The organism is Shimia ponticola, from assembly GCF_007995215.1.
Lineage (GTDB): Bacteria > Pseudomonadota > Alphaproteobacteria > Rhodobacterales > Rhodobacteraceae > Shimia_B > Shimia_B ponticola.
Genome location: NZ_VCDK01000005.1, coordinates 512,935 through 570,605, shown reverse-complemented (window position 1 = coordinate 570,605; position 57,671 = coordinate 512,935). Strand labels below are relative to the sequence as shown.

The following is a 57,671-nucleotide window of genomic DNA, read 5'->3' as shown; positions in this document are numbered from 1 at the left end:
GGCGATATCCTCCGGATCCTTGTGAAGGAAATGAAATTCGCCAGCAGCTTTAGCAGAAGCATGCTGCAATCATGGGCCGACCGACGCGCCGGACGCCGCCCTTTGAACTTTGAGGTCACGCGCGGCACCCATCAGGTTTACACCGTCTTTGCACAGGAAATGCCGGACCGCGGCTTTGTGATCTCATTCACGGATATCACGCCAGAACGTCTGGCGACGCAGGCGCTCCACACCCTGAACACGCAACTCGAACGCCGTGTCGCCTCACGAACCGAAGAGTTGGGCGAAGCTCTTTCCGAGGCGCGCCGCGCCAACGTGTCCAAAACCCGCTTTGTGGCCGCCGCCAGCCACGACCTTCTGCAACCTCTCTCGGCGGCCAAGCTTTTTGTCGCCTCACTGGAAGATCGCATTCAGGACCCGACCTCGCGCGATATCGCGGACAAGGCCGTCAGCGCCTTGGCCAGTGTTGAAAGCATCATCGAAGCGTTGCTGGACATCTCGCGGCTTGATGTTGGCCAGGCGACGATGGACGTGCAACCGGTGGCTCTTGGTCCGTTGATGCGGTCGCTGGCCAGCGAAATGGCGCCGGCGGCAGCGGAAAAATCCCTTGAGTTGCGCGTCGTCCCTTCGGGTCTTCACGTCGTGTCTGACCCGGTTTTTCTGCGGCGTATCCTGCAGAACCTTCTGTCAAATGCGATCCGTTACACGCCCTCAGGGCGGATTGTGTTTGGCGTGCGTCGTTTGCGCGATCAGGTTCGGATCGAGGTGCACGATACTGGCGTCGGCATTGCCAACGATGATCAGGAAAAGGTGTTTCAAGAATTCGCGCAGGTCTCGCGCCTTGGGGCCGGGTCCGACGGGCTTGGACTTGGGTTGGCCATCGTGGAGCGGGCCTGTCGGCAATTGGGACATGATCTGTCGCTTCAGTCCGCGCCGGGTCAGGGGTCGTGTTTCTCAATCACGATGGAGACCAAAGCCCCCGCATTTATTCCAGCGGATGACATCGTTTTCCCAATGTCTAATACCACCTCTCCTCTTGAGGGGTTGATCGTCCTTCTTGTTGAAAACGATCCGGATGTGGCAAAGGCGATCACTCTTAACGTCGAAGGTTGGGGCGCGCACATCATCCACAGCGAAAGCGGCGAAAGCGCGATCGCACTCCTGGAAGAGGTCGAACTGGTCCCAGACTGCATTTTGCTCGACAACCATCTGGGCGATGGCATGACCGGTCTGGATCTGTGCGTTTACCTTAGGTCGCAGTTTCACAACCTACCCGCGCTCATCATATCGGCGGACCGTGGCGACGAAATGGTTGCGTCCTGCAATGAGATCGGGGTGCCACTTCTGCCAAAGCCCTTGGACCTGACCCGTCTGCGCCGGTTCCTTGAGGATGCGTCTGCCAAGGCGATGATCGCTGGTCAGCAACCCGTTTAGGTGGCCAACCGCCGCCACGCGGTCGCGCGCCGCTCCCACGGTGCCAAAAGCGCGTATTCCAGCATCAGCATCAACGCGACGAATGCCAAGGCGTAGGCCAGCACATAGCCGGTCTCAAACAGCTGAAAATACAGGTGGATCTGAAACCCCACGCCGTTTGATCGGCCAAGGAATTCGACCACCAGAACGATTTTCCAGATGATGGCCAATCCATTGCGCATCGACGACGCAAGATAGGGCCATAGCTGCGGCAAGGTCACGTGATACATCCGCGCCATGGGTGACAGTCCAAAGACCTGCCCCATATCGCGCAACCGTTTATCCAATGCCTGCACGCCCTCGCGCACCGTCACAGCGACCATGGCGGTTTTGTTAACGGCAACCGCCGTGATCGCCGCGACCTCATTCAAGCCGATCCAAAGGTAACAAAGCACGATCACCACAAGGGCCGGAATATTCAAGAACACCGCAACCCACGGCCCCAGCCACAAGTCCAGTTTGGGCATCCGCCCCAGCGCATAGCCCAGCACGACACCAATCCCCATAGCCAGCGTGAACGCCGCCGCGACGCGCATCATGGTGGCCGCGATATGTTCAAGCATCGGCCCTTGGCTGGCCTCTTCCCAAAAAATCGAAGCGACTTCCGCTGGCGTCGGCAAAACGCTCGGGTCAGCCGTAGCCACAGCTGCGGCCCACCACACGGCGATCAATCCAAGCAGCGATGTCAGGATGACGGGAAACCGATCTGTCATCTCGGAAACCTATCCCAGCGCCGGGCGCATAGGTCTCAAGACCTTAGTCGCATTTGGGCGCAAACAGCCGCTCAATTATGGTCGCGGGAATGGCTTGTCTTGCCTCGTTCCGACTTTGGGCTGCTGCTCTTGTGATCAGCCTGCTGACGGCCCCTGTTCTGTGGGCCGAACCTTCCCCGCGTGAGGCCATCGCTGAACGGATATTTGCCCCGATGGAACTGGGCGAGCCCGTCAATGACAAAGGCGTTTATCAGCTTCTGAACTCTGGCGGCGGCCATGTTGGTTACGTGTTCGAGACATTGCCCATGGCACCCTTGCCCGGGTTTTCCGGCGCGCCGATCAACGTGCTTGTTGTTCTCGACCTCGAAGGCCGATTTCTGGACGTCCAGTTGATCGACCATAACGAACCGATCTTTGTCAGCGGGCTGGGACAGGCCCCCTTCCACGCCTTTTTTGAACAGTACCAGGGGCACAGCATCGGCGACAGCCTGGTCGTCGGCTCACCCTATGGCGGCGGATCGGACTCATCGGCTCTGGTCTATCTAGATGGTGTAACCAAGGCGACGGCATCTGTCCGCATTGCCCACGAGAGCATCCTTGCTGCTGCACTTCAGGTCGCCCGTGAAAAGATGGGCGGTGTGTCCGTGGGACCGCCCGCCTACCCAAACCGTGACTATGCCGAGGACCTGGATTGGGACGCGCTCGTCGCGGACGGAATTGTCAAACGCAAGACTTGGACGAACGCCCAGATAAATGCCGCCTTCACCGACACCATCTGGGAAGACGACGACCCAGAAGCGACCGAAGACCCAGACGGCACCTATCTGGACCTTTGGGTCGTCGATCTTGGGGCGCCGTCGGTTGCGCAGGCGGTCCTGTCCGACGATGGTTATGAAGAGCTTCAGGATTTTCTCGAAATCTCGCCCAGCGACGAGCCGATCCTTGTTGTCGATACAGGCCGTCATGGATTGGTGTCAGAGGAATTCGTCCGCAACACGGCACCCGACTGGATCAGTGCCGAACAGGGTGGGTTTCCGGTGTCCATGCGCGACGCGGACCTGATCATCGAATTGCATGACGACGTTCCATGGGAACTGCACGATGCCGTCGATTACGGACAGGCCTTGATCCTGCGCACCGATAGGCGGTTGGGGTTCGACCCCACACAGGAATGGACGCTTAAGGTTGAGGCGACACGCGAACACGGCCTGTTCCAACCCGAAGTTGGGTCCGTCCCGCTAGAGGCGCAGCACAGCACGGATGAACGGTTCTACTTGCGCGCCGAAGTGATTGAACCCGCGCCGCCATGGGTCGATGCGATCCGCAACAGGTTGAGCGACCTGATCATCCTTGGCGTCTTTTTGACTGGGCTGGTGCTTGTCCTTGGCTTCGGAATGCGACGGCTGGCCGCGCATCCGAACTTTATCGCTATCCGACTGGTGACGCTTGCCGTTGTGACTGGCTTTATCGGCTGGTGGGGACAGGGGCAGTTGTCGATCGTTACGCCGCTGGCCACACTACAGGCGGCAATTTCAAGCGGCAGCTATGCGTTCCTTGTCTACGATCCGTTTTCGCTTGTCATCTGGGCCGTCGCAATCGCCGGTCTGGTCGCGTGGGGTCGGGGTCTTTTCTGCGGTTGGCTCTGCCCTTTTGGCGCGTTGCAGGAGTTCGCGAACCATTTTGGCCGGTTGCTGCGCATCCCGCAGATCGAACCCTCTGCGGCGTGGGACGCTCGTCTGAAATGGGTGAAATACGTCGTTCTTGCCGCTCTGGTCGGGGTCACGGTCTACGCGCCAACAGCCATGGATAAGGCCGCCGAGGTTGAACCTTTTAAAACGGCTATCACCACGTTCTTTGTCCGCGAATGGTATTATGTCGCCTATGCCGCCTTCTGGCTGATCCTGTCGATGACTTTGTTCAAAGGATTCTGCCGCTACGTCTGCCCCCTAGGCGCACTGATGGCCATCGGCGGGCTGCTGCGCGGCCGCGATTGGATAGAGCGGCGCGAGGAATGCGGATCACCCTGCCAGCTTTGCAAGGTGAAATGCAAATACGCGGCAATCAAACAAAATGGCAAAATCGACTACTCCGAGTGCTTTGAATGCCTCGACTGCGTCACCATCCATGACAGCCCCAAGCAATGCGTGCCGCTGATCATCGCCGCCAAGAAGGGCCGAACGCTGAAGGGGGCCACGGCATGAGCATGAACCGCCGCCGCTTCATCGCCATCAGCGCAGCCTGCATCGCTTCGGCTGCGACAGCTGCCACACACCGCTGGAACGGTCGTGCCTTGGGTGCAGAGGTTTCGATTGAGCTGCATGGCGGCGATCAGTCAGCTTTGGATGCCGCCGTCACAACGCTACTCAGGCTGGAGCGGGCGTTTTCCTTGTACGACCCCACGTCTGAGCTATCCCATCTGAACGACAACGGCCAAGCAACGCCCAGCCCCGATATGCGTGCAATCCTGCAAGAGGCTGACATTGCCCACCGCCTGACCGGAGGCCTGTTCGATCCGACTATTCAAACTCTCTGGGATGCAGCGGCCCATGGATACGCTGCGGACCCGGATACCTTTGGATGGGATCAGGTCGAGATGGACGATCAGGTGACACTGGCCCCCGGTCAGAAACTGACCCTGAACGGCATCGCGCAAGGCTTTATCACCGACCGCGTGCGCGATGTCCTGATAGATCACGGACTAACCCATGCCTTGATCAATATCGGGGAACATTTGGCCATCGGTGGTCCGTTTCGCTTGGGTCTATCCGACCCGGCGCAGGGATTGGTCGGTCAGCGCAGTCTGATGAATAGCGCCATCGCAACATCGTCTCCGGGCGCGCTCAGGTTGGGCGCAGCATCCCACATCATGCACCCCGCTGTTGCGCCGGTCTGGAGCACAGTCAGCGTCGAAGCCGCCGACGCCACGCGCGCCGATGCGCTGTCGACAGCCATGTGTCTGATGTCCAAAGATGCCGTTTGGGATACCGCCCGAAAGACCGGGAGCCGCGTGACCCTCGTCGATGATGAGGGCGATGTGACGACGATTTCCTAGCCGTCCTTTCGCGTTGAGCAAGTCCACAAGGTCTTGCACCGTCCCGCTTTAGGCTGAGGCATCTGACCAAACGAATCGCGCAACGAGTATCGGTACTTAGCACCACCCCTCAGGTCAGCGGCATCCGCATTGCTGGGTTCGCAGCCCTCAAAATTCCATCCCCTCCAAGTCCCGCACATAGGCCTCGAAGAATTCGCTGAAGGTCGCGACCAACGGCGGCAGTTGCTCATAAGGGGGATAATACAGCGTCAGCCAAAGCGGCGGGAGGTCCCAGTCTGCGACGAGCCGCGTCAGTTCTCCTGCGTCCAAAGCCTCACGCGCGATGAAATCCGGCAGCACACAAACCCCATGCCCGCCGCGCGCCAGTTCAAGCAGGAAGTCCCCGTTGTTCGACACGATCTGCGTGCCCGCCCGGATGACGCGGCGCTCGAGCCCTTGGGTCAGGCTCCAGTTTTCTGGATCACCGGTTACACTGTAGCTCATCAATGGCATGGCCCGGAGGTCATCGGGATCGACGACACCTGCGTGTCGCTCTGTCAAAGTCGGCGCGGCCAAGACGGATCGAGGCACCTCGCACAGCTTGCGCCAAATGGTGGATTTGTCAGACGGCGGACCAGAGATGCGGATCGCCAGATCGCAGTCTTCGTCGATCACATCCACAAACGCGTCCGTCAGATGTACATCCAGATCAATCCGCGGGTAGGCAAGACGAAAGCTATCCACCATCTGCGGCAGGATACGCAAACCCATCGACAGCGGCGCGTTGATCCGAAGCCGCCCGAGGTCAGGCCGCATGGCCCGCGTAATGTCCTGTCCAACACGGTCAAACTCCGCCACCAAAGGTGCATACCGCGCCACCGCCACCGCGCCTGCGCTGGTCAGCGATACCTGTCGCGTTGTGCGCACCAGCAATTGCTGACCCATCTCTTCCTCAAGCCGCGCAACGATGCGCGTGACCGATGCGGGCGTCATGCGCAGGGCGCGCGCGGCTTTGGTAAAGCTCAGGTGTTGCGCGACCTCAAGGAACACGCGGATGGGTTTCAATTCGTCCATGAACCGATGATTATTGCACCAATGGCAATAGTAAATGCTCAATCATCGCCATTCACCGAAACACTGACACGGCCTACCTCTGTCTCAACAGAACAGGAGACCGCCATGATCACCGATATCAAAGGCCTGCACCACGTTACGTCGATGGCTGCAGATGCCAACGAAAACAATACTTTCTTCACGAACACACTTGGCCTGCGCCGGGTCAAGAAAACCGTGAACTTCGACGCGCCAGAGGTCTATCACCTCTATTACGGTGACGAAGTCGGTACCCCCGGCTCTGTCATGACTTACTTTCCCTTTGGCCAGATGCCCCGCGGTAAACGCGGAACGGGCGAGGTGGGCGTGACGGAATTCGCCGTGCCCAAAGGGTCGCTCAGTTTTTGGTCCGATCATCTGAGCAAGCAAGGTGTCACAGGCCTGAGCCAAGGCACAGCTTTCGGTGAAACCCGCCTGAACTTTGACGGCCCAGATGGCGACGGCTTTGCCTTGGTCGAAACCGACGACCGTGACCGCACCCCCTGGACCGGGAACGGCATCAGCGCCGACGCGGGTATCCTGGGCTTTAACGGGGCTCGCTTCCGATTGCGCGACGCAGACGCAACCGGAGAACTGCTAACCTTCATGGGATACCAAAAGGCCGAGAGTGAAGGCGATGTGACCCGCTATGTGATCGAAGGCGGAAACGCTGCCGACACCATCGACCTTGAACAATCGGCGTCCGCCCCAACCGCCAACCAAGGCGCAGGGTCAGTTCACCATATCGCCTTTGCCGTTGAGGATCGCGCTGCTCAATTGCGTGTTCGCGAGGCGCTTATGGACACAGGGTATCAAGTGACGCCGGTTATCGACCGCGACTATTTCTGGGCGATCTATTTCCGCACGCCGGGTGGTGTGCTGTTTGAGATTGCCACGAACGAGCCCGGCTTTGACCGCGATGAGGATACCGCGAACCTGGGTCAGGCACTGAAGCTGCCGACACGCTATGAACCGCATCGCGCGCAGATCGAGGCGCGCCTGCCGGAATTGGCGGCCTAGACAAAGCCTGATCAAAGCTGACGCCCGGCGGCAACGCCGGGCTTTCCCCTGCATTCGAAGGGAAATCTAAAGTGACTCCCACTGTCCAAACACCCGATCACTACCACGCCCTCACGACCACACCCGAAACCGGCAAACCTTTGCTATTCGCCTTGCACGGCACGGGTGGCGATGAGCGTCAGTTCTTTGACCTCGCACAGTCAATTGTTCCCGGCGCGGGCGTTGTGTCCCCACGTGGGGATGTGTCCGAAATGGGCGCAGCCCGGTTCTTTAGACGCACGGGCGAAGGCGTCTACGATATGGCCGACCTTGCCCGCGCGACAGACAAGATAGCGGATTACGTGGCGGCCCACAAAGCCGCCCATCCGGACATCCCTGTCTATGGGTTCGGTTATTCGAATGGGGCCAATATCCTAGCTGCCGTGACTATGGCACGCCCTGATCTGTTTGATCGTGTTGGCCTGTTGCACCCTCTCATTCCGTGGACCCCTGATAGCATGGACTTGGACGGCAAGCGCGTCTTGATCACCGGCGGCCATCGCGACCCGATCGCCCCGCTGCCGGCGACGGAAGCACTGATCGCGTGGTACACAGCCCAAGGGGCAGCGGTGACACAATCGCTTCACCCCGGCGGTCACGAACTGCAACAAAGCGAAATCGCGGCCTTGGCGGAATTGCTGAACGGATGATCTGATCCACTGGGGCGAGAGCGTTCAAGCCTTCGCCCCGACCTCGCGGAACCAGAGTTTGGCCGGGGTTGCACCACTCCAACGGACACACGGACCTGTGGCGCAGGGCCTCGCCTGCCGCCCCCTAGTGACGGCGCGGTGTGCGCCCGGGCAAACCCCGCATGGCGGGTTTCTCCTGCGGCGGTTCGGGCAGCGTCTGTTCCTGCTTTGGTGCATTTGGTGGCTCTTCGCCTCCAAGGCGGAACAGTGACGAAATACGCGGCGCTGTCGGCGTTCCGACCCGCGAGCGCGTGCGCAGAACCGGTTGGGTCGACGCAGATTTGCCCGACCCTTCGCGCAGAACGATATAGACGCCAGACGCGATGATGATCGCGGCCCCGATCGCGGTGTTCATTTCTGGCTGTTCACCAAAGAACAGCGCGCCATAAAGCGTTGCCCACAGGATTTGCGAATACTGCATCGGTGCGACTATCACCGCCTCACCCAGACGATAGGCCTGGATCACCAAGAGACCCGCCACCGTCGCAAATAGCGAGATCAGGAACAAAAGGCCCAGATGCTCAACCGGCATGGGTTGGTAAACAAACGGCAGCAAGACGGCCATGATCACAAAGTTGGCGACCATCGGGTACAGGATCAGGACAATGGACCGCTCTTCGCGTCCAATCTTGCGCACGATGACAGAGGCCAGCGCGCCAAAAATTGCACAGCACAATGCTGCCAAATGTCCAAAAGTCAGCTCGGTCGCGCCGGGCTGAAGGACCACAAGAACGCCGGCCAATCCGACCAGCACAGCCAGCCCACGACGCAGTCCAACCTTTTCGCCCAGAATAGGGATCGCCATGATCGTGATCAAAAGCGGTGAGGCAAAGATAATCGCATAGGTCTGAGCCAGTGGAAGCACCGAGAACGCGTAGAAAGCAGAAGCGCCCGTGATCACCGCCGCCAGCGTCCGAATAACGGTCCACATCGGGTATTTGGGGATCAGCGTCCCGACGGTGTTGTCCCGCAACAGCAGAACCGTCGCGATCGGAAACCCAAAGAGAACCGAGAAGAAAACCACCTGAAACGGGCTATAGGATGCGCCCAGCGTTTTGACGATCACGTCATGGGTGGAAAATATGCCAAAGGCCAAAAGGGCCAGAAGAGTTGCCCGGACATTTGCTGACATGCATCACCTGTCGATTTCCTCGCGGCACCATAAACAGGCCTCGCACGTGAACGAAAGCCATCAGCCCATCGCCTACCCCGCTTTTATCGCGGCGATCGTTTGTTGTGCATTTTGAGCCAGTGTGCGGATGTCCCCGGCAATCACCGAAAAACTGCGCCCAGCATCGCCCGCGCGCCCTGCCTCTATCGACGCGTTGATTGAAATGAAGAGGATCGTCTTGCTGATCGTACTCAATTCCTGCAGCGCGCGCTCTGTGTTCGCCGCGTGCTGCGATTGACGCACCAACACGCCACCAATGAAAACCGCGCGGATCGCATCAAGCGCGCGTATCAGGGATGGCAGGCATTCTGTTTGAAAGGTCGTGACGGCGGCGGTTGGACTTTTACTGCCAGCATCCCGCTCGACCTGCCCATTCAGTTTTGCCAGCGCATCAGCGGCGTCATCGCAAATCTTGCGCCCAGCCGTGTCGAGCGGAAAACCCACAGGCTCAAGCCATTCATCCGCGCCGCTGCGCAAAAGGCCAATGACCTTTTGCACGTTGCTATGCCACCTGACTCGCGCGGAAGGTTGGTCGTCGGACGCCATAAGGATGGCGCATGTGCCGGTCAGAACCGGCAACATGATATTTTCGATCTGCACGATTGGATCGCGTCGCCAATCCAGCGGCAGTCCCATAATCATCTCCAGCCGGTCTTTCTTGGACCCTAGCTAGAGAGGCTGAACAAAGACCTAACCGGCGACCGAAGCTTCGAGCGCTGCAATCACCGCGTCGCCCATCTCGGACGTGCTGACAGGGGTGCCGCCATCGGCCTGCATCAGATCCCCGGTGCGAACACCGTCGGCCAGCACCTTCTCAACGGCTTGCTCAAGGCGCGTCGCCTCTGTGCCCTGGTCAAACGAATAGCGCAGAGCCATCGCAAAGCTGAGGATGCAAGCACATGGGTTGGCCTTGCCTTGTCCAGTAATGTCCGGAGCCGAACCATGGACCGGCTCATACAATGCTTTGGGACGACCATTCTCCATCGGTGCGCCCAGTGACGCGGATGGTAGCATGCCCAACGACCCGGTCAGCATGGCCGCACAGTCGGACAGAATGTCGCCAAACAGGTTGTCGGTGTAGATCACGTCGAACTGCTTGGGCGCGCGGACCAGCTGCATCGCACCGTTGTCAGCGTACATGTGGCTCAGTTCGACCTCTGGGTAATCCTTGGACACCTCGGTCACCACGTCGCGCCAAAGAATGCCGGATTCCATCACGTTGGCCTTTTCCATCGAGCACAGACGCTTGTCTCGCTTCATGGCCAGTTCAAACGCAGCGCGCGCGCCGCGTTCGATCTCGGCCTCGGTGTAGCGTTGAGTGTTTACGCCGACGCGCATGTTGTCTTCCATGTGGATGCCGCGTGGCTCACCAAAATAAACGCCCGAAGTCAGCTCGCGCACGATCATGATATCCAGACCGCTGACGATATCCGTTTTGAGCGACGAGAAATCGGCCAACGCGTCAAAACACTGGGCTGGGCGCAGGTTGGCAAACAGGTCCATTTCCTTGCGCAGACGCAGCAGGCCGCGCTCTGGCTTTACGCTGAAATCCAGATCATCGTATTTTGGGCCGCCGACTGCACCCAGCAGAACCGCATCGACCTCTTGAGCCTTGGCCATCGTGTCATCGTGCAACGGCACGCCATGCGCGTCATAGGCTGCGCCACCCACTAGGTCCTCGGACACATCAAAGGTCAATCCCCGTGTGCCAAACCAATCAATGATCTTGCGCACCTCGGCCATGACTTCGGGGCCAATGCCGTCGCCGGGCAGGATCAAAAGGGATGGGTTCGACATGGTGCGCTCCTTTTAAACAGTCGCCAAGGCGGTAGCCGCCTGCGCCCCCAGCGTCAAGAAGCGGTCAGTCGCGGGAACTCGGCAGCGATCAGGTCCCATACTGCGCGTATCCGGGGTGTTGCCCGCATAGCCTCGCTGGCTGTCAACCACATCGGCAATGACGGGATGGCCACGGGCAGTTGGACTCGCTCGACCCTTGGGTCTGCATCGGCGACGACACAGGGCGAAAACCCAAGCCCACAGCCAGCCACCACCAGTTCCCACATCGTCAGAACATCATCGGTGCGCGTGGCAAAATCCTCGCGGGTGATCGGATAGCCAAAGCCGCGAATGCCATCGACGATCCGCGTCAGTGTATCGTGCCCAACCAAATCCATCTTGAGCACATCGGTAACGCCATTGGGTCGCCCGACACGTTCAAGATATGATTTGGCCCCATAAAGCCCCAACGGCAGGTCACCCAGATACTGCGTTACAAGGTCAAGCTGCGTGGGCCGATACATGCGGATGGCGATATCGCTGGCGCCAAACAACAGGTTTTCGCTGTCATCGGTCGACACCAGATCAATCTGAATCCCCGGATAGCTTTCGCGGACGCGGGCCAGAAGTGGCGGCAACAAAGCGTGAGAGACGTTGACCGAAGCCGTGATGCGCACCGATCCCGCCAGTTCCGTTTCGCGGGTGGCCGCAGCGACGCGGATATCATTCATCGCCTGAGCCATGGCCCGTGCAGCTGGCAAGATCGCCTCGCCCATATCGGTCAGTTCAAAACCGCGGGCATGGCGCGCGAAGAGCTTGGATTTCAGCGCCTCTTCAATCGCCTTGATCTGGCGGCCCACAGTGGGTTGGGACGCCCCCGTGCGCCGTGCCGCCGCGCTCAACGAGCCTTCTTCCGCCACTGCGAGAAAAGCCTGCACGAGTGCCCAGTCGAGGGATCTGATCGAGTCGTTCATTCATTTATGAATATCAGAGGAAGGATTTTGGTCAATTTTGTTTAGCAGAAACGGTCGCTAGGTCTGCGTCATCAGATCGAAGGAGATCACCATGCAACAGACAGTTCTTATTCTAGGCGCAACCGGTCGGTTTGGCCGTCATGCCTCCAACGCCTTTGCCCAAGCCGGGTGGGACGTCCGCACATTCAATCGCGCAACGGACAACCTTTGGGATGCAGCATGGGGCGCAGACGTGATCGTCAACGCGTGGCACATGGCCCCCCAGGATTGGGCCGATCAGGTTCCGAAACTGCACGCGCAGGTCCGTGAGGTGGCGCTGGCATCGGGTGCGACCGTCATCATACCCGGCAACATTTATGGTTACGGCGACACAATGCCGGAACGGTTGAGCGCAGATACGCCGCAGCTTCCGTCGACCGGCTACGGTGAGGTGCGCAAGGATATGGAAGCCGCCTACAGGCGCGACGGGGTCCGCACCATCATCCTGCGCGCGGGTGACTTTCTGGATGATGAACCGTCGGGCAACTGGTTCGACAAGGTCATGACAGCCAGGCTCAGCAAGGGTATTTTTGTCTATCCCGGTCCGACCGACGTCAGCCACGCTTGGGCGTTTTTGCCCGACATGGCCCGTGCGGCGGTTGCCTTGGCCGAGAAGCGCCATGACCTGCAGACGTTCGAGGATGTGCCCTATCCCGGCCTGACCTTGACCGGACAACAGATGCGGGAAGTTTTGGAAAGAGTCACGGGTGAGCCCCTGCGCACCCGGCGGTTCCCATGGCTCCCGATCCGCCTGACGGCGCCATTCCTACACCTGTCGCGTTACCTGAGCGCCATGAAATACCTTTGGGATCGCCCGCATCATCTGGATGGCGCACGGTTGGCAGAACTGGCACCCGAACACAGGGACAGTTCAGCCGCCAGCGCCCTTGCAGCGGCCGCCAAGCCGCAGATCCACCCAGACCAAGGCATGGCGCGACAGACCGCCACCGGTTGATCGCGGCCATTCAAGCCCGCTGCCCTCGACCCGAAGGCAGGCAGCGGGCAAGACATAGCTGACCCGAAGGCGGCCGATATCTCGTTCAAAATCCGCCGTTGCAAGCGATCCGGTATCATCTGTTGGACGTGGATCCTGCACCGCCGGGTGACTGAGGACATCAGCCATCATAGCCCGCTGCCCGTCACCACGCAGAGGATCAAGATTGAAATCCCCGGCCAAGACAAAGGCGGCCCGCGCCGTGGGCAACTTGCGATACCAAAACCGCAACTCATCCGCATTCCGGTATCCGTTGCGATCCTCAGGTCCGTCAAAGACAGGCGGCGTGTGATGCGATGTCCAGACCTCAAGCACCCCCTGCGGAGTCTTGATCGGCACCTGCCAATGAGCCGTTGTCGATAGGCGTTGGACGGCCCTCACGTCTGGGGTCATGGCCGGTTGCCCGCCCGATTGCGGCAATCGCGCCCATGGCAGGTTAGCCCAGATCAGGTCTGAATGATCCAGAACCGCGTCTGACATGACGGGAAAGCGTGACAGCACAGCCATGCCGCCTTGTCCGGCGAACCAACCGTATCCCTGCGCATCTCGTGGCTCATGTGTACGACCATCACCGTCCAGATCGACGTCCGTCATGACCCCGGTATTCGGGGGCCTCGCAAAACTATGCGGCATCGACCAACCCGCCTTTGCCAGCGCATCCGCAAATGCATCCAGCGCATGACCGTGCAGATCAAAGTCAAAAGACTGAAGAATGAGGATATCCGGCTGTGCTCGGGCAATCAGGTCGACAGCGTTTTCGACGCCGTCATCCCCACCTCGCAGGATATCGCGCAAAAGCAGTGTCGGATGCTTGCGCGTAAGCTCGCTGTTCCATGTCGCAACCCGAACGCTGTCAGCATACGCCGCAGCACCGCTGAGCCCCCAAATCAGGGCCAGCCAAAGCGTCAGGCAATAAGCCCGTCCTCGCCAAATTCGGCATAACGGCGGCGGCGCTTGTCCTCGATCATTTGCGCAACACGAGCCATCGCGATCCCGCGCATGAACAGACTTGTCGGCAAAAAGGCCCATGCGCTCATCGTCCAGATCAAGGTCTGCGGCGATTCAATCGACAGGGCCGTGAAGTTGGCCGACCCGATGGTCGCGACCGCCGGTATCAAGAATGGCAGGACAAATCCTAATGCCACGTTAACGCGCGCGTCCCGTTGCAACCGCTCGACAACGTCGCCACCGGCGGTGGGATCAAACGTCGGCAAATTGATATAGACGTTGAAGTCTCCGTGGCGGCTTGGCCACTTGTCGAGGCGCAGAATGATCAAGAACACGGCAAGAGAGGTCAGCGAGCAAAGATACGCCATGCCGGCCGCCGTGCGCACCATTTCGATGAGTTGCGGCGTCGCGTCCTCAGGCAGCATCAACACCACGTTGCGGACTGGTGAATACGGAAAATCTATCAACATCCCGATAATGCTACCGACCTCTGAGACAAACTCGGTCAGCGCCGTCGGATGCACCTTGCCGCGCGCAATCAAAGTCAGGAATACGATGGTGAAGAACAGCGACAGGAACCGCACCCGGTTAAACGGCGGGGCGTGTCGAAATTCTACAAAACTGGGATAGGCCGAACTGTATTCGACAAAGGTCAAAATCCCGGCAAAGACCGCGACTAGGATCGCGATCTGGGTCGCGTCATGTGTCACACCCGGCAATAGAAGCGACGGGGTCGCCACCATCCAGATGATCAAAAGGGAACGCAAAAACGCCCCTGGGAGCCGTGAAATCACTGCCAAACCCTCAATCATGGACGACGCCGATACGTTGCCGGTGTCTTGTCCCGTGTATTGATCCCGGCCTGCTGAACCGGGTGCCTCATTATTGCCCCGATTGTGCCCACTTTCACTTCGCCGGGCAAGGAACTGTTTTTACTAGCAGAAAGATTTTTGCAGTTTGCGATTAAAACTGTGGCATCAAGGGCGCGCCTTGGCGCTCAACGAAAATGTGGCACAGGTTGGGCAGCTATATGTTGTGTCTTCGCTGCCCTCCGCGTCAAAACCTACAAAAACAGGATTGGCAGCTAGTACACGGCTTTGTGTTACTCTTGCATCACGCACCGCTACGCTCGCTGAATTTTGCACATGCAAAAGGCCGCCCGAGCAACGCGGGAGCGGCCTCGCAATCTTGCGGTTTTATCCTGACTTACGCGTGTCGCGGTGTTCCGGCAGCGCTGTGGTCAGATCCCGGCATAACCGCTGGTGCGTCGGATGTGTCCGATGATGATGCCGACGGCGCCTTGCCGCGCCAACCCATGGCCACCAGTGCCGCGCCCATCGAAACCATCTCAAAGGCGATCACGATACCAAGGATGACAGCGCCCGCGCCAAACGCGCCAAACGCCATAAACAGACCCAGCAGCAGCGACGCGAATCCTGACAGGATCAGCACCCAGCGCGGCACGCCAAAGGATCCCCGATAGGCCATCCACAGGCGCGTGCCGCCAGAGGCCATTAAGACCGCGCCCACAAACAGGGTCAGCGATACGATGCCGCCGACTGGGTTGATGATAAAGCTCAGCCCCAGAACAATGCCCAGAACACCCATGGCAAGTTGCCACCAACGATCTGTCGCATCCTGAAACGCGGCCCACAGGCCAACACCACCCTGAATCAGAAAGAACCAGCCAACCGACAGGGTCGCGGCCAGTGATGCCGCCAGAGGGGCCAGAAGGGCGACAAAGCCGCCAACGATAAGAAAGACGCCCGAGATGAGCATCAAGCGAGGGGAAGTCATGATGTGCTCCTTCGATCTGTTGTCAAAGGAACGGGCAGGCGCACCGATTGTTCCAAACCAGACAGTCCGTCAGGGACCGAGCCAGCACCCTAAAACGCACAAGGCCGCCTATAAGGCGGCCTTGCTGAACCTCAATGTCGCATCAGGCTCACACCCAAGGGCGCGCCTGCGATGCCTGAGCTTCGAATGCATCAATGCTGGCCGATTTCTCCATCGTCAGACCGATGTCATCCAACCCGTTCAACAGGCAATGCTTCTTGAATGCGTCAACCTCGAACGCGATCACCTCACCGTCTGACGTGGTAACCTCTTGGGCCTCCAGATCGACGGTGATCCGCGCGTTCGAGCCCTTTTCAGCGTCTTTCATCAGCAACGCGTGCTCTTCTTCGCTCACCACGATTGGCAGGATGCCGTTCTTGAAGCAGTTGTTGAAAAAGATATCGGCAAAGGACGTCGAGATCACACAGCGGATGCCGTAATCCTTGATCGCCCATGGCGCGTGCTCACGCGATGACCCGCAGCCAAAGTTGTCACCAGCGACCAAAATCTCGGCCTCGCGATACTGCGGCTGGTTCAGCACGAAATCCTCGATCTCGTTGCCCTGACGATCATACCGCATCTCGTCGAACAGGTTCACGCCAAGGCCCGACCGTTTGATGGTCTTCAGAAAGACCTTCGGGATGATCATGTCTGTGTCGATGTTGACCAGCGGCATGGGCGCCGCGATCCCGGTGAGTTTGGTGAATTTATCCATCAGATCATCTCCCGCACGTCGGTGAGTTTGCCGGTCACAGCCGCAGCCGCCGCCATCGCAGGCGATACAAGGTGCGTACGGCCTTTGTAGCCCTGACGCCCTTCAAAGTTGCGGTTCGACGTTGCTGCACAGCGCTCGTGCTCGCTCAACTGATCAGGGTTCATGGCAAGGCACATGGAACACCCCGCCAGACGCCATTCAAACCCGGCCTCTTTAAAGATGTCAGCCAGCCCTTCTTCCTCAGCCTGTGCGCGCACAAGACCAGAACCCGGAACAACCATCGCGCGTTTCACCGCGATTTTCTTGCCTTTCAGGATTTCGGCTGCGGCGCGCAGGTCTTCGATCCGACCGTTGGTGCAGGACCCGATGAAGACGGTGTCGATCTCGATGTCGGTCAGCTTTTGACCAGGCTCCAGACCCATGTATTCCAGCGCGCGTTGCGCTGCGCCGACTTTGCCACCTTCAAAATCCTCTGGCGCAGGAACGGTCGCCGTGATCGGCAGCACGTCTTCTGGCGAGGTACCCCACGTCACGACAGGCTGGATATCTTCACCTTTCAGCGTGACGACCTTGTCAAAATGTGCGCCTTCGTCGGTATAGAGCGTTTTCCACCAGTCCATCGCGGCTTCCCATTGCGCGCCTTTCGGGGCGTGTGGGCGGCCTTTGACATATTCAAAGGTGGTCTCATCCGGTGCGATCAAACCCGCACGCGCGCCGCCTTCGATGGCCATGTTGCAGACGGTCATGCGCCCTTCCATGGTCAGGTCGCGAATGGCTTCGCCGCAGTATTCGATGACGTAGCCGGTGCCGCCTGCGGTCCCGGTCGCGCCAATCACCGCAAGCGTAATGTCCTTGGCGGTCACACCCGGCTTCAGCTTGCCGGTGATCTCGACCTTCATGTTCTTGGACTTCTTCTGGATCAGCGTCTGGGTGGCCAGAACGTGCTCAACCTCTGACGTCCCGATGCCATGCGCCAGCGCACCGAATGCGCCATGGGTCGCGGTGTGGCTGTCGCCGCAGACGACGGTCATACCTGGCAGCGTCCAACCTTGCTCTGGCCCCACAATGTGAACGATCCCCTGACGGACATCGGACACAGGATAGTAATGAATGCCAAATTCCTTGGCGTTCTTGTCCAGCGCTGCAACCTGAATGGCGCTGTCCTCGGTCATGTTCGACGGGTCTTCGCGGCCCGGCGTGGTCGGCACGTTATGGTCCGGAACAGCAATCGTCTTGTCAGGCGCATGTACCTTGCGGCCTGCCATACGCAGCCCTTCAAAGGCCTGCGGGCTGGTCACTTCGTGAACAAGGTGGCGGTCGATATAAAGCAGGCAGGTGCCGTCTTCGGATTCATGGGCGACATGTGCGTCCCAGATTTTATCATAGAGCGTCTTGGGGGCCATCGATGGGTCCTCCTGATACGTGAATTTGCGAATAGTGCGGGCGGGGCGTTGCGGTCACCCCTGCATGGCAGCGATCAGCGTAGTCGCGCGACAGCGGTCTTGGCGACACCAAAAAAAGCGCCATGGCATGCGCGAGCGGTCAGCGATGTCAAAGACTCGGTTCATTGCCCCGCGTCAATACGCCCTCCGCCTTGGTCGGGCAAGTCTGATCCACACGCCTATTTCCTGCGTAACCAGAGCAGATTGACACATTAGGAGTGCCGGCATGCCCGCATTCAAAGCTATTCAGGTTGGCATGTGCGCCGTTTTGATCGCCGCAAGCGTAGCCGCTGCGACCGAAGGAACGCGCTACAAAGGCTATGAGATGCCATCCTACACCGTGCGCTCGACACAAGGCGCGATCGAGGTGCGGGATTATGCCCCCCACATCCTTGCTGAGGTCACTGTCGAAGGGAACCGAAACCGTGCCATCGCGCGCGGATTTCAGGTCTTGGCGAACTACATCTTTGGCGGCAATGCAGATGGGGAAAAGATCGCCATGACTGTTCCGGTGGCACAGGCCCCCTCGGGCGGTAATTGGACCGTCAGCTTCATGATGCCCGCCGCCTTCACGCTTGACGATTTGCCCAAGGCGCAATCCGATGCTGTGCGCTTTGTGGAAACCGAACCGGAACGGCAATTGGTGATCCAGTTCTCTGGCCTGCGCACAGACCGTCGCATCGCCGATTACACCGAACAGCTTGTGACCTACGCGGCAAACCAGGGCTTCGAGATCATGGATGCCCCTCGTTACTATTTCTACGACGATCCCATGACGCCGCCATGGTCACGGCGGAATGAAATCGCGGTCCCAATCAGCGGCTAATTGCGGTCTTCCGGTCATCTGGCGTTAACCCAGAGCGCGTAGCGATTGCGCATGACCAGCTACGATGTCGACTTTGAAATAGATTTCCCTACTGCCACCCTGCGCGGCCGCCCGGATGAGGCTGCCTTTTCGGCCATGGCAGGCATAGCGTTCTTGTTGCGCACCCATGCAATCCGCATGGGAATGTTCACCTGCATTGCGAAGATCAGCGAAGATGTCACGTCGCAAGCCGCTGCGCTAGCAGGGGCCAAGCGCGCGCATGCTGGATACATGACTCTATTGGGTGGCATCAACGGATCGGGGCGCTCGGACCATTTGCACAAAGGCGCATATGTCTGGATGCGCGGTATCGCTGATCAGTTTCCAGACAGCCTGCGTGTCTTGGGCGAACTTGGCCGGATGGGTGGCAACGTGATCCGCGCGCTGGAAGGTCCCGACCCGATCAGCGTGCCAGAGGTCGAAACGCTGATCAGCTACACCTATGCCGAGTTTCATTTCAAAGCTGTGGCCATCGCCGACGCACTTGATGCGTCCTACCAAGCCATGGTCGTTGACGAACGCAAGCGCGCCATGTCGGCCCGTGCCGCCGCAGGAGAGGCCATGGACCGGATCGACAACATCAGCCGAACGGTCCGCCTGATAGCGTTGAACGCGGCCGTCGAAGCCGCCCGTGCAGGCGATGCAGGTCGCGGCTTTACGGTGATCGCGCAGGAAATCAAATCGCTATCAGAGGCGACCGAAGCCGCCAGCGGCGATGTTCGTCGGAGCATGGAGGACATAGTTCAAAACCTGCGTCACTGACACAAAGGCCCCGCCTCAAACCGCGAAACACCGCCAGTTTTCAGCGGTTTGGGAACATTTTGCAGCAAATTGCGTTGCTATGAAAACGTCGCTGCGCAACGGTTGCCCATGTTTTATCCTTTCCAAACCCTGCCTGTTCCCGAAAGCCTGCCCGATCCCGCCCGCGAGTTGCTGACAGAGGCGCTGTCGTCAGGCCAAGGGTTTTTGGCCGGGTTGTTGCGCCCGTGGAACGCCTACCAGCTTTTGATTGCCATCGGGCTCTATATCGCAGCTTGGCTCTTGGCACGCTATCTGGGCCCGCGCATCCGCACATGGCTGTCCAATCGGAAATCGTGGCCGCTTTGGCGGATCAAATCGGTTCTGGCGATCCAGCAACGGTTGGCGGGCATCCTGTTCGTCGTGTTGATCTGGACGGTCGTCTGGACGATGCGCGAAATCACGTGGCCGTCGCGATCCTATCTTCTTGGCATCATCGGCACCTTGGCCTTTGCATGGATCATCGTTGCCCTTCTGACCCGGCTGATCCGTAACCCCTTTCTACGCGGCGTCTTTCAGTATGGTGCATGGGCCTACACGACGCTGTTAATCACAGGTTTGTTGGACGAAACCATTGCCGTGCTGGACGCCGCCGCCGTGTCGGTCGGCGACGTGCGCCTGTCTCTCCTGACGGTGATACAGGCTTTCATCAGCTTGGCGGTCGTGCTGACATTGGCACGGTTTTTCACGCGCACAACGTCGCAACGCATCCGCCAGTCTGAGGACATGTCACCTTCGATGCAGGTGCTTGTGGTCAAGGCGCTGCAAATCCTGTTTTACGGACTTGCCCTCTTCTTCGGCCTTCAGGCCGTTGGCATCGACCTGACCGGCTTGGCTTTCCTCTCAGGCGCCATCGGCGTTGGCTTGGGCTTTGGCTTGCAAAAGGTGGTGTCGAACCTCGTTTCGGGCGTGATCATCCTTCTCGACAAATCCATCAAACCCGGCGACGTCATCAGCCTTGGCGACACCTTTGGCTGGATTCAGACTTTGGGTGCACGCTACGCCAGCGTCGTGACGCGGGATGGTAAGGAGTACCTGATCCCGAACGAAGACCTGATCACCAATCAGGTGGTGAATTGGTCTCACTCGGACCAGTTTGTCCGGCTCGATATCTTTTTCGGCGTGGCCTACGGCGATGACCCCCACCTCGTGCGTAAAATCGCAGTCGAGGCAGCAAAGAGCGTGGATCGCGTCCTGCATGACCGAACGCCCGTCTGCCACATCGTCGGATTTGGCGACAGCAGCGTGGACTACATTCTGCGGTTCTGGATTCTCGATCCGACCGACGGCCTGACCAACATTCGCGGCAACGTCTATCTGGCGCTCTGGGACACGTTCAAAGAGCACGGCATTTCCATCCCGTTCCCGCAACGCGAAGTGCGGATGGTGGAACCACCGTTGACCGCCGACGGCGCCATCCCGGATACCGAACCTACGGAAACAAAAACAATCCGCTAAAGATCAGAGAATTGTCGCGCAAACCGCCCCTAATCAGGGCGGGTCGTTGTCCGGTGAAAGATTTGACCCTACGCTATCCGGGACGGACCGTGGTCCCGAATTGCTCATGTCTATTTCGCCAAAGGGGTGCCGCATGGCCAAGCCAATCCCATCCATTGTTTGCGCTCTTGGTCTGGTATCCGCCTGCGGGTTTGTCGATTTCGACACCGTTCGCGAATTCGCTGATCTCTCACCGCTGACAGCCGATCCCGCCGAAGTGACCGTGTTCCTCGACCTGCCGCAGGGACTGGGGATTTTGCCGGGGTCTGCCAATGTTACCTTTGGCGCTGATCGCAGCGACTCAGGTGAATCCGATCGTGAAATCTACATTCTGCAGACCGTGGAAATCGACGGTCTGACGGGGCTTCGGATTGATCCGGTGGATTGGCCAAAGTTCCGCGGCCAGCAGCTGCGCCTGCGCGCGTGGGAGGCTGAAGCCCCGCGCGCGACCGAGGGCGTCTTTGCCGTTGATGGCGAGCCCTGCGCATTTGGTCCCGGCCCTGCGCCGACTGCGACTGCGTCGGTGTTCGTTCAACTCGCGTCCGGCGACGGTCGACGCCCATTGATCGACAATGCTCCGGTATCAAGCTGGTTCAGCACGGCCGACCTTGCTGCATTGCCGCCTTGCGGCTGAAACTTGGCCTGCCGATCGGTGAAATGTTGCGCATTGGGCACGCCTTAGGGGTGTGTGCCCGCATGGTCGCACCCGTGAATCATTGAGATTCCACACAACGCTTGCTATTTTCCAATCATCCCAGGCTGCCGGGTAAAAGGCAGCGTCGTAAGGAGGACACTGTCCTGTCATTGCTGTCTGAAGCGGGTGCGCCCGCAGACAAAGGGTCCTTGCCCGTGGCCGGGTCCCAACAGAAAGTCACCAGCGAAGGGTTGCTGACCCTAATCGTGACCACCCTTTCCGAAGAAAAAGCCGAAGACATCGTCGAGATTGACCTGCGCGGGAAATCCGAAATGGGCGATTACATGGTCGTGGCCTCTGGCCGGTCGACCCGTCAGGTCTCGGCGCTTGCGGACAAGATCATCGAAAAGGCCAAGTCCGAGGCAAACGTGTTCTCACGTGTCGAAGGCAAGGCAACCGGTGATTGGGTTCTGATCGATACAGGCGATGTGATCGTGCATCTTTTCCGTCCAGAAGTCCGCGACTTCTACCAGATCGAAAAGATGTGGATGGACCCTGCCGACGCGCCAAAGGCGTAAATGCGGGTCCATATATGCGCGGTGGGCCGCCTCCGGGCGGGCCCAGAACGCGCGTTGATCGAAGACTACCGAACCCGCTTTGACCGAACTGGGCGGGGTTTGGGTCTCGGTCCCTTGTCCATCACAGAAGTAGAGGATCGCAAGTCCGGCGGCATGGCGGGCGAAGCCCCGTTATTGCGCAAAGCGATCCCCAAAGGCGCTGTCATCTGCACAATGGACGAGCGCGGCACCGTGATGACGTCCCCGAAATTTGCCGAGCAATTGGCCCGCTGGCGCGACAGCGGACGCAGTGATGTGGCCTTTGTCATCGGCGGCGCAGACGGCATTGATCCATCCTTGCGAGCCGAGGCTGACACTTCGCTGTCCTTCGGCAAAATGGTCTGGCCGCACATGCTGGCGCGCGTGATGCTCACCGAGCAACTCTATCGCGCCGCCTCAATCCTGGGCGGCAGCCCCTACCACCGCGTTTAGGGCTTTGGGGCGACAGCCCCTCGGATGTACACTCGCGGCATTTGATGACGCGAGGTGCCTATGATTTCCGCCAAGAACCTTGATTTCCACATCGCCCCGACCGAGCTTTTCCCCGATTGGGGCAAAGTGTCGGGCCTTGATTGGGGCGCTATGGGTGCAGGCTTCCAACCGGTCGGCGTTGAGGACTGCGGCGAGGGCCTGCTCAATCAGGCCTACAAAGATCAGATTGAACTCAAACCCATCGTCATCACTTCGACCTATTCCCCATTAGGCCGCAAACTGCCCAAATTGAGAGACGACCGGATCCGCCGTCTATCCAAACGCGCAGGCGTCAAAACCGAGGGCGAACTGTTCGGCGCCCTGACCAATCAGTTCCCTTCAGTGACCCTGCCTGTTCCCAAGGCTGACTTTCAGAAATCCCGCCTCAAGGATCACCGGTCCATCCCCGGCTATAACCGCCTCAATCGCTACATCCTGCTCGTGCCCAAGGGAAAGAACCCATATGACGACTGGCTCATGCTGTGCCTGCCAGACCGGGTGCAATGGTCACGATATTTCGTGGGGACCTGCGGCAAGCGGGTGCGCCGACTGACAATGATTGGCTATGGTGGATATGACGTGGTGCCGGGACCGTTTTCCCCGATGAAGCCGACGAACAGCTGGGTCACGCTTCAAAACGATGTCTTTGGCGCTGGCTTTCAGGATGCAACGCATCGGAGAACGCATCCCCTGTGGGCGAAACTTGAAAAACGTATCCGTGCCATGAAGCGGCGGGCGCGCAAACTCAGCCCCACCGCCAAGCCGAACAACTTCGCCTTCTATGATTGGCCCAGCGAAGCTGGTGAACGGTCCAGAACAACGGCAGAGCAACGGCTACTGGCAAAGACCTATGGGCGGTAGACGCCCGTGCGCGCTTTGGTAGAAGGGCGACAAGCCACCTCGGAGTCCGCGCCATGAGCATCCCTAAACCCGTCGTCCTGTGCATTCTTGATGGCTGGGGCGACGCGCCCGACGGTCCCGGCAACGCACCAGCCCGTGCAGCAACACCCACCTTCGACCGCCTTCGCGCGACCTGCCCCAACGCACAGTTGGTGACCCACGGCCCCGACGCGGGCCTGCCCAGCGGCCAGATGGGCAATTCCGAGGTCGGGCATACCAATATCGGGGCGGGTCGTGTGGTAGCCATGGACCTTGGCCAGATCGACCTGAGCATCGAAGATGGTAGTTTCTTCGAAAACGATGCCATCCTCGATTTCTGCAATGCCTTGCTGGAAACCGGCGGGCGCGCGCATCTGATGGGGTTGGTGTCTGACGGCGGGGTGCATGGGCATATCACCCATATCCAGGCGGCGGTGAAACTGCTGACGGACATGGGCGTGCCGGTTGTCCTGCATGCCATGACCGACGGTCGTGACGTAGCCCCGAAATCCGCCGATGCCTATGTCGCAACGCTTCAAGACAGCCTACCCGATGGCGCCACCATCGGCACCCTCACGGGCCGCTACTACGCGATGGATCGCGACAACCGGTGGGAACGGGTGTCAACCGCGTACAACGCCATGGTCTTGGGTCAGGGCGAAACGGCCAGCAGCGCCGCTGAGGCCGTCGAAAACGCCTATGGCAAAGACGTACTGGATGAGTTCATCCCCGCCACAGTGATCGGCGACTACGCTGGCATGACCGCTCAGGACGGCCTCTTTTGCCTGAATTTCCGCGCCGACCGCGCCCGCGAAATCCTTGCCGCGATCTGTGCCCCTGATTTTGACGCCTTTGACACCGGCGACCGGCCTGCGCTTGCTGCGCAGCTTGGCATGGTCGAATATTCCGATGCGCATAACGGCTACCTCGCGACCGCCTTTCCCAAACGTGAGATCGTGAACACCCTTGGCGAGTGGGTCGCCAAACAGGGCAAGACCCAGTTCCGCCTCGCCGAAACCGAGAAATACCCGCATGTCACCTTCTTCCTGAATGGCGGGGTCGAGACGCCCTATGCGGGGGAAGACCGCTTCATGCCACCCTCCCCCAAGGTCGCGACCTATGATCTGCAACCCGAGATGTCCGCCGCAGAGGTGAGCGCCAAGTTCGTTGAAGCCATCCACAAAGGTTACGACCTGATCGTCACCAACTTTGCTAACCCGGACATGGTCGGCCACACAGGCGATGTTGATGCGGCCATCGCCGCCTGCGAAGCCGTGGACCGTGGCCTGGGTCAGGTGGTCGAGGCGTTGACTGCAACCGGTGGCGCGATGATTGTCACCGCCGATCACGGCAATTGCGAAGTCATGATTGATCCCACCGATGGTGGGCCACACACCGCTCATACGACCAATCCAGTCCCCGTGATCTTGTTCGGCGGGCCGGAAGGTGCCACGCTCCGCAATGGACGGCTCGCCGACCTCGCGCCCACATTGCTGGCGCTGATGGGGCTCGAGACACCGCCGGAAATGACAGGGCGAACACTGATCGAATGAGGCAGCTTCTTTGGGTTCTCACCATGCTTCTGGCTGGGGCGGGCAGCGTATCGGCCACCGCCTCGGACGAAGCACGCGCCGCCATGGCCCAACTGGACGCAGCCAACCGGCAATTGGAAGCCGCCCAAGGCGCGCGCGACCGCGTCGCCGCACTCACTGAAACGGTCAAAGCCTTTGAACAGGGCCTCGCGGCCATTCGCGCAGGTCTGCGCAGCGCATTGCAACAGGAAGAAACCCTGACCCGTCGCCTCAACGCAAAGGAAGCCGAGGTCGCAAGCCTGCTGGGTGTGCTTCAGGTCATGGGTCAGTCTGCAGAACAACAAATCCTGCTCCACCCGGATGGCCCGATGGGCACGGCGCGCTCAGGTATGATCCTGACCGAGATCACGCCGGTTCTACAAGCCGAGGTCGATGTGCTGCGCCGAGACCTCGAAGACGTTGAAAATCTGCGCATCCTGCAACAGGACGCCGCCGCACGCCTGCGCGATGGACTAACCGAGGTTCAAGAGGCGCGCGCCACGCTCGCGCAGGCCATCGCCGACAGGACACCTTTGCCAAAACGCTTTACGGCCGATCCAGTGAAAACTGCTGTTCTGATCGGGGCCGCTGAAACGCTGGATGCCTTCGCGAGCGGCGTCGCAGAGATCGCCGTTGATGAAGTGGCGCTGCAACTGCCCACCGCCCGGCGACTGCTTGGCATGCTCAAGGACCCGGTGCGCGGCACGCTCCTGCGCGCCTTTGAAGAGGCTGATGCCGCTGGTGTGACGCGTCCCGGCATGATCCTCGCCACGAGGCCCCGCGCGCTTGTCACCAGTCCTGCGGCGGCCACCGTGCGTTATCAGGGTCCGCTCCTCGACTACGGAAACGTGATGATCCTTGAACCCGCACAAGAGCTTTTGGTGGTGCTCGCAGGATTATCTGAGGTATATGTGCTGACCGGAGATGTGGTGCAGACTGGCGCACCACTTGGTCTGATGGGTTCCGGCGCAGATGGTGCTGGTACTGATCGCAGCGAAACGCTTTATATCGAAGTCAGGCAATCGGGCGAGCCGGTCGATCCGGCCCCGTGGTTCGAGACAGCTAGGGAGTAGCTATGCGGAAATTCATCTTGGCGGCAGGGATCGGCATTCTGACAGGCGCGGTGGCCACCACGCAGGTCGCTGGTCCATTGCTGGCCCAGACCCGTGACGATCAGGCAAGTGTGTATGAACAACTCGACCTATTCGGCGACATCTTTGAACGCATCCGCGCGCAATATGTCGAAGAAGTCGAAGAAGGCGATCTGATCGAAGCAGCCATCAACGGCATGCTCACATCGCTTGATCCGCATTCCTCTTACCTGTCGCCACAGGATGCCTCAGACATGCGTGTTCAGACACGTGGTGAGTTTGGCGGTCTGGGTATCGAAGTCACACAGGAAGAAGGCTTTGTGAAAATCGTCGCCCCGATGGACGGCACACCTGCAGATGAGGCAGGCGTCGAAGCGGGCGATTTCATCACCCATGTCGACGGTGAGGGTCTTTTGGGCCTAACGCTGGACGAAGCGGTCGAAATGATGCGCGGCCCGGTTGGGTCGGAAATCATCGTGACCATCGTCCGCGAGGGCGAAGATGAACCCTTCGACGTGTCCATCATCCGCGACACAATCAAGCTGACCGCGGTGCGCACCCGCACCCAAGGTGAAGCCGTCGTTTTGCGCGTGTCGACCTTTAACGACCAGACCTATGAAAACCTCCGCGACGGCATCGTTGAAGCGGTCGAAGAGCAAGGCGGTATCGACAACGTCTCTGGCTTTGTCATCGATCTGCGCAACAACCCCGGCGGTTTGCTCAGTCAGGCGGTCGCCGTCTCTGACGCGTTTCTGACCAAAGGTGAAATCGTCTCGACGCGCGGTCGCACCCCGCAGGACGCCGAACGCTGGAACGCCGCGCCTGACGATCTGGCCGAAGGCAAACCCATCGTTGTCTTGATCAACGGTGGCTCCGCCTCGGCTTCGGAAATCGTTGCAGGCGCCCTTCAGGATCACCGCCGCGCGGTGGTCATCGGCACCAAGAGCTTTGGCAAAGGCTCGGTGCAGTCGATCATGCCGTTGCGCGGTGGCGGTGCCATGCGTCTGACGACGTCGCGCTACTACACGCCATCGGGTCGCTCCATTCAGGCGCTTGGCATCTCGCCCGACATCGTCGTCGAACAACCCCGCCGCCCCGTCGAAGATACAGGCGAAGAGGAAGAGCGCCGCGACCGTTCCGAGGCCAGCCTGCGCGGCTCGCTCGACAATGACAGCCTGAGCGAAGACCAACGCCGCCTGATCGAAGAGGAACGCGCCGCCGCCGAGGCCGCCGCAGACCTCCGTGAAGAGGATTACCAACTGGCCTATGCCATCGACATCCTCAAAGGTTTGCAGGCACTGGGCCCGGCAGGTCAGGTCCAGTAACGGCCACAACTCAACACAACAAAGGGCGGCTCATCGGGCCGCCCTTTTCACGTCTACCCATGCTCCACCGGATACGGCCCGCGTTCAAATATCCGGTCATGGTAGCCTTTGGTCCCCACTTCCCGAGCGAGTTTCGACCCCAGCGCCACGCCCTCCCGCATCTGCAATAGCAGATGCGCAAAGGTGATCCGTGGTCGCCAACCCAGCTCCTTCTGGGCAAGGCGGCTGTCATACACACGACCCAACATCGGCGGCAGCCGCCAGTCCCGCGCGGCAAACAGCGCTTCGGCATCCGGAAACCGCACGCGCAAGAGCGCCGCTGCATCCGTTGCCAAAGCGTCGAGATCAGTTGGTTTAAACGGCGTCGGCGCGGAAATGACATATCGGCCAAAGCCGACATCGGCATTCAGCGCCGCCAAGTGCGCTGTCGCCGCATCAAGGAGGTCCACACGACGATGCAGGAACTCATTCACCTTGAGGTTCCAGTCATCCCATTCGGCACGGGCCGCAGCACTGTCATCCTCTTCCGGGAAGAACCGAGATGTGCGCAGGATGACAATCTCCATCCCATCGCGCCGGTGGAAAAGCTCGCACAAGTCCTCGGCCGCCGTCTTGGTGACGCCATAGATGTTCTTGGGGACCGATTGCACAGTTTCATCAATCCAAACCGCCTGCCCTTTGCGCCCCACCAAGGCGGCACCAAAGGCGCTTGTCGTCGACGTCATCACAAACCGCCGAACACCCACGTCCCGTGCGGCCTCCAACAACGTCAGTGTTCCCTGCACATTCGTCTCGACAAACGCCGCGCGCGAATGGGTTGCGACATGCGGCTTGTGCAAGGTCGCGGTGTGAAGAACCTCGGTAACGCCTTGCGCCATGACATCCGCCACCAAATCCGGGTGGGCGATTGATCCAACAACATGGGTGAACGGACCGGGTTTGATATCCATTCCGACCGCGCGCACACCACGCCGGCCAAGCAGACGCATCAACGCCTCGCCCAAGTGCCCCGAACTGCCAGTCACCAGAATCATGGACCCAGCCTACGCGACGCGACCGACCCGCAAAGAACAACCTTTTGCACACCGCCCATTCGCCCTATCAACACCCCATGACCAAGCTTCTGACACCCGACCAGATCGCCAAACTGCCCTACCGCCAGAATGTCGGCGTAATGCTGATCAATCCCGACAAACACGTGTTCGTCGGTCAGCGGCGCGACAACCAGACCGCCGCATGGCAAATGCCCCAAGGTGGCATCGACAAAGGCGAAAGCCCCAAGGACGCAGCCCTGCGCGAGCTGGAAGAAGAAACCGGTGTCTCACCCGCCAAAGTCAGTCTTGTGGCAGAAAGCCAGACATGGGTCCGCTATGACTTGCCAGACGACCTGATCCCCAAGCTTTGGGGCGGCAAATGGCGCGGTCAGGAACAGCGCTGGTTCCTGATGCGCTTCGAAGGGATCGATAGCGATATCAACATCGCCACCAAGGACCCCGAGTTCTCACAGTGGCAGTGGCTGCCTTCACAGGATCTGGTCGCCAATATCGTGCCGTTCAAGCGCGAAGTGTATCAGGCTGTCGTGCGCGAATTCGCGCCATTCCTATGACCCGGATAGTCACAGCACTGGCTCTTGCGCTCACTGCGACCCACGCGCAGGCGCTCAGCTGCATCGCCCCTTCGGTCGAGTTCAGCTATACACAGGCCGCCGAAGACGACCGCGCCTATGTGATCCTCGACGGGCAGTTCACATTTGACCCCTCTGATTTGCCCAAGCGTTCGGTCGATAACAACAATCCGCCCGACACCTTCGTGAAGGCGATCTTCTCAGGCAGCTATTTCAACGGTGTCGATTTCGAAAACAGGTGGTCGGGTCCAGTCACACTCAACGCCCAATGCTTTGGCCCATGGTGCAGCCATGCCACCAGCGGCATGACAGGTCTTGCCTTTGTCGAACGCACCGACAGCGGATATATCCTGTCGCTCAGCCCATGCGGCGGCGCGTTCTTTGGCGACGCAACCGACGCCCAGCGCGCGGCCATCGTCGCCTGTCACACAGGCGGCCCGTGCACCTCAGAGATCAGCCTCGACTGATCCTTCTATGTTTCCAAAATACTCTGGGGAGCCGTCGTCAGACGGCGGGGCGAAGCCCTTAATCCGGCTGCAACAAATACCCTGCACCCCGAACCGTTTGAAGATACCGGGGCTGTTTCGGATCAGCCTCGATCTTGCGCCGCAAGCGCGTGATCTGGACATCGACCGCGCGTTCTTGCGCCTGCCCTTCATCACGCCCCAATTCCTCGACCAGCTTGGATCGGCTTAGCGCTTCGCCCGGCGTGGCCGAAAAAATGCGCATCAGCTGAACCTCGGTCGCCGTAAGGCGGATGCGCACATCGCCCTGCCACATCTCGGCCTTGTCAACGTCATAGCGCAGCGTCCCAAGATGCAGGACCTTGGGCACCGGAGAGGCCGCTTCCTCCTGCGGGATGCGCCGCAAGATCGCGTTGATCCTCAGCAGCAATTCCTGCGGCTCGAACGGCTTGGCCAGATAATCGTCTGCACCGGCCTGCAATCCCGCGATCCGTTCTTCGGTTTCGGCCTTGGCCGTCAACAAAAGGATCGGGGTTTCCCGCGTTTCGCGTAGCGATTTCGTCAGGGACACGCCGTCTTCACCGGGCATCATCACGTCCAGAACAATCAGATCGAAATCGAGACCGCTCAGCACCCGTCGCGCATGTGCCGCGTCGCGCGCTGCGCTGACCAGAAAGCCGTTCCGCATCAGATATTTCTGAAGCAGTTTGCGAATGCGCTCATCGTCGTCCACGATCAGCAGGTGCGGATCAAGCTCCATAACAGTTCATGCCCTCACACTCCCGGCCCCAGCGTCTCGGTCAACTTTCGGTACTGCCGCCGCATATCCGCATCCATCATCGCCTCAAGTACCGCGCGAAAGCCCAGCACAGCCTCTGGACCCGCCGCCTTGTAAGCCGCCCGCATCCGTGCGCGTTGCGCATTGCTAAGCGCCTGTTCAAGCGCACGGCCTTCTTCAGTCAATGTCAAATGCCGCTCACGTTTGTCGCGCGTCCCTATTGCGCTGACCACAAGGCCATCCTCGATCAAGGATCGCAACACACGGTTTAGCGACTGCTTGGTAACACCCAGCGTGTTCAGCAGGTTGTTGACTGTCGTCCCGGGTGAGCGATTGATGAAATGCAAAGCGCGGTGATGGGCGCGGCCATATCCCTTTTCCGCCAGAATGCGATCAGGATCAGCGGTGAAACCGCGATAGGCAAAGAACATCGCCTCGATGCCCTTGCGCAACTGGTCATCCGTCAGGAACAGCAGGCTTTCGCCCCCCGCACGATCGTCCACGGGTTTCATCCTCGCTTAATTCTTACTCAGAATACGTCAGCCTTGTTGACATTACCAGAATCAATCGGTAGCAATTCTCGATTTTTGCGCAACATTGTGTCCGATGCGGACGTATCAGCGAAATAATCGAAAAATGGCAAAAGCCGATTAGGAGGATAGGACGATGGCTGGTGCATATGACGATCGCGATGGATTGATCTGGCTGGACGGCAAAATGGTGCCGTGGCGGGATGCCAACGTCCACATTCTGACCCACGGGTTGCACTACGCGTCTGCGGTCTTCGAGGGCGAGCGCGCCTATGGCGGCAAGATTTTCAAAAGCCGTGAACATTCGCAGCGCCTGCTTGATTCAGGCAACATGCTCGATTGCCAGATTCCTTACACCGTCGACGAAATCGAAGCCGCTAAGGATGAGGTGATGAAAGCCTCTGGCCTGTCCGACGCCTATGTGCGCGTGTTGGCATGGCGCGGCTCGGGCGAAGACATGGGTGTCGCGTCCGCGCGCAACCCGGTCCGCATGGCTGTGGCCGCTTGGGAATGGGGCGCCTACTATGGCGACGCCAAGATGAAGGGCGCCAAGCTCGACATCGCAAAATGGCGCCGCCCGGACCCGGCAACGATCCCGTGCAAAGCCAAGGCATCGGGTCTCTACATGATCTGCACCATGTCGAAACACGCCGCCGAGGCCAAAGGCTGCTCAGACGCCATGATGTTCGACTATCGCGGCTACGTGGCCGAGGCGACAGGGGCCAACATCTTCTTCGTCAAAGACGGTGAGGTCCACACACCCGACCCGGACTGCTTCCTCAATGGCATCACCCGCCAAACCGTGATCGGCATGTTGAAAGACCGCCAGATCAAGGTCCACGAACGCCACATCATGCCAGAAGAGCTGGAAGGGTTTGAGCAATGCTGGCTCACCGGCACCGCCGCAGAAGTGACCCCGGTGGGCCAGATCGGCGACTATAACTTCGAAGTCGGCGCGCTGACCAAGGACATCGCCGAAGGCTACGAAAAGCTGGTACGCGAATAACAGTTCAAAGGGTCGCTTCGGCGGCCCTTTTTATTGGATGCCCTTTGCCCGAACCTTGCGCCGGGCAGTTCGGTCCTGACCCAGAGCCCGCTCGCGCCAAACGATCAAGGCCCCTGCCGCGATCACCAGTGAGCCACCCGCCAACATCCAGACTGTCGGCAATTCTGCAAACCACAGCCACCCGATCAAAACCGACCACAGCATCGACGTATAGGTGAACGGGGCCAGCGCTCCGGCTTCGGCGTATTTATAGCTTGAAGTCAGGCAAATCTGGCCAAATCCACCGATGATCCCCGCGCCGATCAGGAAGAGCCAATTCTCAAAAGACGGCCATACCCAATAGGGCACGGTCACCAAAGACAGTGTTGCCGCTGTCAAAGAGAAATAGAACACTATTGCCGCCGTCGTCTCTCGCCCCGCCATCCCTTTGACAAAGACCTGCGCAAGCGCAGCCAAGGCGGCAGAGGCCAGCGTGACCATGGCCCCCAGCGTCGCCCCATCCGATAATCCTGCGCCCAGACGTGGCCACAGGATGATCAGAACGCCGATCAGACCCATAAAAACCGCAGATATCCGAAACATCCGGATGCGTTCGCCAAGCATCACGGCCGCGAGGACCACAAGGATGATCGGCGTTGCAAATCGGATCGCGGCGGCTTCGGGCAACGGGATCAGACCCAACCCCCAGAACCCAAGCCCCATGGCGCAGGATCCTACAATCCCGCGCTTGGCATGGCTGACCCAGTTTTGCGTCTTTAGTCCTGACGGCAAGGCCCCGTCCCACCAAAGCCAAACCAGAATAACAGGGATCGCAAACGCCGCACGAAAGAACATGGATTGCCCGGCTGGCACCTCTGGCGCGGTTGCCTTGATGAACGCCGACATGACCGTAAAGATCAGCATCGCCGCCGAGATCAAAAGGCTGCCGCGTAAAATAGAGCTCATGCTGTCTTCAAAACCTCACAAGACCCAAGAGCAACCATCGGCAGGTGGATTGATACAATCCTGACCTCGACCCGCCTTTTGCCTGATGTCTAAAGGAAAGCCCGTTCGATGAACCACCACGCACCAATCACGGCGATCGTGATTGACCCGAAGAGCGATACGGCGCGATACATCACAGGCAGTTCCTCGACCCACGCCTCGACACCCTCATGGGTCACCCGGCGCGCGATCTGAACCGCGAGAATAAGGACAACAAACGCCGCAAGGATCACCGCGAGTTGCCCAATCTCGACGCCGATGTTGAAGGCGATCAGCGACACGAGGAACTGTCCCTGTGCCAGCCCAAGATCACCCAGAACGCTGGCAAAGCCCAAGCCGTGCAAAAGGCCAAATCCGAACACAATGGCTGGACGCCACCAACCAAGTTTTGGCCGCAGAATGTTTTCGACAGCGACATAGGTGATCGACAGAGCAATCAGCGCCTCGACGAGCCACATCCAAGCGGCAGGGATCGTGATCAGCCCCAAAGTCGCCAACGCAAGGGTCACAGTGTGCGCCACTGTAAACGCCGTCACCTGCCAAAGCAGCGGCGACCATGCCAGCGCGAAAAAGAAAAGCCCCAACACAAACAGGATGTGATCGAGCCCTTTGGGAATGATGTGCTCAAACCCCTCGACCACATAGCGGACAAAGGCCTCACCCGCAGGTTCTTGAAACACCCCGCCAACCGGCAATTCGGGCGACAGTTCTCCGCCACGCAAAAGCACTGCAAACACACCGTCTGGACGCACCTGCCGCACGACCAACGGGCCAAAGCTTTGCGCCCATCCAAACTGAACCGCCTCAACACCATCCAGCACTGGCGCGCGGAATGTCAGTCGGCTTTCGCGCGCCAATTCGGGCAAGGCCTCTAATGGCACCTCAACATTCACAAGTTCCAGCGGACCGATCCCGCTGATCTGCAGTCCGTCGGCAATCTCGCGCCAGCGATCTTCTGTCAGTTCGGTCAGCGCCTGTGGCAGCAAAGCCCGCAAGCGGTCGTATTCTTCGGCCTCCGGCGCTTCATTACTGTCGGTATAGATCGACGCGTCGATCCCCGCGAAACGGGTTTCAACATTCATCAACAGGTCAATCTCGATGCCGTCTTCCTCGATCCGCAGATCGACGATTCCGGGCTGCATTTCATGTGCCGAAACCTCGCCAGCCAAGGCCATGACCCACAAGGACGTGAGCAGAACGACCATTGACTTCGCGCGGCGCTTGGCCAACTTCTGGCAGCAGTCAAAGGACCAAATCATGCTGAAATTCCCTGTCGTTACCTTCGGTGCTCTTGTCACCATGACGCTGGCGACCCTGTCATCGCCAACACAGGCGCATGAGTTCTGGATATCGCCCGAGCGGTATCAGGTCGCGACCGGCGACCCATTGCTCGCAAATATCAGGGTCGGCGAAACCTTCAAGGGTGGAGCATTGTCTTATATCGACCGCAACACCGCCCGCTTTGAGGTGTTGCTCGGAGGGCAAACCTTTGAACACGGCTCCACGCTGGGCGATCGCCCCGCTCTGTCCCGGTCGATCCCGGGTGACGGTTTGGCCGTTGTGGTCCATGAAACAACCGACAGCCGCCTCACCTATCGCGACTGGCAGAAATTCGTGAATTTTGTCGAGCACAAGGATTTCGCAGGTGCACTCGAACGCCATGTCGAACGTGGCCTCCCGGAAACCGGCTTTGTTGAAACCTATCGCCGCTACGCCAAATCCCTGATCGCGATCGCTGACGGAGAAGGGCGCGATCTGAATGTGGGCCTCGATACCGAGATCATCGCGCTGGCTAACCCCTATACCGATGACCTGAACGCAGGCTTGCCCGTTAAGGTTCTGCTTTATGGCATGCCCCGTGCCGACACCCAGGTCGAGGTGTTTGCCCGCGGTGACGACGGCATGACGGAAACACAGCTTTATCGCACAAACCAAGACGGCGTTGCCGTGCTAAACGTGACACCCGGTACTGAGTATCAGGTGGATTCCGTTGTCCTTGAAGAACGCTCCGGCAGCGAAGAAGGTGCTGCGGTCTGGCATACGATGTGGGCCAACCTGACGTTCAAGGTTCCAGCGGCACCGACGACCAACTGACCCCCTAGGCGGCGAACATTGCAACCGCCTCAAAATTCCTGAGCACGGGCCGGGCGGTGGGCCTCGCTTTGCCGTCTGCCAGTTCAGGCATCAGGCTCAGAATATCGGCGCGCATCGCCTCAGGCAAAGACGCCAGACCCATTGGCCCGGGATGTAGGCTTTCTGACCAGATGCCATCGGCGCAAACAATCTCATGCCGGTCCAGCAACAGGTGAAAATACTCGACCCGTCGATTCTCGCACACGCTGACACCCGGCTGCCCGACCAAAGCCTTGGCTGCCACCAGCACCTCAGAGGAGTCCGCCATCAATGCAGCCTTGGGATCACGGATCAGAATGCGATGCTGCTGCGACACGCGCAGTGTCGATGCATTGCCCAGTGTTGCGGGGGCGAATTCGACCGGGGCATAGCTGCCGACGCCCCACGCCTTGCGCCGTCCGATCCAGCGGATCGGTTGCGGACCGTGGTCCATCGTCTGCACCATGTCCCCGACGCGCAGATCCTCAACCGCGCGCACCCCGTCGGGCGTCGCGATCCGTGTGCCCCGATCAAAGCAGATCGGCATGGCATATTCGCCGGCGTTAAAGCTTGGCCCCTCTTGGGCCGAAATAACCTCGAGGTTCGCCCCAATCGGCGGGAAACCCCCTTGCGGTCCAATAAAGGCCAGACCTTCCACCGTGCCGTAGGCAGGGCTGGAATTGCGGACGTTAAAGGCAATCAGCGTGTATTCCGTCAAAAGCGGATCATCGGTATCGCGCACAACGAACGAATACTCGGCCTCAACCCGCGTGCCGTCGGAATAGGTGGTCCCGTCAATCTCCTGCGCGCCGTCCAACCGCTGGCTACCGTCATTATCCTGAAAATTGGGATCGTTGTCGCGGATGAAAATTTCGGTAAATGCAGGCGTATTGAGCGTCAGCGTCACCCCAACAAGGTGGCTACCGTCGCCCTGCGTCACACCATCCAGCTGCCCGGATGACAGTGTGATGTCCGCCTCATCGAGGACGTATATGGAATAGTCTGGCATATGCGCCTGTACCTGCTCAGTTCGCCCGCGATGTTTTTGTGCGGTGCTTAGTCACGCCGATCCGATATCGACCTTACGGCGTCGATACCCGTGATTTTAGGTCGAGTGTTATCAATTTCTCCCCTTGCCCAACATGCTGCGTCCACAACTGTGGGGTCTGCGTCACGCATCAAGGGCTCAATCAAGGGCTGAAATGCAGGGTCACCGGAATTGCCGATGGCATAAAGCACGTTGCGCACGAAACGGTCGCGGCCGATCCGTTTGATGGGTGACCCGGAAAACCGCGCGCGAAAGCCCGCATCATCCAACTGCACCAGTTCAGCCAGTTTCGGAGCCTTCAAGTCCTCGCGCGCCGCGTAGCGGATATCACGCGCGTCCTTGGCAAATTTATTCCACGGACACGCCGCCAGACAATCGTCGCAGCCATAGATCCGGTTCCCCAGACCGCGCCGCAGATTTTCGTCGATCGGACCTTTGTGCTCGATCGTCAGGTAGGAAATGCAGCGTCGCGCATCCAGTTGATAGGGCGCTGGAAAGGCGTCAGTTGGACAGATGTCGAGACATGCCCGACAGGACCCGCAATGGTCGACTTCAGGCGGATCAGGATCGAAATCCAACGTGGTGAAGATCGATCCAATGAAGAACCAGTTGCCCAAGTCACGACTGACAAGGTTGGTGTGTTTTCCCTGCCAGCCCAGCCCTGCCGCCTGACCCAGCGCCTTTTCCGGTACCGGAGCCGTATCGACAAAGACCTTCACCTCGCAGCCCGTCTGTTCGACCATCCAGCGCGCGACACGCTTCAGGCGTTTCTTCACGAGGTCGTGGTAGTCCTTGTGCCGCGCATAGACGCTGATGTTGCCAGTGTCCGGATGCGCGAGGTTGTGCAGCGGATCACCGTCGGGTGTGTAGACCTCGGCCAGCATCAGGATGCTGCGTGCCTCGGGCCAGAGCGCGGCAGGGTTGGATCGCCAGTGGGTGCGTTCGGCCAGCCAGCCCATTTGACCGTGATAGCCAGCGTCAAGGAAGGCTTGCAGGCGGTCTGGAACGTCCGGCACGGCGTCGGGTCGCGTGATCCGGGCGAGGGAGAAGCCTTCGTTAATAGCGCGGCTGATGACGTCTGATTTGGCAATCGTCACGCTTAGCGCCTCGCGCGGAACAGCAGCTCTAGCTGCCCGCGCATCCACTGCCCGGCAGGCGAAATTGTAGCAAATTCTGCCGAGAGGGCCGGGTCGCGGCCCGGCACGGCGATACGCTCAGCTGCGCCACAATCAAAAATCGAGATCAGCATAGTGCTGCGGCTGTGGGAAACCCGGTACGACATCCGCCAGAATGGACCGAAATGCGGGCCGCGATTTGATTTTGGCGTACCAGTCTTTGACCGTCTCGGACCGGTTCCAATCGACGTCACTGATGTAGTCGAGCGACGATAGATGCGCAGCCGCCGCGAAATCGGCAAGCGTCATTACGTCCCCCGCCAGCCACCGCCGGTGATCCAAGAGCCACTGCATGTAATCCAGATGGTACTTCACCGCCTTGGCGCCTGCCTTGACGTTGGTGCTGTCGGGATAGCCCATCCCCATCACCTTCTTGTTCACCCGTTCATAAAGCAGCTTTGACGTCACCTCTTGATGAAACTTGTCGTCAAACCAAGCCACCAGTCGCCGCACCTCGAAGCGGGCATCTTTGGCCCGTGGCATCAAGGCGGGCTCTGGATAGGCCTCTTCGAGATATTCGCAGATGGCCGCGCTTTCGGTCATCGTCTTGCCGTCCAGCTTCAGCACAGGCACCTTGCCCGCCGGATTGCGCCGCATGAACTCGGGCCGCTGTTCCCAATAGCGCTCTTCGACCAGTTCCACCTCGATCTTCTTTTCGGCAAGGCTCAGACGGACCTTGCGGCAGAACGGGGATAAGGGGGAATGATACAGCGTATTCATCGGTTGGGGCGTGCTCGGGTTTTTATTGGGGTTTTTCCATCCATGACGCAGCACGGGCGCGGGATCAACTCTGGAAACAGTCCGCACGCCCGTCAGCGTCGATCGTATCGGCCCCTTGCAGGATTTGAGCGGCCCGCCGCCGAACACTGTCGCTGGGTCGCGAAGCACTGCGCCCTTTCGGGTTTGGCAGGATCGCAGCCAGACGCGCCGCCTGCACCCGCGTCAGCGCATCGGGCCCAACGCCAAAGTAGTGGCGCGCCGCCGCCTCGACCCCGAACACACCCTCATCGAACTCGGCCACGTTGAGATAAACTTCAAGGATCCGCCGCTTGGACCAGGTCGCTTCGACATAGGGCGTGATCAAAGCCTCTAGCGCTTTTCTGAACCACGACCGACCATGCCAAAGGTACACGTTTTTCACGACCTGTTGGCTGATCGTCGATCCGCCCCGCAACGCGCCCGAGTCCAATGCGTCGCGAATGGCGGTGGTGTCCAATCCCCAATGCAAACAGAAATTGGCATCCTCCGCCGCGACAGCCGCCCGCCCCATGATAGGCGCGATATCCTCGAACGGGACCCATTCACGGTCGATCTCTCCCAATCGTCGCGCCTCTGAGACGATATAAGGCGTGGTTGGCGGGTTCAGCACAGCGCCTAAGGCGATAATCCCCAGCGCGAGCACCACGAACAGCACGGTTCCGCGCACCACCCGCCGCCGCAACCGTTTGAGAAACGGCTTCTTGGGTTTGGGGGCCTTAGCAGTCTTGCTCGAGGTCTTCTTACGCGCCATGCCGCTAGGGACCATGCCTGCCCGCCCGGATCAATGCCCAAGACCACAAGACTGAAACAATAGCGCGCCGCTGATCACCGCTTGCTGAACGAAAGTCATTGGCGCGGCGGGCCGTCCTGGGCAACGATACGCACACACTCCGATCCGGGCGAAAGGGCCTGCCATGCGACACACTCCTCTCTCCACTCTGCGCGCCGTGGCCTTGGCAACGTTCACCCTCCTTGTCTTGGCACCCACGGTAAACGCGCAGGACACAGAACTGCCTGACTATGTGATTGCTGAATACGGCACGCCGCCCGCGGTCCCCACAGGCCCCTTGTCACAGCGTCTGCAAGACGCGGTCCGCACCGTTTTTGTCGACAGTCTGGAACGCTCTGAATGGACCTCGGTCCAAGCTGAGGCGCTTGAGGTCATCGCCGCCTCAGGTGATCCGCGTCTGGCATGGATCATCAGCGACATGATGCGCTTCACATGGCGGCAGTCCTTCGACACGGCGCTGTCTGACGCGGCGACCACCTTGCTTGGCATAGAACTCAACACCCATCAGCGCTGGGGCGCGATCACGGACCACCTGATCGCTTGGGATATCCCGTCCTATCCCGGTTACCTCGACACTAAACGTGCGATCTTCACCCAGTTTGTCCCCGGTTGGGATCGGATCTTTGTCCCCGGTGACATCGACTGGCGCATGGTGTCTTGGGGTGGGGTCCGCATTGATGACCGCCCCTACGACCAGACAGACGAGATCTGCAATTGCATCCCCGCCGCCGACAATCCCGAGGTTGAATCGGCCGACGACGCCACATGGCTCTCCGACGACGCCGTGGTCTTTGGCATCGAAATCAATGGTGAGGCCCGCGCCTATCCGCGCCAGATCATGGAGGTGCGCGAGATGGTCAATGATACGCTCGGCGGGCGCGACCTTGGCATCCCCTATTGCACACTTTGCGGCGCGGCACAGGCCTATTTCACCGACGATGTGCCGCCGGGCGTTGCCCGACCCATCCTGCGCACCTCTGGCCTTCTGATCCGGTCCAACAAGGTCATGTACGATATCGAAACCTACTCGGTCTTCGACACATTCCTTGGCCACGCCGTCACCGGTCCCTTGGCCGAAAAGGGCGTAAAACTGGAACAGGCGACGGTCATCACCACCACATGGGGCGCATGGAAGGCGCAGCATCCCGACACCAGCGTCCTGCTTGAACGCTACGCGCTTGGCCGCGACTTCGACTTCCGCAACAACCGTGACGCCAATGGTCCGATCTTTCCGGTTGGCGACGTCGACCCCCGGCTGTCGGTGCATGAAGACGTTATTGGCGTGATCACCGCCTCTGGCACACCCGTGGCGTTCCAGCGGTCCAAGGCCGTCGCCGCCCTGCAACAAGGCGCCGACATCACGTTTGAAAACGTCCGTCTCGAACTCGCCGCGGGCGGTCTCCGCGCGGTAGACCGCGATGGGTCAGACCTTGGCAGTCACGAGGCCTTCTGGTTCGCATGGTCCCAGTTCCATCCCGGCACCGAACTCTGGACCGGATGAGCGCCTAGCGCACCATCGCCGCCGCCAGCACCTGACCGATCCGCCCTGCCCCGACCAGCGAGGGGTGAATCCCATCGGCCTTAAAGTGTTCGGGGTTCTCGGGATCAATCGCCTCTCTGGTGCTGACATAGGTCACACCCTCTAGCCGATTGGCGGTCTCCACCATGCGCCTGTCCAGTTCCTCAAGATAGGTACGGCACCCTTCATACGCGCGCCCACCCGGGGCCCACGCGTAATAGCCAACCAGAAACACCTTGCTGCCCCGGTCCCGCAGGTCGCGCATCAAGGTGCCCAGCGCCCCGCCGCTGTCCGAGGACAAGATCCCCTCAAGCGTTGGCCCGCATTCCCCGCAACGACATTGCAACGCCAGATCATTCGCCCCGCCGTTCACCACGACAATCGGCGCGTCACGTTCTCCAAGCTGTTGAATGACCGGCTTGCCTGACAAGAGCCGCTTTGCCCCTTTCGCAGGCACCACCGGTGCGCCTGCCGAGGCGAGTATCTCAACCGACAGACCTGTCTCTCGGGTGATGATTTCTTCTATTCCACCGTCTTTCTTCTGGTGAATACTCAACATGCTGTCACCAATGATCAGCACGTCCTGAGCCGCAGCAGCTACGCCACAACAGATCAGCCAAATGACCAACAAAAATCGCATAATATACCTGCCCAACCGTGTATGTCTCAGCGTCTCACCGGATGGCGGCACCGTTTTCATTTACACGGGCGGAAGCGGAGCACGAAACAGGTCTTCAAATCAAGGGTGAAGCGGTGTGCTGGCCCCAATGGGGCAGCACACAGGCCCTACTGGTGGGCCACCAAACGGCGCGGGCGGCGCAGGGTCCTCCACAACCAGAACAGCATCAGAAGCGCAATGATTGCTTCCGGCAGGGACAGAAGGCCAGAGGCCTGCACAGCCTCGGGAAAGGCCGACGCGCCCGGTCCGGTAAAGGCAGAGCCTGCCGCGATAAAGAACCCGATACACATCCGCAGCAGATGCTGGGCCACCCGGTGCCGGTCGGACACCTGCCGGGCAAAGCACAGGTACAAATCACCGACACCGGCAATCGCCGCCAAGCCGAATAGAAAGAAGTAATCCTCAGCCACAAAGCCATAGAGCCGCGCATCCGGCAGCGTCTTGGCATACCACCCGGTCCCGAAAAGCGCCGCAGCATTTAGGGCGTTCACCACGGCCAGCACGATGACCCAGCTCTTGATCCCCGGCACGCAGATCCGCACAGCGAGGACACCGCTGGCCACAAGCGTCGCGCCAAGAATGCCCGCATGCACCGTGATCCATAGCGTTTGGTAGTTCAGCGCACCGAGCACGGCACCCAGGACCGATGCCGCCCCCATGCTGATGACAAACACGCGACCGGCGGTGACATGAACCCTGCGCCCCTTGCGAGAGCCAAGCGCAATGGCCCCCACAAGAACAGCCAAGGTGCCCAGAACGACATGGGCGACAAGAGTAAGTGTATCTAGGATAGGCATGACAGTTTCCGTCTTTGATGAATGAATTTGGACGGGATATGCGCGGCACACAGATGTCCTGTCGTCCACGCATGACGGCGAGGACATTCTTCCGACCGCCTAACCTGCGTTGATGCAAACTACCGTTCCCGCGTATCAATGGGCATGAGCAACGCCGCCCTTCTCACCCTCGCGGGCCTCTGCCTCGGCCTCGCCCTCTCCGGGCTTCTGGGCGTTGCGCTGCGCAAAGACAGGCCCCGAGAACGGCTCGCCCTTGCTGTGGTCTACGTGTCCTTCATCGGGATGATCGCGCTTCCGATTGTGAAAACCTTCGCGGCTGGGGCGCTGATCCACACCATGCCGGTCTTGCTTGTGCTGCTGCTGGCGCTGCCCCCGGCGCTTTACCACTTCGTGGCGGCCAAGACAGGGCAGGCCCCGTCACATATCCCATGGCGCGACCGCGCCTTGCCGCTGGCAGCGACGCTTGTGTGCATCGGGTACTGGACGCTCTCGACCGAGGCAAAAGAGACCATGTTCATCGCCGGTGACCTGCCACCGGGTGTGTGGCCTGCCACGCTTGCGCTTTTGACCTTTGGATTGATCATGCTGTGGCTGATCGCATCCTTTGCCTATCTGGTCGCAATCCTGCACAGGCTGGCGGCCTATCGCAAACGGATCAGAGACCTGTTCTCAGATGCCGATGACCGCGACCAACGCTGGATTGATGGGATCATTGCCGTTCTGGTCATGATCTGGGCCGCTGGGGCCGCGTCAATCGCAGGTGATAATCTGGCGCGCGGACCTTGGCTGATCGAAGAGGTCTTTCTTCTGTTGATCGCGGTTGGCTTGATGGTCCTGAATAGCTTTGCCCCGATCAACCCGCCGGACACACCGCCAGAGGTCGAGGACAAGGAAAGCACGCCAGAGACCAAATACGCCCGCTCCGCCCTGACACAGGATCACGCTGCCAAGCTGGCCGACCGACTTCAGACCGCCATGCAAAAAGACGCGCTCTATCTGGACCCGGCCCTATCCCTGCAAAAACTGTCTCAGCAGGTCGGCGCGCTGCCAAACCACGTTTCGCAGACCCTGAACCAAGAGATCGGCGCAACCTTCTTTGACTACGTATCGCGCTGGCGGATCGAAGCCTCAAAACCCCGCATCACCGCAGGCACCGCATCCGTCCTCGACGTCGCAATGGATGTCGGCTTCAACTCCCGCTCTGCGTTCTACAAAGCCTTCAAACGCGAAACCGGCATGACCCCGAAGGACTATCGGAAGGCGCATGGCGGGGCGGTTTAGGTGGGGTCATCACACTCATCTTTTTGAAGGTTTCGACCAACGTCTGTGTAACCGGCTAAAGCAAATAGCCGGACATAGATGCAGATAGCGCCGAACCGAGGGGTGGCGCAATCGCGCCGCCCCGTGGGGGCGGTTCGGCGCGGCGCAACGGTGCCCGTTGCGCGGGTGAGGAGATCGGGGTGAAATGGCGGACGAATTGAGCTTTCGCTACATTTGCTCCAACGCCAGCTTTCACGGTCATATCGCTTCCGGCAATTCGTCTGATGGTCGTGCCATCTCCTTCAAGGCCTCTTTGCGGCGCGAAAGGGTTTCATGCCACTCTTGCGCCTCACGATCTGAGAAAAAACTGGCCGTCGGGGCAAGACGCTTCACCGCGTCCTCGACCTCTTCCAAGCCGACCCGGAAGAATTCTTTTCGTAAGTTGGAAGCGTTCACGCGACGATCCGAAAACTCTTTGTGGAGAGCGCTTTCGAGGGCAGGGGCTTCATCCGAGTAGATCATGGCGTGGGTGTCGAAACCAAACGGGACACTTGCGTCACCAAGCTCTTTTACTCGGTCGTCTGGTTCCAGCCGCCGTGTCAGGCCGATCTTGACGACATCCTCGCCAAAGGAACCGATGTTCGAAATAATGTAGACATAGCCGGATTTTGTCATCTCAGCCATTGCACGGGCGCGTTCGCTTGTGGCGTGTGCTTCGGCCAAAGCGGCTTCCAGCTCCGTAATTCGGCTTTCATCTATGCCCGCCTCTGACCGCGCCTTGTCCAAAAGCTTCTGATACCTTTCCTCTTCACGTTCTGCCGCTTCAGCTTCGGCTAGTAGCTTTTTCTCCTCTCGTTCCGCGCGGGCCAACTCCGCGCGCTCTTCTTTCTCGATCTTTAGGCGTTCGCGGTACTCATGAGTCGCGTGCAACTCGTCCAGCTTGAGGCTGACATACTGCTCACTGATACGCAGCTTCATGGACTCATTGGCTTTGTCGATTTGCTTGGCCGCATTAAGGACACGCTTCTCCATCGCGTTGACGTTGTTCCAGCGCGTGTTTGCAATTGCCGCTTCGCATTCGTTGTTAAAGGCGCGCATAGTCAGACGGGTCTGGCGGTTAATCATCGTCTGACCTTTGGCGCGGCTTCCGTCCAATTGCCAGTCAGTTGGACATAGGGTCGAAGTCTTGGCCGAAACCATTTCTTTCTGACGGTCGCGGATGCGTTTAATCTCTTGCTTGTATTCGTCCGCGTCGTTGAAATCGAAATGTGGCTCATAGACACCCAGCTCCGCGAAAGAGAGCTTTTCGTCATAAACTGCGACTTGTTGCTCAAGCTTTCGCAAAATATTGCGCTTGTCGGAATAAGAGCTACGCGTCTCTTCGATTTGCTTCTGCAACCGTGTTGTCTTGTCCCTGAGCCTTAAGATTTCATCCTCAACGGACGTGATGGGCGCATATTTTTCCTTTAGCGCTTCTGCATTCGCTTCCGCTTGCAATATTCGATTTTCTGCGCGGTTGTTTGCGCTACGAGCACGAAGCCAAAGGATCAACAAAATGATTGGTAGGACCAACCAAACGATTGCGAAAATCACAAAAGGATCCATTGTTTGCAGCCTTTCACATTCTTTCTGCAAGTTTGATCGGTGCCGCGGGGGCAATCAAGGGTAAGGTTTGCAAACGTTCGCCATGCTCTGAGGATTGAACAACTTGGGCTCATTGCAGAATCTCACCCCACCCCCCAACCAAAAAGCCCCACCAGTTCTCACCAGCGGGGCCGTTCATTCTTTACCAAACCATCCCGTTATTCAGCTGGGATCGCGGCGTCTTCGATTCCAATCGGATGCGCCAGTTTGTTCAGCATCTCTTTCGGGCAGACCTGAAGGAAGTTGCCCTTCTCGGTGTCCCAATGCTGCAGGATATCGCGCGCTTTGACCGAACCGGTTTCGGCCACGTGGCGTTCGATCAGACCTTTGAGCTGCTGTTCCCAATGGTCCACGGTCACGGGGCAGGTCACCAGAGTTTCCATGTTCATCAGGACGGGCGCTTTGCCCTCTGGGTCATAGAGATACGCCATGCCGCCGGTCATGCCCGCGCCAAAGTTTGCGCCGATCTCGCCCAGGATCACGGCGACACCGCCGGTCATGTATTCACAGCCGCAGGCACCGCAGCCTTCGATCACGACCTTTGCACCCGAGTTGCGGACAGCAAAACGTTCACCCGCGCGGCCTGCTGCGAACAGATACCCATCGGTCGCCCCATAGAGCACGGTGTTGCCGATGATCGTGTTCTCGGACGCCACCAGCGGGCTGATCTGCGGCGGACGCACGATGACCGTGCCGCCTGACAGGCCCTTGCCGACATAGTCATTGGCATCGCCTGACACTTCGATCTTGAGGCCCGGAGCCGAGAACGCGCCAAGCGACTGACCCGCCGACCCTTTCAGTTTCACCGTCAGGTGATCCGGCTGAAGGTCGTTGCGCATGCCAAAGCGCTGGACGATATGGCTCGACACCCGCGTGCCGACGGTCCGATGCGTGTTCTGCACGGTGTATTGCAGTTGCATCTTCTCGCCGTCTTTCAGGAACCGATCCGCATCGCGCACGATTTGCGCGTCCAGCGTATCCGGCACCGCGTTGCGGTCACGCGAGCGGTCGTATTCGATCCGGTCTGCGCCATCGACGGTGATCAGAAGCGGGTTCAGATCAAGGTCATCCAGATGCGCCGATCCGCGTGACACCTGGCTTAGCAGATCAGCACGCCCGATCACCTCATCCAGCGACCGCGCGCCCAGCGAGGCCAGGATTTCGCGCACTTCTTCGGCGTAGAACGTGATCAGGTTCACGACCTTGTCGGCATTGCCGGTGAACTTGGCGCGCAAGCTTTCGTCCTGCGTACAGACGCCCACAGGGCAGGTGTTCGACTGGCACTGACGCACCATGATACAGCCCATCGCGATCAGAGCCGCCGTGCCGATACCGTATTCCTCGGCACCCAGCATCGCGGCCATGACGATGTCGCGGCCCGTCCGCAGACCACCATCGGTCCGCAGCGTGACGCGTGACCGCAGATTGTTCATCGCCAGAACCTGATGCGCCTCGGTCAGGCCCATCTCCCACGGCAGACCCGCATATTTGATCGAGGTCGCAGGCGACGCCCCGGTCCCACCGTTGTGGCCCGAGATCAGGATGACGTCGGCTTTCGCCTTGGCCACACCGGCAGCGATCGTGCCCACACCAGAGGCGGCAACAAGCTTGACCGTCACCTTACAGCGCGGGTTGATCTGCTTGAGGTCGTAGATCAGCTGCGCCAGATCCTCGATCGAATAGATGTCGTGGTGTGGCGGCGGTGAAATCAGCGTCACACCTTTGGTCGAATGCCGCAGACGGGCAATCAGGTCGGTGACCTTCATACCGGGCAGCTGGCCACCCTCACCGGGCTTCGCACCCTGCGCGACCTTGATCTCCAGCTCTTCACACTGGTTCAGGTACTCGGCGGTCACACCAAAACGGCCTGACGCCACCTGCTTGATCTTCGCAGATGGGTTGTCGCCGTTTGGCTCCGGCACGAAGTGTGCCGGGTCTTCGCCGCCTTCACCACTGTCTGAACGCGCACCAATTCGGTTCATCGCCACGTTCAGCGTCTTGTGCGCCTCTGGCGACAGCGCGCCCAACGACATGCCCGGCGTCACGAACCGCTTGCGGATCGAGGTCACGCTTTCAACCTCGTCCACCGAAATCGGCGCACCGATGGCTTTGAAGTCCAGCAGGTCACGTAAATGGATCGGCGGGTTGCTTTGCAACTTGGCCGAATACTGCTTCCACATCTCATAAGACGCGCGATTACAGGCCGCCTGCATCATGTGCATCGTCTGTGCTTCCCACGCGTGTTTTTCACCCGAGCGGCGCGCTTTGTAGAAGCCCCCGATGGGCAGGACGCTGGTCCCTTTGAACCCGGCGGCATGCACGGCCTCGGCCTTTTTCTGCAGGCCGGCGGTGCCGATGCCCGAAATGCGCGACGGCATACCGGGGAAGTATTCCGCACAGAGCGCGCGGGACAGGCCCACTGCTTCAAAGTTCAGACCACCGCGATAGGAAGACACAACCGAAATCCCCATCTTGGCCATGATCTTGAGCAGGCCTTGGTCAATCGCGTTGCGATAGCGTGCAATCGCCTCGGTCAGCGTCGCGTCCAACAGACCACGGTCGATCCGGTCGGCCAGCGAATCCTCAGCCAGATAAGCGTTCACCACGGTCGCGCCGCAGCCGATCAGAACCGCAAAGTAATGCGGGTCCACGCATTCCGCCGACCGCACGTTGAGCGAGCAGAAGGTCCGCAGCCCGTGACGCGTCAGCCATGAATGCACAGCGCTCGTCGCCAGGATCATCGGCATTGCGACCTTGTCGTCGCCCTGATGGTGATCAGTCAGCACCAGATGTCCAGCGCCAGAGCGCACGGCGTCCTCTGCCTCGGACCGGATACGTGCCAGCGCCGCGTTCAATGCGCCCTGATCGCCACCGGCGGGGAAGGTACAGTCAATCTCGACCATCGGCGCATTAAAGTTCTCGACCAATTTCTCGAACTGGGCGTTGCCCACAAACGGGCTCTCCAGAACCAAGATCTCGGTTTGCGACGACGACTGATCCAGCACGTTCTTCAGGTTGCCGAACCGGGTCTTCAGGCTCATGACGCGGTATTCGCGCAACGAGTCGATTGGCGGGTTCGTCACCTGAGAGAAGTTTTGCCGGAAGAAGTGGCTTAGCGGGCGGTATTTCTCGGACAGCACAGCCGATGGCGTGTCGTCGCCCATCGATGCCAGCGCTTCTTTCGCGTCCTCGGCCATTGGCGTCAGGATTTGCTCAAGCTCTTCGATCGAGTAACCCGCCGCGATCTGACGACGACGCAGCTCCGCGCCCTCGAACATCGGCTTTTCGGTGACAGCTGCCAGTTCGCTGTCCAGATCGTTGATCTTGCCGACCCAGTCGCCAAATGGCGCGGCCTCGGCCAGCTGGTTCTTGATCTCGGTATCGTGGAACAGTTTGCCCTCTTGCATGTCCACGGCCAGCAATTGGCCTGGCCCGAGCGCGCCCTTTTCCACGACGGTCGCCTCATCAGTCGGCACCATCCCGGCCTCAGACCCCGCGATCAGCAGGCCGTCACCGGTCACCACATAGCGCATCGGGCGCAGACCATTGCGGTCCAGACCCGCACAGACCCAGCGACCATCGGTCATCGCCAGCGCCGCAGGGCCATCCCATGGCTCCATCACCGCGTTGCAGTAGGAATACATATCACGCCATGCCTGCGGCAGTTCGGTCGCCTGCTTGGACCAGCTTTCCGGCACCAGCATGGTCTTCGCCATCGGCGCGTTACGGCCAGCACGAACAAGAACCTCGAAGACAGCGTCCAGCGCGGCGGAGTCGGACGACCCGCCCGCGATGATTGGCTTGATGTCCTCGGCGTAGTCGCCGAATGCGGACGAGGCCATGCGGATCTCATGGCTCTTCATCCAGTTCACGTTGCCCTTCAGCGTGTTGATCTCGCCGTTATGGGCCAGCATGCGGAATGGCTGAGCCAGCCACCACTGCGGGAACGTGTTGGTGGAATAGCGCTGGTGATAGAGCGCAAAAGCGGACTCAAAGCGTTCGTCCTGCAGGTCCGGATAGAACTCGGCAACCTGCTCGGCCAGCATCATGCCTTTGTAGATGATCGACCGGCACGATAGCGACGCAAGGTACAGTTCACGCACGCCATTCGCTGCCGCCTGCTTTTCGATGCGACGACGGATTACGTACAGTTCACGCTCAAAGGTTTCCTCATCAACACCCTTAGTGTTGCTGATCAGGATCTGTTCGATTTCAGGCCGGGTCGCGTTCGCCTTTTCACCAAGACAGGACACATCGACCGGCACGTGACGCCAGCCGTAGATGTAATAGCCCATCCGCAGAACTTCGGATTCCACGATGGTCCGGCAGGTTTCCTGCGCGCCAAAGTCTGCGCGCGGTAGGAACACCTGACCCACGGCAATCAGCTCGTCCTTGTTTGGGACGTGGCCGGTGCGTTCGATCTGGTCGTAGAAAAACTCGACAGGGATCTGGACATGGATACCAGCGCCGTCGCCGGTTTTACCGTCGGCGTCGACCGCGCCACGGTGCCAGATCGCCTTTAGCGCCTGAATGCCGGCTTCGACGACCTTGCGGCTTTTCTGTCCGTCGATGGACACGACAAGGCCAACGCCACAGGACGAATGCTCGTCCTCATCGCGGTAGAGCGAATGCTCGGCCATGAATGTGCGTTTGGCTTCTTCGGACTGAACCCAGGCTGCGTCATATTTGGTCATGGCGTGGCTCCTTTAGCTCGCGGGGCGTGCATGGCACGCAGTGTTTGAAGTGACGCGTTCGCGTCGATGAAATAGGCCATCACAGCAACTCCGCCCCGCATCCAAATGCGGGATCGCGCGACAGAAATCCCTGATCTTCGGGGAAATCGAAACGCACGGGGCGGCTCTCTTCCTGGACGGTTTGTTCGGGTGTGCGGGTGACGTAGTTACCGGCAAGGAACAGACGCCAATCGAGATGGATGTATTCGTTGCCGGTGCTTTCCCAGACCAACTCACCCTCGGCATTAGTCGCGCGGGCAAAGGTCTCAGTCCGCAGAAGTGGGACGTCGTCAATCACGACCGTCTCGCCGGTCAACAGATCACGCCCGCGAAAGAACATCTGTTCTCCGCTATCCGACGTGGTCGAAAACTCGAAATCATCGCGCCCGGTTTGCGCCAACTCGGTAAAGCTACCGGGATCGACGGGATCAGGGTCCAGCAGGTCACGCACACCAAGGATCAGGTCGATGCTTTCCAACCACTGCGTCTCGCGATCGATCCGGCCAAGGAAATACGGGCCCTCTTCGCCGATATCGACGCGCCACTGATGGCCCGGCTCGTCGGCTTCGCAGGTATAGTGGTGCGAGACGCTGCAATTGGAATACTGAACCGTGACAAACGCCGTGCAACCCTCTGGCACATCCACGACCTCGAGCCCCTGTGCCACGACCGGCAAGGGGCTCAGCGCGATCAGCGCGGGCAGGATATGAAGAAGACGTGCGTTCAGCGGTCTGGTCCTTAATCGTCAGCGGGGCTGACCTTTGGGTTTGCCGGTGCATACGGAGTACGCATCGGTTGTGTATGGAAGGTGTATCAGTTGCGCCTGTTACTCCGCCGCGACAGAGGCGGTGGCATTTAGGTCGTTCAGGATTGCCGCCGCGCAGTCACGCCCGTCGCGGATTGCCCAGACAACAAGCGAAGCGCCGCGCACGATGTCACCCACCGCATAGACGCCCGGCAGGCTTGTGCGACCTGTCTCAAACTCGGCCTTCACCGTGCCCCACCGGGTCACTTCCAGTTCCGGCTGGTTCCACAGCGTTGGCAGCTCTTCCGGCTCAAAGCCCAGCGCCTTGATCACAAGGTCTGCGCCTTCGACGTAGTCGGCACCTTCGATCACTTCTGGCATCTGGCGGCCGGTCGCATCCGGCGCGCCAAGGCGCATCTTTTGCACCATCACGCCGTCGACCTTGTCGCCGGTAAAGCCCTTGGGGGCCGTCAGCCAGACAAATTCGACACCTTCCTCCTCGGCGTTCTGCGTCTCGCGCTGCGAGCCCGGCATGTTGGCCCGGTCCCGGCGATAGAGGCATTTTACGCTCTCAGCGCCCTGGCGGATCGCGGTGCGCACACAGTCCATCGCAGTGTCACCACCACCGATCACGACAACGCGCTTGCCCTCGGCGTTCAACTCGCCGCTGTCAAACTCGGCGACGTCATCGCCAAAGCTCTTGCGGTTCGACGCTGTAAGATAGTCAATCGCACGAACGATGCCCTCGGCACCCGATCCCGGGGTCTGCAGCTCGCGGGATTTGTAAACGCCCGTCGCGATCAGAACCGCGTTGTGCTTGGCCCGCAGGTCCTCAAAGCTGATATGGTCGCCGATGTTGCAATTCATAACGAACTCAACACCACCTTGCTCAAGCTGTTCGATACGACGCATGACAACGTCTTTCTCAAGCTTGAAGCCCGGAATGCCGTAGGTCAGCAGCCCGCCAGCGCGGTCGTGGCGATCATAGACCGTGACCTGCACGCCCTGACGACGCAGGAAATCAGCAGCGGCAAGACCACTTGGGCCCGCGCCGATGATGCCAACGCTCTCAGACCGCTCAGATGCAGCAGTGATTGGCTGAACCCAGCCTTCTTCCCACGCCGTGTCGGTGATGTACTTCTCCACCGAGCCGATGGTCACGGTGCCGTGACCCGACTGTTCAATCACGCAGTTACCTTCACACAGGCGGTCTTGCGGACAGATGCGGCCACAGATTTCCGGGAAAGTATTCGTCGCCTGCGAAACCTCATAGGCTTCCTGCAGGCGGTTCTCAGCCGTCAGGCGGAGCCAATCCGGGATGTTATTGTGCAGAGGGCAATGCGACTGACAATACGGCACACCGCATTGCGAGCAGCGGCTTGCCTGCTCTTCTGCTTTGGCTTTCGCGTACTCACCGTAAATCTCGTTGAAATCTTCCTTACGGAGATTTGGCGGACGCTTTTCCGGCATCGCACGATCAACGGTCACGAATTTAAGCATGGGGCCTTTGGCCATGGCTGAGGTCCTCATAATTCGGAGATTGCCGCCCTTTTGCGCGAAGAAAGGGTCCGGATCAAGTCATAATTGCTGACCTATTGGCGATCAGCGTCGCGCCGCACATTGATTTTCAAGTGAATCGCTCAGATTTTATGTCCGGATCGGACCCAAATCCGCATCTGGCACCCCAGACGCCCATGCGTAAGTTGCCACAAAACGAATCGCAGGTCTTTTCATGCCGTTATTTCACCTGATCCTTGTGGCCATCATTCAAGGCATCACCGAGTTCTTGCCGGTCTCCTCCTCCGGTCACCTCGTTTTGCTGCCGAAACTGACAGGTATGCAGGATCAGGGCCTCGTCATCGACGTAGCTGCCCATGTTGGAACGCTGTTTGCGGTGGTGTTGTATTTCTGGTCGGACACACGCGCCGCGATTGTCGGCACCGGTCGGCTGGTTCGGGGCAAGATCGACACACAAGGGGCATGGTTGGCGCTCTGCCTCACGATTGCAACGGTTCCGGTCGTGATCCTTGGATTGATTTTCAAGGTGACAGGCCTCGCCGACGCGATGCGCTCGGTCACTGTCATCGGGTGGACCATGCTCTTGTTCGGCATCCTGCTCTATGTCGCGGACCAGCGCGCCCCGCAGGTCAAAGCCCAAGCGCAATTCTCGCTCAAGGACGCAGGCATTCTGGGCCTTTGGCAAGCGGTCGCCCTGATCCCCGGCACCTCACGGTCAGGCATCACCATCACTGGCGCCTTGTTTCAGGGCTACACACGCACGGATGGCGCAAAGATTGCGATGCTCATGTCGATCCCGACAATCCTTGCATCCGGACTGGTATCCTCGCTCGACCTCATCGGCGGCAGCGTTCCGATCCGCGACGCTGCTATTGTGATCGCGCTCAGCTTCCTGTCCGCGCTCGCGGCATTGGCACTGATGATGAAACTGCTGCAATCCGTCAGCTTCACGCCATACGTGATCTACCGCGTCCTGCTGGGCGGCGTGCTACTGTACCTTGGCTATTCCGGTGCGCTGGCCGCTTAAGACTTCAGATTTTTCGCCGAGTTCTTGATCGCAGCGTATTGGCCTGACGGGCGGAACGGCCAAAGGTAATCGGGCAGAACAGCCTCAAGCGCGGTTGGTTTGACACCCAAATCCTGCAGACCTGGGAAATCGCCGCTTGCAACATTGTCCTTGGCCAGATTGCGCACCTGATCCCGCGTGATCGCAGCGGGCACCAGACCGAGCGAGATCGCATTAGCGACCTCGAAGGTAAAGCCCATGATGCGCCCAACCCAGACAGGCAGCCCCAGCACCAGACGACGGCGCTGAATGACGTCCAGCATCTGCCGCATCAGCTCCTTGAACGTATTCACGTCCGGTCCACCCAGCTCGTGAATGCCACTCGCATCGCCCGAGATGCCTGCCATCGCGGCCTCGGCCACATCCTCGACATAGACTGGCTGAAACTTGGTCGACGGCGACACGATCGGCACGAATGGCGAGGTGCGCGCCATGGCGGCAAAGCGATTGAAGAATTCATCCTCATTGCCGAACACAATCGACGGACGCAGGATCAAGGCGTTGGGCATATGTTGCAAAACGCCCTCTTCGCCCAGCGCTTTGGACACGGCGTAATCGCTTTTTGAGCTTTTGTCCGCGCCGATGGCCGAAACATGAACAATTTTCTCGACGCCTTGCGCGGCTGCGATGCGCGCGATCCGTTCCGCGCCCTCATGCTGAACCGCGTCAAAGGTATTCTTGCCGCTTGGCGCCAGAATGCCCACGCAGTTCACGACAACATCGGCTCCGGTCATGACCGACGCCACCGAGTCATCATCCCGGATGTTGCAGAAAACCGGCTCTACCTGCCCGACCGCGCCATAAGGCTTCACGAACATCGCCTCGTTCGGGCGGCGCACGGCCACACGCACACGGTATCCCGCGCGCGCACATTCCTGGGCAATGTAGCGGCCGACAAAGCCCGATCCGCCATAGATTGTGACAAGTTTAGACATGGTCGCGAACCTTGCAGCTGACACTTGCGAGGTGTCCTACCGCTCCCCCAATAAAGCGGCAACAACCAAATGCGCGCATCTCGGCAGATGAAGGGCGAAACAGTTGCCGAATCCCGTTGACACCCCCCGCGACCAGCCTTAAACGCAGCGCTCACCAACCCGTGCCCAGATGGCGGAATTGGTAGACGCGCTAGCTTCAGGTGCTAGTGTCCGTATGGACGTGGAGGTTCGAGTCCTCTTCTGGGCACCACATTTTCCCAACACTTCAGACTGCACCGGACCTCGGCACGAGACGCTTGTTGACGTCGATTGCGGCGCCTAGCCCACTGCATTCAGTGCCGTTTGCGACACTGCCTTCTCTATCCGCATGCCATCAACGCCTCCTGCATAGAAGCGACATGCCCTGTCGCGTGGCCTCTTTTGGGCAGGCGACTATACGAAAGGATAGTGGGCATATCCCAATGTCGGCGCCGGACGATTTCGAAACCTGTTAATGGCGGATGAAACGGAGGGTCCCATGTATATTTCCACGTTCCAGCTGTCAGCCGGAGCGGCTTCTGATGACGCTGTTCAGGCTTTGGCGGGTATGAAAGCCGATGGTCACACGGCCAGCTTTGCCGCCCTGCATCACCGTGCAGGCACCGTCGATGATTTGTTGCTACAGACGCTGAAAGAGCATGTCCCAGCTCTGCATTGCGCGTCATCTTGTAAAGGAACCATGTCGCAGGCAGGTTTGCAGGACTTGGGTCTGTTCGTGATTTCGGACCCTGATGGCGACTATGGCACCGCTGCTGCGCCTTTGGGCGATGACACCGAAGCGGCTGCAACGGCGGCGACCGTTGCTGCGCTGGAAAACGCGCAGCGCGACGGCGAGGCGCCTGATCTGGTCTGGTTGTCCATCACCCCCGGCAACGAAGAAGATGCCATTCGCGGGATCGAAACCGTCATCGGTTCTGATGTTCCAATCATTGGCGGCAGTGCTGCTGATGACACGGTGGCCGGCGAATGGACGGTCTCTGACGGGTCCGAGCAACTTGGCTCTGGCTTGGTTGTCTCAGTCTTGTTCTGTTCGACGCCGATCCAATTTGCTTATCAGAATGGATATGCACCAACCGCTGACAGCGGCGTCGTAACCAAATCCGAGGGCCGCAAGCTGATCGAGATCGACGGTGAGCCTGCTGCAAGCGTGTATTCCCGTTGGAATGGCGGCGGGGTTCCATCTGCACCCGAAGGTGGCGAACGCAACATCCTATCCGAGGCGACGTTGTGGCCTTTGGGTCGTGAAATCGGCTCACTCGGGGATGTCCCGTATTACCTTCTGGCGCATCCCTGCGTGACGAATGACGACGGTTCGCTCGACCTGTTCGCCGAAGTGGCCGAAGGTGAACACCTCACGCAGATGCAAGGCGATGTCGCCGTCCTTGCCGCCCGTGCCGGACGGGTCGCTGAATTTGCGCTCCGTGCAGGCAGCGTGAAGAGCGACAACGTCGCCGGAGCGCTGATGGTCTATTGCGGTGGATGCATGCTTGCTGTCGAGGACCGGCTGTCAGACGTGTATGGCGGCGTGAATAGTGTTTTGGGCGGTCAGCCGTTCCTGGGTGTCTTTACATTCGGCGAACAAGGTTCTGTGCATGAGGCAGGCAATAGGCATGGGAATTTGATGATTTCCTGTATAGCGTTCTCGAAAGACCCCTAGCGCCCGAGAAAGCCAAGCCTGATTATGTCGCAGACCGAACGCCTTCGCGAAGCTCTGCTGGAAATCGAAGTCCTGCGCGCTCGCGAGCAGGACGCCCTGCGCGACACCCGCGCGCTCTTGGACATTTTGAGTGTCACGACGACGGCTGAAAACCCGCTCTTGGCACTTCGGTCGGTTTTGGCGAAATCCGCAGAGGCATTGAACGCCGCCGAAGTGTCGGTCATCTGCCAAACAGACGACGCTGTTCGGGTAGAAACCTCGACCAACAGATCGCTCGAAGGCCTAGACCTGCCGATTGATCCCGGATTCCTGAGGAAACCGCGAAATATCGTTGATGCACGCAAGGTGCCGAAACTCAGTGGCATTGCTCAACACGACAGCATGGCGGTCGGCAGTCTGCTCAGTTCTCCGTTCGAGACCAAATTCGAAACAGAACGCGCGATCATTTGCACGCATCCGCAAAACCAGCGGTTCAACAAGGGGCATCTTGATCTTCTCAAACAGGTGATCCGGCTGACGGCACAGGCCTTGCGGACGTTGGAACTGAGTTCGCAAAACGCTCTGCTGGCTGCAGTGATTGACGGGTCATCGTCTGGGTTTGCCATCGCCGATGCCACGCAGGACGATCTGCCTTTGATCTTTGTGAACAAGGCTTTTGAAGCCTTGACGGGATATCAATCGCAGGAGGTGATCGGTCAGAATTGCCGCTTCCTGTCGGACGAACCACCAGACAGCCTTGAACGGACGCGCCTGCGGCAGGCGGTGACGGATCGGCGATCCGGCCGCTTTTTGCTGAAAAACCGCAAGAAGTCCGGTGACATGTTCTGGAACGACCTGTCTCTGTTCCCGGTTCACGACTCAGAGGGCCGCCTGACCCAAATGGTGGCGACCCAGACTGACGCTTCCGCGCGTGTCTTGGCGGATACTGAACGCAGGTTGGCGCAGACACGGCTTCAGGATGCGCTTGATCACACCAATGACGCGTTCCTCATGGTTCTGGCCGATGGCACCATCGCGTTTTCCAACGAAGGCACGCGCGAGATGTTCGATGCCACGCCGCTCAGTTGGCAAATCGGCAGCACATTTCGGGACAATTGGGCCGCCTACAAAGACCGGCTGGCAGCTAACGGCGACACACTGCCCGAAGGGTTGGTCGATCCTGATCTTGAGTTGCTGTGCGAGGCGCGCGATGGCCTGAGAACAGGTCTGCCCAGCGGGCGTCAGGTGCTGTTTCGGGCGCAAAAGACCCGTGAACAGGCCTTTGTGATCTCGGCCACCGATACAACCGCCATCCGTGATACCGAACGCCTGTTGCGCCAGCGCGCGGCGGCAATCGAAAACGCCATCGACGGGATCGGCATCGTCGGCGGTGACGGGTTGCTGGTCTATGCTAATCAGGCCTTGGCCGAGCTTTTGAGATACGACAGCGAGGACACCATGATCGGGCGCGCGTGGTCCGAGCATTACAAGCAGCCAGACAATGCCGAATTGCTGCGCGCAGAAGCAGGACTGTCCGACCGCGCAGATCTGCTTGAACTTGTCACGAAAGAGCGGCGGCGCATCCTGCATGAGGTCACGGTGACCCCGGTCGCGCAGGTCGGTGATGTCGTTGTGGTGCGGGATATTACCTCTGCCCTGCAGAACCGGCAGAGACTGGCGGAATTGAACAAACAAATGGAAGAGGCCCGTCGGCGCGAGGCTCTGTCGAACCTTGCCGCCGGATTGGCTCATGACTTCAACAACGTGCTCTCAGCGATCTCAGGCTCGGCCACTCTGATCTCGACCGACGACACCGCCTCCGAAGATATAAAGGCGCACTCGGACCGCATCTCAAAGGCAAGCGCGACTGCGGCGCGGCTGGTCAACCGGATGCTTGATCTCAGCACAGTTGACGACGACGCCTCGATCTTTGATCTCCGTTCGGTTCTGGGCGAGGTGCGCGCCCTGGCCGAGGTTAATCTTTCGAGTGACACCAGCCTTGTGGTCAATCCCGGCACTTCGTCGCTCAATGTGCGGGCGGCGATTGCAGATATCACGCTTGTGTTGCTGAACCTTGTGATCAACGCCAATGACGCAATGCCAGACGGGAGCGGAGTGATTTCCGTTTCT

52 protein-coding genes and 1 tRNA gene (2 of these 53 only partly in view) are annotated in these 57,671 nt (G+C 59.5%); 26 read left to right on the top strand and 27 right to left on the bottom strand.

Annotation, left to right across the window (positions count from 1 at the left end):
• Positions 1-1,434 carry the 3' portion of a PAS-domain containing protein gene (locus FE702_RS12935; protein ID WP_147126719.1) on the top strand. Its footprint begins 798 nt before the window's first position, so only the last 1,434 of its 2,232 coding nucleotides appear in the window; its start codon lies beyond the left edge, outside the window; it ends in the stop codon at positions 1,432-1,434.
• Here the strand turns inward: FE702_RS12935 and FE702_RS12930 are convergent.
• Complete coding sequence (locus tag FE702_RS12930; protein ID WP_147126718.1) at positions 1,431-2,186, bottom strand: ABC transporter permease; 756 nt, start codon at positions 2,184-2,186, stop codon at positions 1,431-1,433. The two genes, FE702_RS12935 and FE702_RS12930, sit on opposite strands and share 4 nt — an antisense overlap.
• A gap of 89 nt (positions 2,187-2,275) precedes the next feature.
• Here FE702_RS12930 and FE702_RS12925 point away from each other — a divergent pair, with 89 nt between their 5' ends.
• Positions 2,276-4,387 carry a 4Fe-4S binding protein gene (locus FE702_RS12925; RefSeq protein WP_147126717.1) on the top strand — a complete coding sequence of 704 codons (2,112 nt, stop codon included), beginning with the start codon at positions 2,276-2,278 and terminating at the stop codon, positions 4,385-4,387.
• Positions 4,384-5,238 (top strand): FAD:protein FMN transferase, encoded by an 855-nt coding sequence (locus FE702_RS12920; RefSeq protein WP_147126716.1) that lies wholly within the window; start codon positions 4,384-4,386, stop codon positions 5,236-5,238. Before FE702_RS12925 ends, FE702_RS12920 begins: the two co-directional genes overlap by 4 nt.
• Positions 5,239-5,385: 147 nt before the next feature.
• Here the strand turns inward: FE702_RS12920 and FE702_RS12915 are convergent, their stop codons facing one another.
• The gene (locus tag FE702_RS12915) at positions 5,386-6,291 is read right to left on the bottom strand and encodes a LysR family transcriptional regulator (protein ID WP_147126715.1); all 906 of its coding nucleotides are present in this window, start codon (positions 6,289-6,291) and stop codon (positions 5,386-5,388) included.
• A gap of 105 nt (positions 6,292-6,396) precedes the next feature.
• On the opposite strand from FE702_RS12915, the gene FE702_RS12910 reads away from it, so the two are divergent.
• Together FE702_RS12910 and FE702_RS12905 are read left to right on the top strand one after the other, a co-directional pair.
• Positions 6,397-7,329, top strand: coding sequence for a ring-cleaving dioxygenase (locus FE702_RS12910; RefSeq protein ID WP_147126714.1), 933 nt, complete (start codon positions 6,397-6,399; stop codon positions 7,327-7,329).
• Between the two features lie 71 nt (positions 7,330-7,400).
• Positions 7,401-8,018 carry an alpha/beta hydrolase gene (locus FE702_RS12905; RefSeq protein ID WP_255449678.1) on the top strand — a complete coding sequence of 206 codons (618 nt, stop codon included), beginning with the start codon at positions 7,401-7,403 and terminating at the stop codon, positions 8,016-8,018.
• Between the two features lie 124 nt (positions 8,019-8,142).
• Here the strand turns inward: FE702_RS12905 and FE702_RS12900 are convergent, their stop codons facing one another.
• From FE702_RS12900 to FE702_RS12885, 4 genes are all read right to left on the bottom strand, one after another.
• Positions 8,143-9,189, bottom strand: coding sequence for a DMT family transporter (locus FE702_RS12900; protein WP_147126713.1), 1,047 nt, complete (start codon positions 9,187-9,189; stop codon positions 8,143-8,145).
• 72 nt (positions 9,190-9,261) lie between these two features.
• Positions 9,262-9,864, bottom strand: coding sequence for a methyl-accepting chemotaxis protein (locus FE702_RS12895; RefSeq protein ID WP_186827082.1), 603 nt, complete (start codon positions 9,862-9,864; stop codon positions 9,262-9,264).
• A gap of 54 nt (positions 9,865-9,918) precedes the next feature.
• On the bottom strand, positions 9,919-11,025 hold the full coding sequence (leuB, locus tag FE702_RS12890; protein ID WP_147126711.1) for a 3-isopropylmalate dehydrogenase: 1,107 nt from the start codon (positions 11,023-11,025) through the stop codon (positions 9,919-9,921).
• A 53-nt stretch (positions 11,026-11,078) separates the two neighbouring features.
• Positions 11,079-11,978, bottom strand: a complete 900-nt coding sequence (locus FE702_RS12885; RefSeq protein WP_147126710.1) for a LysR family transcriptional regulator — start codon at positions 11,976-11,978, stop codon at positions 11,079-11,081.
• A 91-nt stretch (positions 11,979-12,069) separates the two neighbouring features.
• Here FE702_RS12885 and FE702_RS12880 point away from each other — a divergent pair, with 91 nt between their 5' ends.
• The gene (locus FE702_RS12880) at positions 12,070-12,972 is read left to right on the top strand and encodes a Rossmann-fold NAD(P)-binding domain-containing protein (protein WP_147126709.1); all 903 of its coding nucleotides are present in this window, start codon (positions 12,070-12,072) and stop codon (positions 12,970-12,972) included.
• On the opposite strand, the gene FE702_RS12875 is transcribed toward FE702_RS12880, so the two are convergent.
• The 5 genes from FE702_RS12875 to leuC all read right to left on the bottom strand — a co-directional run bounded on the left by FE702_RS12875 (position 12,889) and on the right by leuC (position 17,913).
• On the bottom strand, positions 12,889-13,899 hold the full coding sequence (locus FE702_RS12875; protein ID WP_255449687.1) for an endonuclease/exonuclease/phosphatase family protein: 1,011 nt from the start codon (positions 13,897-13,899) through the stop codon (positions 12,889-12,891). The two genes, FE702_RS12880 and FE702_RS12875, sit on opposite strands and share 84 nt — an antisense overlap.
• Positions 13,900-13,916: 17 nt before the next feature.
• On the bottom strand, positions 13,917-14,726 hold the full coding sequence (locus FE702_RS18885; protein ID WP_346722163.1) for a hypothetical protein: 810 nt from the start codon (positions 14,724-14,726) through the stop codon (positions 13,917-13,919).
• Between the two features lie 439 nt (positions 14,727-15,165).
• A complete protein-coding gene (locus tag FE702_RS12865) occupies positions 15,166-15,756 on the bottom strand; it encodes an HdeD family acid-resistance protein (RefSeq protein ID WP_147126707.1) in 591 nt (196 codons plus the stop codon).
• A 148-nt stretch (positions 15,757-15,904) separates the two neighbouring features.
• Positions 15,905-16,510, bottom strand: coding sequence for a 3-isopropylmalate dehydratase small subunit (gene leuD, locus FE702_RS12860; protein ID WP_147126706.1), 606 nt, complete (start codon positions 16,508-16,510; stop codon positions 15,905-15,907).
• On the bottom strand, positions 16,510-17,913 hold the full coding sequence (gene leuC, locus FE702_RS12855; RefSeq protein WP_147126705.1) for a 3-isopropylmalate dehydratase large subunit: 1,404 nt from the start codon (positions 17,911-17,913) through the stop codon (positions 16,510-16,512). The genes leuD and leuC overlap by 1 nt, the downstream gene beginning before the upstream one ends.
• A 265-nt stretch (positions 17,914-18,178) precedes the next feature.
• Between leuC and FE702_RS12850 the strand changes: the two genes are divergently transcribed.
• The 10 genes from FE702_RS12850 (at position 18,179) to FE702_RS12805 (ending at position 27,700) form a co-directional block, all read left to right on the top strand.
• Complete coding sequence (locus FE702_RS12850; protein ID WP_147126704.1) at positions 18,179-18,778, top strand: SOUL family heme-binding protein; 600 nt, start codon at positions 18,179-18,181, stop codon at positions 18,776-18,778.
• Between the two features lie 51 nt (positions 18,779-18,829).
• A complete protein-coding gene (locus FE702_RS12845) occupies positions 18,830-19,579 on the top strand; it encodes a methyl-accepting chemotaxis protein (protein ID WP_147126703.1) in 750 nt (249 codons plus the stop codon).
• A gap of 108 nt (positions 19,580-19,687) precedes the next feature.
• Entirely contained in the window at positions 19,688-21,073 is a 1,386-nt protein-coding gene (locus tag FE702_RS12840) for a mechanosensitive ion channel family protein (RefSeq protein ID WP_147126702.1), read from the top strand.
• A 133-nt stretch (positions 21,074-21,206) separates the two neighbouring features.
• Entirely contained in the window at positions 21,207-21,746 is a 540-nt protein-coding gene (locus tag FE702_RS12835; RefSeq protein WP_147126701.1) for a hypothetical protein, read from the top strand.
• Positions 21,747-21,961: 215 nt separating this feature from the next.
• Positions 21,962-22,324: a ribosome silencing factor gene (rsfS, locus tag FE702_RS12830; protein ID WP_488168918.1), complete on the top strand. Its 363-nt coding sequence runs from the start codon at positions 21,962-21,964 to the stop codon at positions 22,322-22,324.
• Positions 22,325-22,795: a 23S rRNA (pseudouridine(1915)-N(3))-methyltransferase RlmH gene (gene rlmH, locus FE702_RS12825; protein WP_147126700.1), complete on the top strand. Its 471-nt coding sequence runs from the start codon at positions 22,325-22,327 to the stop codon at positions 22,793-22,795.
• Between the two features lie 60 nt (positions 22,796-22,855).
• Positions 22,856-23,695: a hypothetical protein gene (locus FE702_RS12820; RefSeq protein WP_147126699.1), complete on the top strand. Its 840-nt coding sequence runs from the start codon at positions 22,856-22,858 to the stop codon at positions 23,693-23,695.
• Positions 23,696-23,748: 53 nt separating this feature from the next.
• Entirely contained in the window at positions 23,749-25,266 is a 1,518-nt protein-coding gene (gpmI, locus tag FE702_RS12815; protein ID WP_147126698.1) for a 2,3-bisphosphoglycerate-independent phosphoglycerate mutase, read from the top strand.
• 23 nt (positions 25,267-25,289) lie between these two features.
• Positions 25,290-26,357, top strand: a complete 1,068-nt coding sequence (locus FE702_RS12810) for a murein hydrolase activator EnvC family protein (RefSeq protein ID WP_255449677.1) — start codon at positions 25,290-25,292, stop codon at positions 26,355-26,357.
• Positions 26,358-26,359: 2 nt separating this feature from the next.
• On the top strand, positions 26,360-27,700 hold the full coding sequence (locus FE702_RS12805) for a S41 family peptidase (RefSeq protein WP_147126696.1): 1,341 nt from the start codon (positions 26,360-26,362) through the stop codon (positions 27,698-27,700).
• A 53-nt stretch (positions 27,701-27,753) separates the two neighbouring features.
• Here the strand turns inward: FE702_RS12805 and FE702_RS12800 are convergent, their stop codons facing one another.
• A complete protein-coding gene (locus tag FE702_RS12800; protein WP_147126695.1) occupies positions 27,754-28,734 on the bottom strand; it encodes an NAD-dependent epimerase/dehydratase family protein in 981 nt (326 codons plus the stop codon).
• A gap of 89 nt (positions 28,735-28,823) precedes the next feature.
• Here FE702_RS12800 and FE702_RS12795 point away from each other — a divergent pair, with 89 nt between their 5' ends.
• Both FE702_RS12795 and FE702_RS12790 read left to right on the top strand, forming a co-directional pair.
• Positions 28,824-29,306, top strand: coding sequence for an RNA pyrophosphohydrolase (locus FE702_RS12795; protein WP_147126835.1), 483 nt, complete (start codon positions 28,824-28,826; stop codon positions 29,304-29,306).
• Positions 29,303-29,791, top strand: a complete 489-nt coding sequence (locus FE702_RS12790; protein ID WP_147126694.1) for a hypothetical protein — start codon at positions 29,303-29,305, stop codon at positions 29,789-29,791. The genes FE702_RS12795 and FE702_RS12790 overlap by 4 nt, the downstream gene beginning before the upstream one ends.
• Positions 29,792-29,849: 58 nt before the next feature.
• On the opposite strand, the gene FE702_RS12785 is transcribed toward FE702_RS12790, so the two are convergent.
• Positions 29,850-30,548, bottom strand: a complete 699-nt coding sequence (locus FE702_RS12785) for a response regulator (protein ID WP_147126693.1) — start codon at positions 30,546-30,548, stop codon at positions 29,850-29,852.
• 14 nt (positions 30,549-30,562) lie between these two features.
• Entirely contained in the window at positions 30,563-31,078 is a 516-nt protein-coding gene (locus FE702_RS12780; protein WP_147126692.1) for a MarR family winged helix-turn-helix transcriptional regulator, read from the bottom strand.
• 154 nt (positions 31,079-31,232) lie between these two features.
• Between FE702_RS12780 and FE702_RS12775 the strand changes: the two genes are divergently transcribed.
• Positions 31,233-32,102, top strand: coding sequence for a branched-chain amino acid aminotransferase (locus tag FE702_RS12775; RefSeq protein WP_147126691.1), 870 nt, complete (start codon positions 31,233-31,235; stop codon positions 32,100-32,102).
• A gap of 30 nt (positions 32,103-32,132) precedes the next feature.
• Here the strand turns inward: FE702_RS12775 and FE702_RS12770 are convergent, their stop codons facing one another.
• Complete coding sequence (locus FE702_RS12770; RefSeq protein ID WP_147126690.1) at positions 32,133-33,047, bottom strand: DMT family transporter; 915 nt, start codon at positions 33,045-33,047, stop codon at positions 32,133-32,135.
• Between the two features lie 89 nt (positions 33,048-33,136).
• Complete coding sequence (locus FE702_RS12765; protein ID WP_255449675.1) at positions 33,137-34,291, bottom strand: HupE/UreJ family protein; 1,155 nt, start codon at positions 34,289-34,291, stop codon at positions 33,137-33,139.
• A gap of 52 nt (positions 34,292-34,343) precedes the next feature.
• On the opposite strand from FE702_RS12765, the gene FE702_RS12760 reads away from it, so the two are divergent.
• Entirely contained in the window at positions 34,344-35,180 is an 837-nt protein-coding gene (locus tag FE702_RS12760) for a DUF4198 domain-containing protein (protein ID WP_147126689.1), read from the top strand.
• A 4-nt stretch (positions 35,181-35,184) separates the two neighbouring features.
• On the opposite strand, the gene FE702_RS12755 is transcribed toward FE702_RS12760, so the two are convergent.
• The 4 genes from FE702_RS12755 to mtgA all read right to left on the bottom strand — a co-directional run bounded on the left by FE702_RS12755 (position 35,185) and on the right by mtgA (position 38,931).
• Positions 35,185-36,207 (bottom strand): Hint domain-containing protein, encoded by a 1,023-nt coding sequence (locus tag FE702_RS12755; protein ID WP_147126688.1) that lies wholly within the window; start codon positions 36,205-36,207, stop codon positions 35,185-35,187.
• A 47-nt stretch (positions 36,208-36,254) separates the two neighbouring features.
• Complete coding sequence (queG, locus tag FE702_RS12750) at positions 36,255-37,343, bottom strand: tRNA epoxyqueuosine(34) reductase QueG (protein ID WP_147126687.1); 1,089 nt, start codon at positions 37,341-37,343, stop codon at positions 36,255-36,257.
• Between the two features lie 132 nt (positions 37,344-37,475).
• Entirely contained in the window at positions 37,476-38,141 is a 666-nt protein-coding gene (gene fzlA / locus FE702_RS12745; protein ID WP_147126686.1) for an FtsZ-binding protein FzlA, read from the bottom strand.
• A 64-nt stretch (positions 38,142-38,205) separates the two neighbouring features.
• Entirely contained in the window at positions 38,206-38,931 is a 726-nt protein-coding gene (gene mtgA / locus FE702_RS12740) for a monofunctional biosynthetic peptidoglycan transglycosylase (protein ID WP_147126685.1), read from the bottom strand.
• Positions 38,932-39,094: 163 nt separating this feature from the next.
• On the opposite strand from mtgA, the gene FE702_RS12735 reads away from it, so the two are divergent.
• Positions 39,095-40,471, top strand: a complete 1,377-nt coding sequence (locus FE702_RS12735; protein WP_147126684.1) for a DUF3179 domain-containing (seleno)protein — start codon at positions 39,095-39,097, stop codon at positions 40,469-40,471.
• Positions 40,472-40,475: 4 nt separating this feature from the next.
• On the opposite strand, the gene FE702_RS12730 is transcribed toward FE702_RS12735, so the two are convergent.
• Positions 40,476-41,129, bottom strand: coding sequence for an SGNH/GDSL hydrolase family protein (locus FE702_RS12730; protein WP_186827080.1), 654 nt, complete (start codon positions 41,127-41,129; stop codon positions 40,476-40,478).
• 146 nt (positions 41,130-41,275) lie between these two features.
• Positions 41,276-41,965: a DUF2306 domain-containing protein gene (locus tag FE702_RS12725; RefSeq protein WP_147126682.1), complete on the bottom strand. Its 690-nt coding sequence runs from the start codon at positions 41,963-41,965 to the stop codon at positions 41,276-41,278.
• Between the two features lie 144 nt (positions 41,966-42,109).
• Between FE702_RS12725 and FE702_RS12720 the strand changes: the two genes are divergently transcribed.
• Positions 42,110-43,246, top strand: a complete 1,137-nt coding sequence (locus FE702_RS12720; protein ID WP_186827079.1) for a helix-turn-helix domain-containing protein — start codon at positions 42,110-42,112, stop codon at positions 43,244-43,246.
• Between the two features lie 237 nt (positions 43,247-43,483).
• Here the strand turns inward: FE702_RS12720 and FE702_RS12715 are convergent, their stop codons facing one another.
• From FE702_RS12715 to FE702_RS12700, 4 genes are all read right to left on the bottom strand, one after another.
• Positions 43,484-44,623, bottom strand: a complete 1,140-nt coding sequence (locus FE702_RS12715) for an SNIPE associated domain-containing protein (RefSeq protein WP_255449674.1) — start codon at positions 44,621-44,623, stop codon at positions 43,484-43,486.
• Between the two features lie 404 nt (positions 44,624-45,027).
• Complete coding sequence (gene gltB, locus FE702_RS12710; RefSeq protein ID WP_147126679.1) at positions 45,028-49,563, bottom strand: glutamate synthase large subunit; 4,536 nt, start codon at positions 49,561-49,563, stop codon at positions 45,028-45,030.
• Positions 49,564-49,642: 79 nt separating this feature from the next.
• Positions 49,643-50,269, bottom strand: coding sequence for a hypothetical protein (locus FE702_RS12705; RefSeq protein ID WP_147126678.1), 627 nt, complete (start codon positions 50,267-50,269; stop codon positions 49,643-49,645).
• Positions 50,270-50,428: 159 nt separating this feature from the next.
• Positions 50,429-51,862 (bottom strand): NAD(P)-dependent oxidoreductase, encoded by a 1,434-nt coding sequence (locus FE702_RS12700; protein ID WP_147126677.1) that lies wholly within the window; start codon positions 51,860-51,862, stop codon positions 50,429-50,431.
• Between the two features lie 217 nt (positions 51,863-52,079).
• Here FE702_RS12700 and FE702_RS12695 point away from each other — a divergent pair, with 217 nt between their 5' ends.
• The gene (locus tag FE702_RS12695; RefSeq protein ID WP_147126676.1) at positions 52,080-52,892 is read left to right on the top strand and encodes an undecaprenyl-diphosphate phosphatase; all 813 of its coding nucleotides are present in this window, start codon (positions 52,080-52,082) and stop codon (positions 52,890-52,892) included.
• Here the strand turns inward: FE702_RS12695 and FE702_RS12690 are convergent.
• Positions 52,889-53,866: a complex I NDUFA9 subunit family protein gene (locus tag FE702_RS12690; RefSeq protein ID WP_147126675.1), complete on the bottom strand. Its 978-nt coding sequence runs from the start codon at positions 53,864-53,866 to the stop codon at positions 52,889-52,891. The two genes, FE702_RS12695 and FE702_RS12690, sit on opposite strands and share 4 nt — an antisense overlap.
• A 163-nt stretch (positions 53,867-54,029) precedes the next feature.
• Between FE702_RS12690 and FE702_RS12685 the strand changes: the two genes are divergently transcribed.
• The 3 genes from FE702_RS12685 to FE702_RS12675 all read left to right on the top strand — a co-directional run.
• Positions 54,030-54,116: transfer RNA gene (locus tag FE702_RS12685), tRNA-Leu, on the top strand.
• 267 nt (positions 54,117-54,383) lie between these two features.
• Positions 54,384-55,562, top strand: a complete 1,179-nt coding sequence (locus FE702_RS12680; protein WP_186827078.1) for an FIST signal transduction protein — start codon at positions 54,384-54,386, stop codon at positions 55,560-55,562.
• Positions 55,563-55,586: 24 nt separating this feature from the next.
• Positions 55,587-57,671, top strand: partial view of a PAS domain-containing hybrid sensor histidine kinase/response regulator gene (locus FE702_RS12675; protein WP_147126673.1) — the 5' portion only. It continues 696 nt past the right edge of the window; the window shows 2,085 of its 2,781 coding nt (coding positions 1-2,085); it begins with the start codon at positions 55,587-55,589; its stop codon lies beyond the right edge, outside the window.

What these genes read in the sequence shown, in the direction of transcription:
- FE702_RS12930 (WP_147126718.1), bottom strand. Translation starts at nt 2,186, where the DNA reads ATGACAGATCGGTTTCCCGTCATCCTGACATCGCTGCTTGGATTGATC.
- FE702_RS12925 (WP_147126717.1), top strand. Translation starts at nt 2,276, where the DNA reads ATGGCTTGTCTTGCCTCGTTCCGACTTTGGGCTGCTGCTCTTGTGATC.
- FE702_RS12920 (WP_147126716.1), top strand. Translation starts at nt 4,384, where the DNA reads ATGAGCATGAACCGCCGCCGCTTCATCGCCATCAGCGCAGCCTGCATC.
- FE702_RS12915 (WP_147126715.1), bottom strand. Translation starts at nt 6,291, where the DNA reads ATGGACGAATTGAAACCCATCCGCGTGTTCCTTGAGGTCGCGCAACAC.
- FE702_RS12910 (WP_147126714.1), top strand. Translation starts at nt 6,397, where the DNA reads ATGATCACCGATATCAAAGGCCTGCACCACGTTACGTCGATGGCTGCA.
- FE702_RS12900 (WP_147126713.1), bottom strand. Translation starts at nt 9,189, where the DNA reads ATGTCAGCAAATGTCCGGGCAACTCTTCTGGCCCTTTTGGCCTTTGGC.
- FE702_RS12895 (WP_186827082.1), bottom strand. Translation starts at nt 9,864, where the DNA reads ATGGGACTGCCGCTGGATTGGCGACGCGATCCAATCGTGCAGATCGAA.
- leuB (WP_147126711.1), bottom strand. Translation starts at nt 11,025, where the DNA reads ATGTCGAACCCATCCCTTTTGATCCTGCCCGGCGACGGCATTGGCCCC.
- FE702_RS12885 (WP_147126710.1), bottom strand. Translation starts at nt 11,978, where the DNA reads ATGAACGACTCGATCAGATCCCTCGACTGGGCACTCGTGCAGGCTTTT.
- FE702_RS12880 (WP_147126709.1), top strand. Translation starts at nt 12,070, where the DNA reads ATGCAACAGACAGTTCTTATTCTAGGCGCAACCGGTCGGTTTGGCCGT.
- FE702_RS12865 (WP_147126707.1), bottom strand. Translation starts at nt 15,756, where the DNA reads ATGACTTCCCCTCGCTTGATGCTCATCTCGGGCGTCTTTCTTATCGTT.
- leuD (WP_147126706.1), bottom strand. Translation starts at nt 16,510, where the DNA reads ATGGATAAATTCACCAAACTCACCGGGATCGCGGCGCCCATGCCGCTG.
- leuC (WP_147126705.1), bottom strand. Translation starts at nt 17,913, where the DNA reads ATGGCCCCCAAGACGCTCTATGATAAAATCTGGGACGCACATGTCGCC.
- FE702_RS12850 (WP_147126704.1), top strand. Translation starts at nt 18,179, where the DNA reads ATGCCCGCATTCAAAGCTATTCAGGTTGGCATGTGCGCCGTTTTGATC.
- FE702_RS12845 (WP_147126703.1), top strand. Translation starts at nt 18,830, where the DNA reads ATGACCAGCTACGATGTCGACTTTGAAATAGATTTCCCTACTGCCACC.
- FE702_RS12840 (WP_147126702.1), top strand. Translation starts at nt 19,688, where the DNA reads ATGTTTTATCCTTTCCAAACCCTGCCTGTTCCCGAAAGCCTGCCCGAT.
- FE702_RS12835 (WP_147126701.1), top strand. Translation starts at nt 21,207, where the DNA reads ATGGCCAAGCCAATCCCATCCATTGTTTGCGCTCTTGGTCTGGTATCC.
- rlmH (WP_147126700.1), top strand. Translation starts at nt 22,325, where the DNA reads ATGCGGGTCCATATATGCGCGGTGGGCCGCCTCCGGGCGGGCCCAGAA.
- FE702_RS12820 (WP_147126699.1), top strand. Translation starts at nt 22,856, where the DNA reads ATGATTTCCGCCAAGAACCTTGATTTCCACATCGCCCCGACCGAGCTT.
- gpmI (WP_147126698.1), top strand. Translation starts at nt 23,749, where the DNA reads ATGAGCATCCCTAAACCCGTCGTCCTGTGCATTCTTGATGGCTGGGGC.
- FE702_RS12810 (WP_255449677.1), top strand. Translation starts at nt 25,290, where the DNA reads ATGCTTCTGGCTGGGGCGGGCAGCGTATCGGCCACCGCCTCGGACGAA.
- FE702_RS12805 (WP_147126696.1), top strand. Translation starts at nt 26,360, where the DNA reads ATGCGGAAATTCATCTTGGCGGCAGGGATCGGCATTCTGACAGGCGCG.
- FE702_RS12800 (WP_147126695.1), bottom strand. Translation starts at nt 28,734, where the DNA reads ATGATTCTGGTGACTGGCAGTTCGGGGCACTTGGGCGAGGCGTTGATG.
- FE702_RS12790 (WP_147126694.1), top strand. Translation starts at nt 29,303, where the DNA reads ATGACCCGGATAGTCACAGCACTGGCTCTTGCGCTCACTGCGACCCAC.
- FE702_RS12785 (WP_147126693.1), bottom strand. Translation starts at nt 30,548, where the DNA reads ATGGAGCTTGATCCGCACCTGCTGATCGTGGACGACGATGAGCGCATT.
- FE702_RS12780 (WP_147126692.1), bottom strand. Translation starts at nt 31,078, where the DNA reads ATGAAACCCGTGGACGATCGTGCGGGGGGCGAAAGCCTGCTGTTCCTG.
- FE702_RS12775 (WP_147126691.1), top strand. Translation starts at nt 31,233, where the DNA reads ATGGCTGGTGCATATGACGATCGCGATGGATTGATCTGGCTGGACGGC.
- FE702_RS12770 (WP_147126690.1), bottom strand. Translation starts at nt 33,047, where the DNA reads ATGAGCTCTATTTTACGCGGCAGCCTTTTGATCTCGGCGGCGATGCTG.
- FE702_RS12765 (WP_255449675.1), bottom strand. Translation starts at nt 34,291, where the DNA reads ATGGTCGTTCTGCTCACGTCCTTGTGGGTCATGGCCTTGGCTGGCGAG.
- FE702_RS12760 (WP_147126689.1), top strand. Translation starts at nt 34,344, where the DNA reads ATGCTGAAATTCCCTGTCGTTACCTTCGGTGCTCTTGTCACCATGACG.
- FE702_RS12755 (WP_147126688.1), bottom strand. Translation starts at nt 36,207, where the DNA reads ATGCCAGACTATTCCATATACGTCCTCGATGAGGCGGACATCACACTG.
- fzlA (WP_147126686.1), bottom strand. Translation starts at nt 38,141, where the DNA reads ATGAATACGCTGTATCATTCCCCCTTATCCCCGTTCTGCCGCAAGGTC.
- mtgA (WP_147126685.1), bottom strand. Translation starts at nt 38,931, where the DNA reads ATGGCGCGTAAGAAGACCTCGAGCAAGACTGCTAAGGCCCCCAAACCC.
- FE702_RS12735 (WP_147126684.1), top strand. Translation starts at nt 39,095, where the DNA reads ATGCGACACACTCCTCTCTCCACTCTGCGCGCCGTGGCCTTGGCAACG.
- FE702_RS12730 (WP_186827080.1), bottom strand. Translation starts at nt 41,129, where the DNA reads ATGCGATTTTTGTTGGTCATTTGGCTGATCTGTTGTGGCGTAGCTGCT.
- FE702_RS12725 (WP_147126682.1), bottom strand. Translation starts at nt 41,965, where the DNA reads ATGCCTATCCTAGATACACTTACTCTTGTCGCCCATGTCGTTCTGGGC.
- FE702_RS12720 (WP_186827079.1), top strand. Translation starts at nt 42,110, where the DNA reads ATGAGCAACGCCGCCCTTCTCACCCTCGCGGGCCTCTGCCTCGGCCTC.
- gltB (WP_147126679.1), bottom strand. Translation starts at nt 49,563, where the DNA reads ATGACCAAATATGACGCAGCCTGGGTTCAGTCCGAAGAAGCCAAACGC.
- FE702_RS12700 (WP_147126677.1), bottom strand. Translation starts at nt 51,862, where the DNA reads ATGGCCAAAGGCCCCATGCTTAAATTCGTGACCGTTGATCGTGCGATG.
- FE702_RS12695 (WP_147126676.1), top strand. Translation starts at nt 52,080, where the DNA reads ATGCCGTTATTTCACCTGATCCTTGTGGCCATCATTCAAGGCATCACC.
- FE702_RS12690 (WP_147126675.1), bottom strand. Translation starts at nt 53,866, where the DNA reads ATGTCTAAACTTGTCACAATCTATGGCGGATCGGGCTTTGTCGGCCGC.
- FE702_RS12680 (WP_186827078.1), top strand. Translation starts at nt 54,384, where the DNA reads ATGTATATTTCCACGTTCCAGCTGTCAGCCGGAGCGGCTTCTGATGAC.